The sequence below is a fragment of the Sinorhizobium arboris LMG 14919 genome (assembly GCF_000427465.1).
Lineage (GTDB): Bacteria > Pseudomonadota > Alphaproteobacteria > Rhizobiales > Rhizobiaceae > Sinorhizobium > Sinorhizobium arboris.
This window is the reverse complement of sequence record NZ_ATYB01000014.1, coordinates 3029764-3084117: the sequence shown is the minus strand read 5'-3', so window position 1 is coordinate 3084117 and position 54354 is coordinate 3029764. Positions and strand designations below refer to the sequence as shown.

At 63.4% G+C, this 54354-nt stretch carries 59 protein-coding genes, 1 tRNA gene, 2 pseudogenes and 1 riboswitch (1 of these 63 only partly in view); of the genes and pseudogenes, 24 read left to right on the top strand and 38 right to left on the bottom strand.

All coding sequences use genetic code 11. The annotated features are described in order from the left end of the window. Positions 1–122 precede the first annotated feature (122 nt). The 6 genes from SINAR_RS0126170 to SINAR_RS0126145 form a co-directional block, all read right to left on the bottom strand. Positions 123–1013, bottom strand: coding sequence for an SIS domain-containing protein (locus SINAR_RS0126170; protein ID WP_028001827.1), 891 nt, complete (start codon positions 1011–1013; stop codon positions 123–125). Between the two features lie 89 nt (positions 1014–1102). Next, complete coding sequence (locus SINAR_RS01000000133900; RefSeq protein ID WP_084617668.1) at positions 1103–2002, bottom strand: MBL fold metallo-hydrolase; 900 nt, start codon at positions 2000–2002, stop codon at positions 1103–1105. Between the two features lie 6 nt (positions 2003–2008). After that, a complete protein-coding gene (locus SINAR_RS0126160; protein WP_028001826.1) occupies positions 2009–2944 on the bottom strand; it encodes a phosphoglycerate dehydrogenase in 936 nt (311 codons plus the stop codon). Then, positions 2941–3894: a shikimate dehydrogenase family protein gene (locus tag SINAR_RS0126155; protein WP_028001825.1), complete on the bottom strand. Its 954-nt coding sequence runs from the start codon at positions 3892–3894 to the stop codon at positions 2941–2943. Before SINAR_RS0126155 ends, SINAR_RS0126160 begins: the two co-directional genes overlap by 4 nt. Beyond that, positions 3891–4544, bottom strand: a complete 654-nt coding sequence (gene eda, locus SINAR_RS0126150) for a bifunctional 4-hydroxy-2-oxoglutarate aldolase/2-dehydro-3-deoxy-phosphogluconate aldolase (protein WP_028001824.1) — start codon at positions 4542–4544, stop codon at positions 3891–3893. Before eda ends, SINAR_RS0126155 begins: the two co-directional genes overlap by 4 nt. Before the next feature lie 30 nt (positions 4545–4574). After that, positions 4575–5198, bottom strand: coding sequence for a glucose-6-phosphate isomerase (locus SINAR_RS0126145; RefSeq protein WP_028001823.1), 624 nt, complete (start codon positions 5196–5198; stop codon positions 4575–4577). A 200-nt stretch (positions 5199–5398) separates the two neighbouring features. Here SINAR_RS0126145 and SINAR_RS0126140 point away from each other — a divergent pair, with 200 nt between their 5' ends. From SINAR_RS0126140 to SINAR_RS0126105, 8 genes are all read left to right on the top strand, one after another. Beyond that, positions 5399–6379, top strand: coding sequence for a sugar ABC transporter substrate-binding protein (locus SINAR_RS0126140; RefSeq protein ID WP_033057588.1), 981 nt, complete (start codon positions 5399–5401; stop codon positions 6377–6379). 101 nt (positions 6380–6480) lie between these two features. Further along, complete coding sequence (locus SINAR_RS01000000133895) at positions 6481–8007, top strand: sugar ABC transporter ATP-binding protein (RefSeq protein WP_050577552.1); 1527 nt, start codon at positions 6481–6483, stop codon at positions 8005–8007. Beyond that, the gene (locus SINAR_RS0126130) at positions 8004–8987 is read left to right on the top strand and encodes an ABC transporter permease (RefSeq protein ID WP_028001821.1); all 984 of its coding nucleotides are present in this window, start codon (positions 8004–8006) and stop codon (positions 8985–8987) included. Before SINAR_RS01000000133895 ends, SINAR_RS0126130 begins: the two co-directional genes overlap by 4 nt. 60 nt (positions 8988–9047) lie before the next feature. After that, the gene (locus SINAR_RS0126125; RefSeq protein WP_028001820.1) at positions 9048–10550 is read left to right on the top strand and encodes a xylulokinase; all 1503 of its coding nucleotides are present in this window, start codon (positions 9048–9050) and stop codon (positions 10548–10550) included. Then, positions 10547–11230: an HAD family hydrolase gene (locus SINAR_RS01000000133890; protein ID WP_050577551.1), complete on the top strand. Its 684-nt coding sequence runs from the start codon at positions 10547–10549 to the stop codon at positions 11228–11230. Before SINAR_RS0126125 ends, SINAR_RS01000000133890 begins: the two co-directional genes overlap by 4 nt. Position 11231: 1 nt before the next feature. Next, the gene (locus SINAR_RS0126115; RefSeq protein WP_028001819.1) at positions 11232–12005 is read left to right on the top strand and encodes an SDR family NAD(P)-dependent oxidoreductase; all 774 of its coding nucleotides are present in this window, start codon (positions 11232–11234) and stop codon (positions 12003–12005) included. After that, positions 11996–13087 (top strand): glycerol dehydrogenase, encoded by a 1092-nt coding sequence (locus SINAR_RS0126110; protein WP_050577550.1) that lies wholly within the window; start codon positions 11996–11998, stop codon positions 13085–13087. Before SINAR_RS0126115 ends, SINAR_RS0126110 begins: the two co-directional genes overlap by 10 nt. Positions 13088–13101: 14 nt before the next feature. After that, positions 13102–13848, top strand: coding sequence for an SDR family NAD(P)-dependent oxidoreductase (locus tag SINAR_RS0126105; RefSeq protein ID WP_028001817.1), 747 nt, complete (start codon positions 13102–13104; stop codon positions 13846–13848). Between the two features lie 118 nt (positions 13849–13966). On the opposite strand, the gene SINAR_RS0126100 is transcribed toward SINAR_RS0126105, so the two are convergent. The 5 genes from SINAR_RS0126100 to SINAR_RS0126075 all read right to left on the bottom strand — a co-directional run bounded on the left by SINAR_RS0126100 (position 13967) and on the right by SINAR_RS0126075 (position 17690). Continuing rightward, positions 13967–14983, bottom strand: a complete 1017-nt coding sequence (locus SINAR_RS0126100; protein ID WP_028001816.1) for an aldose epimerase family protein — start codon at positions 14981–14983, stop codon at positions 13967–13969. An 81-nt stretch (positions 14984–15064) separates the two neighbouring features. Next, a complete protein-coding gene (gene metA / locus SINAR_RS0126095; RefSeq protein ID WP_028001815.1) occupies positions 15065–16054 on the bottom strand; it encodes a homoserine O-acetyltransferase MetA in 990 nt (329 codons plus the stop codon). Next, positions 16050–16127: riboswitch (SAM riboswitch) on the bottom strand. (Overlaps the previous gene by 5 nt.) Before the next feature lie 170 nt (positions 16128–16297). Then, entirely contained in the window at positions 16298–16678 is a 381-nt protein-coding gene (locus SINAR_RS0126090) for a RidA family protein (RefSeq protein ID WP_028001814.1), read from the bottom strand. 8 nt (positions 16679–16686) lie between these two features. Next, complete coding sequence (gene leuD / locus SINAR_RS0126085) at positions 16687–17292, bottom strand: 3-isopropylmalate dehydratase small subunit (RefSeq protein ID WP_028001813.1); 606 nt, start codon at positions 17290–17292, stop codon at positions 16687–16689. A gap of 146 nt (positions 17293–17438) precedes the next feature. Continuing rightward, the gene (locus SINAR_RS0126075) at positions 17439–17690 is read right to left on the bottom strand and encodes a hypothetical protein (protein WP_028001812.1); all 252 of its coding nucleotides are present in this window, start codon (positions 17688–17690) and stop codon (positions 17439–17441) included. 106 nt (positions 17691–17796) lie between these two features. Between SINAR_RS0126075 and SINAR_RS0126070 the strand changes: the two genes are divergently transcribed. Both SINAR_RS0126070 and SINAR_RS0126065 read left to right on the top strand, forming a co-directional pair. Beyond that, complete coding sequence (locus SINAR_RS0126070) at positions 17797–18714, top strand: HpcH/HpaI aldolase/citrate lyase family protein (RefSeq protein WP_028001811.1); 918 nt, start codon at positions 17797–17799, stop codon at positions 18712–18714. Next, the gene (locus SINAR_RS0126065) at positions 18711–18917 is read left to right on the top strand and encodes a DUF1737 domain-containing protein (protein ID WP_028001810.1); all 207 of its coding nucleotides are present in this window, start codon (positions 18711–18713) and stop codon (positions 18915–18917) included. Before SINAR_RS0126070 ends, SINAR_RS0126065 begins: the two co-directional genes overlap by 4 nt. Positions 18918–18962: 45 nt before the next feature. Here the strand turns inward: SINAR_RS0126065 and SINAR_RS0126060 are convergent, their stop codons facing one another. The 3 genes from SINAR_RS0126060 to SINAR_RS0126050 all read right to left on the bottom strand — a co-directional run bounded on the left by SINAR_RS0126060 (position 18963) and on the right by SINAR_RS0126050 (position 20194). Beyond that, positions 18963–19379: a type II toxin-antitoxin system VapC family toxin gene (locus SINAR_RS0126060; RefSeq protein ID WP_028001809.1), complete on the bottom strand. Its 417-nt coding sequence runs from the start codon at positions 19377–19379 to the stop codon at positions 18963–18965. After that, positions 19376–19636: an AbrB/MazE/SpoVT family DNA-binding domain-containing protein gene (locus tag SINAR_RS0126055; protein WP_028001808.1), complete on the bottom strand. Its 261-nt coding sequence runs from the start codon at positions 19634–19636 to the stop codon at positions 19376–19378. Before SINAR_RS0126055 ends, SINAR_RS0126060 begins: the two co-directional genes overlap by 4 nt. 123 nt (positions 19637–19759) lie before the next feature. Then, a complete protein-coding gene (locus SINAR_RS0126050; protein WP_028001807.1) occupies positions 19760–20194 on the bottom strand; it encodes a metallopeptidase family protein in 435 nt (144 codons plus the stop codon). 169 nt (positions 20195–20363) lie between these two features. On the opposite strand from SINAR_RS0126050, the gene SINAR_RS1000000137435 reads away from it, so the two are divergent. The 5 genes from SINAR_RS1000000137435 (at position 20364) to bfr (ending at position 27148) form a co-directional block, all read left to right on the top strand. Continuing rightward, positions 20364–21317 carry an ImuA family protein gene (locus tag SINAR_RS1000000137435; protein ID WP_028001806.1) on the top strand — a complete coding sequence of 318 codons (954 nt, stop codon included), beginning with the start codon at positions 20364–20366 and terminating at the stop codon, positions 21315–21317. Beyond that, complete coding sequence (locus SINAR_RS0126040; RefSeq protein ID WP_167333610.1) at positions 21217–22773, top strand: DUF6504 family protein; 1557 nt, start codon at positions 21217–21219, stop codon at positions 22771–22773. The genes SINAR_RS1000000137435 and SINAR_RS0126040 overlap by 101 nt, the downstream gene beginning before the upstream one ends. After that, a complete protein-coding gene (locus tag SINAR_RS0126035) occupies positions 22770–26120 on the top strand; it encodes an error-prone DNA polymerase (protein WP_028001804.1) in 3351 nt (1116 codons plus the stop codon). Before SINAR_RS0126040 ends, SINAR_RS0126035 begins: the two co-directional genes overlap by 4 nt. 265 nt (positions 26121–26385) lie before the next feature. After that, positions 26386–26697: a (2Fe-2S)-binding protein gene (locus tag SINAR_RS0126030; RefSeq protein ID WP_028001803.1), complete on the top strand. Its 312-nt coding sequence runs from the start codon at positions 26386–26388 to the stop codon at positions 26695–26697. Beyond that, on the top strand, positions 26663–27148 hold the full coding sequence (gene bfr, locus SINAR_RS0126025; RefSeq protein WP_028001802.1) for a bacterioferritin: 486 nt from the start codon (positions 26663–26665) through the stop codon (positions 27146–27148). Before SINAR_RS0126030 ends, bfr begins: the two co-directional genes overlap by 35 nt. A gap of 216 nt (positions 27149–27364) precedes the next feature. On the opposite strand, the gene SINAR_RS0126020 is transcribed toward bfr, so the two are convergent. The 14 genes from SINAR_RS0126020 to rplU all read right to left on the bottom strand — a co-directional run bounded on the left by SINAR_RS0126020 (position 27365) and on the right by rplU (position 39780). After that, a complete protein-coding gene (locus SINAR_RS0126020; RefSeq protein WP_028001801.1) occupies positions 27365–27892 on the bottom strand; it encodes an RNA pyrophosphohydrolase in 528 nt (175 codons plus the stop codon). A gap of 58 nt (positions 27893–27950) precedes the next feature. Beyond that, on the bottom strand, positions 27951–29159 hold the full coding sequence (locus SINAR_RS0126015) for a divergent polysaccharide deacetylase family protein (protein ID WP_028001800.1): 1209 nt from the start codon (positions 29157–29159) through the stop codon (positions 27951–27953). Between the two features lie 177 nt (positions 29160–29336). After that, positions 29337–30659: a S41 family peptidase gene (locus SINAR_RS0126010; protein ID WP_028001799.1), complete on the bottom strand. Its 1323-nt coding sequence runs from the start codon at positions 30657–30659 to the stop codon at positions 29337–29339. Then, entirely contained in the window at positions 30649–32073 is a 1425-nt protein-coding gene (locus SINAR_RS0126005; RefSeq protein ID WP_028001798.1) for a murein hydrolase activator EnvC family protein, read from the bottom strand. The genes SINAR_RS0126010 and SINAR_RS0126005 overlap by 11 nt, the downstream gene beginning before the upstream one ends. Before the next feature lie 139 nt (positions 32074–32212). Further along, positions 32213–32695 (bottom strand): 23S rRNA (pseudouridine(1915)-N(3))-methyltransferase RlmH, encoded by a 483-nt coding sequence (gene rlmH, locus SINAR_RS0126000; protein WP_028001797.1) that lies wholly within the window; start codon positions 32693–32695, stop codon positions 32213–32215. Between the two features lie 256 nt (positions 32696–32951). Further along, entirely contained in the window at positions 32952–33443 is a 492-nt protein-coding gene (gene rsfS / locus SINAR_RS0125995; protein ID WP_028001796.1) for a ribosome silencing factor, read from the bottom strand. 44 nt (positions 33444–33487) lie between these two features. Continuing rightward, a complete protein-coding gene (locus SINAR_RS0125990; RefSeq protein WP_234710663.1) occupies positions 33488–34054 on the bottom strand; it encodes a nicotinate-nucleotide adenylyltransferase in 567 nt (188 codons plus the stop codon). A gap of 56 nt (positions 34055–34110) precedes the next feature. After that, entirely contained in the window at positions 34111–35394 is a 1284-nt protein-coding gene (locus tag SINAR_RS0125985; protein WP_028001794.1) for a glutamate-5-semialdehyde dehydrogenase, read from the bottom strand. Next, complete coding sequence (proB, locus tag SINAR_RS0125980; protein WP_028001793.1) at positions 35387–36568, bottom strand: glutamate 5-kinase; 1182 nt, start codon at positions 36566–36568, stop codon at positions 35387–35389. The genes SINAR_RS0125985 and proB overlap by 8 nt, the downstream gene beginning before the upstream one ends. Before the next feature lie 2 nt (positions 36569–36570). Further along, on the bottom strand, positions 36571–37581 hold the full coding sequence (gene obgE / locus SINAR_RS0125975) for a GTPase ObgE (RefSeq protein WP_028001792.1): 1011 nt from the start codon (positions 37579–37581) through the stop codon (positions 36571–36573). 177 nt (positions 37582–37758) lie between these two features. After that, on the bottom strand, positions 37759–38346 hold the full coding sequence (locus tag SINAR_RS0125970) for a GNAT family N-acetyltransferase (protein WP_028001791.1): 588 nt from the start codon (positions 38344–38346) through the stop codon (positions 37759–37761). Beyond that, entirely contained in the window at positions 38343–38975 is a 633-nt protein-coding gene (locus SINAR_RS0125965; RefSeq protein WP_028001790.1) for a GNAT family N-acetyltransferase, read from the bottom strand. The genes SINAR_RS0125970 and SINAR_RS0125965 overlap by 4 nt, the downstream gene beginning before the upstream one ends. 130 nt (positions 38976–39105) lie before the next feature. Then, positions 39106–39375: a 50S ribosomal protein L27 gene (gene rpmA, locus SINAR_RS0125960; RefSeq protein WP_028001789.1), complete on the bottom strand. Its 270-nt coding sequence runs from the start codon at positions 39373–39375 to the stop codon at positions 39106–39108. Between the two features lie 33 nt (positions 39376–39408). Then, on the bottom strand, positions 39409–39780 hold the full coding sequence (rplU, locus tag SINAR_RS0125955) for a 50S ribosomal protein L21 (RefSeq protein ID WP_028001788.1): 372 nt from the start codon (positions 39778–39780) through the stop codon (positions 39409–39411). 300 nt (positions 39781–40080) lie between these two features. On the opposite strand from rplU, the gene SINAR_RS0125950 reads away from it, so the two are divergent. Continuing rightward, positions 40081–40170: transfer RNA gene (locus SINAR_RS0125950), tRNA-Ser, on the top strand. A 331-nt stretch (positions 40171–40501) separates the two neighbouring features. Here SINAR_RS0125950 and SINAR_RS1000000135815 read toward each other — a convergent pair. Continuing rightward, a pseudogene (locus tag SINAR_RS1000000135815) lies at positions 40502–40693 on the bottom strand (type II toxin-antitoxin system RelE/ParE family toxin); the annotation flags it as partial. Between the two features lie 20 nt (positions 40694–40713). Continuing rightward, positions 40714–40968: a type II toxin-antitoxin system ParD family antitoxin gene (locus tag SINAR_RS0125945; RefSeq protein WP_028001787.1), complete on the bottom strand. Its 255-nt coding sequence runs from the start codon at positions 40966–40968 to the stop codon at positions 40714–40716. 173 nt (positions 40969–41141) lie between these two features. On the opposite strand from SINAR_RS0125945, the gene SINAR_RS0125940 reads away from it, so the two are divergent. Next, the gene (locus tag SINAR_RS0125940) at positions 41142–41966 is read left to right on the top strand and encodes a DUF429 domain-containing protein (RefSeq protein WP_028001786.1); all 825 of its coding nucleotides are present in this window, start codon (positions 41142–41144) and stop codon (positions 41964–41966) included. A 155-nt stretch (positions 41967–42121) separates the two neighbouring features. Here SINAR_RS0125940 and SINAR_RS0125935 read toward each other — a convergent pair whose 3' ends face one another. Next, a complete protein-coding gene (locus SINAR_RS0125935; RefSeq protein ID WP_028001785.1) occupies positions 42122–42619 on the bottom strand; it encodes a hypothetical protein in 498 nt (165 codons plus the stop codon). Between the two features lie 180 nt (positions 42620–42799). Here SINAR_RS0125935 and SINAR_RS1000000135810 point away from each other — a divergent pair, with 180 nt between their 5' ends. Beyond that, complete coding sequence (locus tag SINAR_RS1000000135810) at positions 42800–42961, top strand: hypothetical protein (RefSeq protein WP_084617659.1); 162 nt, start codon at positions 42800–42802, stop codon at positions 42959–42961. Positions 42962–42969: 8 nt separating this feature from the next. On the opposite strand, the gene SINAR_RS0125925 is transcribed toward SINAR_RS1000000135810, so the two are convergent. Beyond that, a complete protein-coding gene (locus SINAR_RS0125925; RefSeq protein WP_028001784.1) occupies positions 42970–44277 on the bottom strand; it encodes an amidase in 1308 nt (435 codons plus the stop codon). A 180-nt stretch (positions 44278–44457) separates the two neighbouring features. Between SINAR_RS0125925 and SINAR_RS0125920 the strand changes: the two genes are divergently transcribed. From SINAR_RS0125920 to SINAR_RS0125905, 4 genes are all read left to right on the top strand, one after another. Next, a complete protein-coding gene (locus tag SINAR_RS0125920; RefSeq protein WP_028001783.1) occupies positions 44458–44679 on the top strand; it encodes a KTSC domain-containing protein in 222 nt (73 codons plus the stop codon). Positions 44680–44878: 199 nt separating this feature from the next. After that, positions 44879–46441 (top strand): alkaline phosphatase D family protein, encoded by a 1563-nt coding sequence (locus SINAR_RS0125915; protein ID WP_028001782.1) that lies wholly within the window; start codon positions 44879–44881, stop codon positions 46439–46441. A 135-nt stretch (positions 46442–46576) separates the two neighbouring features. Next, positions 46577–48403 carry a translational GTPase TypA gene (gene typA / locus SINAR_RS0125910; RefSeq protein ID WP_028001781.1) on the top strand — a complete coding sequence of 609 codons (1827 nt, stop codon included), beginning with the start codon at positions 46577–46579 and terminating at the stop codon, positions 48401–48403. 348 nt (positions 48404–48751) lie between these two features. Next, entirely contained in the window at positions 48752–49258 is a 507-nt protein-coding gene (locus SINAR_RS0125905) for a GNAT family N-acetyltransferase (RefSeq protein ID WP_028001780.1), read from the top strand. A gap of 39 nt (positions 49259–49297) precedes the next feature. Here SINAR_RS0125905 and SINAR_RS0125900 read toward each other — a convergent pair whose 3' ends face one another. Further along, entirely contained in the window at positions 49298–49900 is a 603-nt protein-coding gene (locus SINAR_RS0125900; RefSeq protein WP_028001779.1) for a hypothetical protein, read from the bottom strand. Positions 49901–50058: 158 nt separating this feature from the next. Between SINAR_RS0125900 and ppa the strand changes: the two genes are divergently transcribed. After that, on the top strand, positions 50059–50592 hold the full coding sequence (gene ppa, locus SINAR_RS0125895; protein ID WP_028001778.1) for an inorganic diphosphatase: 534 nt from the start codon (positions 50059–50061) through the stop codon (positions 50590–50592). Positions 50593–50785: 193 nt separating this feature from the next. On the opposite strand, the gene SINAR_RS0125890 is transcribed toward ppa, so the two are convergent. Continuing rightward, on the bottom strand, positions 50786–51079 hold the full coding sequence (locus tag SINAR_RS0125890; protein ID WP_028001777.1) for a YggT family protein: 294 nt from the start codon (positions 51077–51079) through the stop codon (positions 50786–50788). Between the two features lie 121 nt (positions 51080–51200). Between SINAR_RS0125890 and SINAR_RS1000000138515 the strand changes: the two are divergent. After that, positions 51201–51329, top strand: a pseudogene (locus SINAR_RS1000000138515) (MFS transporter); the annotation flags it as partial. A gap of 1 nt (position 51330) precedes the next feature. Here the strand turns inward: SINAR_RS1000000138515 and SINAR_RS0125885 are convergent. The 4 genes in view from SINAR_RS0125885 to SINAR_RS0125870 are tightly spaced (at most 33 nt apart) and all read right to left on the bottom strand, a layout consistent with a single transcriptional unit that may run on beyond the window. Then, positions 51331–52104 carry a glutamine amidotransferase gene (locus SINAR_RS0125885; RefSeq protein ID WP_028001776.1) on the bottom strand — a complete coding sequence of 258 codons (774 nt, stop codon included), beginning with the start codon at positions 52102–52104 and terminating at the stop codon, positions 51331–51333. A gap of 2 nt (positions 52105–52106) precedes the next feature. Next, positions 52107–52586, bottom strand: coding sequence for a tellurite resistance TerB family protein (locus SINAR_RS0125880; RefSeq protein WP_028001775.1), 480 nt, complete (start codon positions 52584–52586; stop codon positions 52107–52109). A 33-nt stretch (positions 52587–52619) separates the two neighbouring features. After that, a complete protein-coding gene (locus SINAR_RS0125875) occupies positions 52620–54227 on the bottom strand; it encodes a heme biosynthesis protein HemY (RefSeq protein ID WP_028001774.1) in 1608 nt (535 codons plus the stop codon). An 18-nt stretch (positions 54228–54245) separates the two neighbouring features. Continuing rightward, positions 54246–54354, bottom strand: the 3' end of a protein-coding gene (locus tag SINAR_RS0125870; RefSeq protein ID WP_028001773.1) for a COG4223 family protein. Its footprint extends 1187 nt past the window's final position; 109 of the gene's 1296 nt are visible here — the last part of the coding sequence; the start codon falls outside the window, past its right edge; it ends in the stop codon at positions 54246–54248.

Here is a 54354-nt window from a genome sequence, read left to right as displayed (position 1 = left end):
ATACGTTATTACATTTCGTTGTGTAAACGTAATAACGTAACCCCACCGGGGGTTGTCAAGTCCGATCCTGACAGCTTCTGCAGAACAGAGGGTCCGCCGATCTTCCGGACTGCCCGATGCTCTCAAAGCGGCTGCATGCGCCGCATGTCGGACAGTTGGCGCTTCATCTGGTGGATGCGCGCCTGATAGTCTGCCGGCCGCCGCATTGCGACGCTTGTGGAGAGGATGTCTATGATGACCAGGGCGGCGATGCGCGAGATCGTAGGCGTGTACATATTGGTGTTTTCCAGCGTCTCGACGATCAGCGAGACGTCGCAGTAGTTCGTCAGCGGCGAGTCCGATCCGGTCAGACAAATGACGGTCGCTCCATTGTCGTGCGCGATGCGCGCGATCTCGATGATGGAACGCGTCGTGCCGGTATTCGAAATCACGAAGGCGACCTCTCCCGGTTTCATCATCGAGGCCACCATCACCTGCTGATGCGAATCCAGTTCCGCGCCGCACGGTATTCCGAAGAGCGGGAATTTCTGCTGGGCGTCCCGTGCGACGATCCCCGATGCGCCGAAACCGAAGAAGACGATGGACTTGGCGGCTGCAAGTATGTCGATCGCCTTGTTCAGAGCCTGCTTGTCCAGCCGGGAGCGCGCCCAGTCGAGGCTCGTCATCGTATAGTCGAAGATCTTCTCGGCCACCGTCTCCGGCTCATCGGTGTCCAGCAGCACGGAATGCGTGGCCGGCGTGCCGAGCGCCAAGCTTTGGGCAAGCCGTATCTTGAAATCTGGAAACCCGCTGCATCCTATCGCCGTCGTGAAGCGCAAGACGGTGGGCTGGCTGACCTGAGCGAGCGCGGCCGTTTCGCCGACAGTAGCATTCAGAATGCGGCGCGGATCCTCCAGGACGACATCGGCCACCTTCCTGTCGGATTTGCGAAGCTCGGTACGCATGGTCCGGATGACTTCGATGATGTTTCGTCCGCCAAGGCTGCGCCCTTCGACGCGCGAATCGGTATCCATGAGCAAGTTGTCCTTTTTCGATTTGCTCCATGTTACCGCATGCTCCCTTAAATTGGAGAGGAGGAGGGAACATACAGCCGATCAAAGTGCTATAGCGTCCTTCGTGCGTCCGATAGATCCGCGGCGCTACAGGGAGCCCATTCGTAAGCGGTCCCCGTTCGCGCCCTCAACAGCTGCGGAGACATGGTCGATCGCGCCGCGGCGTCGATGTGCTCCGGTTCGATCGTGTTGAAGTCGAAGAGACCGTAGTGATGGGCGACCATCGTTGCGACGCCGATCGCGCCGCTCAGCTCGACCGCTTCGGCGAGCGTGAGATTGCCGGGCACGCCCCGGGTGGAGAGTTCCGGGCGGCGCCCATTGACCGGCAGGAGCGCGACATCCGGCTGCATCGCCTTGACCTCCTCGGCAAGCCCGTCGAACGGAACGGTGTCGCCGGAATGCCAAATCGTGACGTCCCGGCTTTTCAGCACGAAGCCGAGGAACCGGTGATCGCCGTTTTCGTTCCGCTCCAGCGTCTCGTGCGCGGAGCGGGTGGCGACGATACGGAGGCCATGGCCAAGCTCGAGCGCCTCGCCGGCATCGACCGAAAGAATGCGTTCCTCACGGATCCCCGATCTTTCGAGCGCCGCGGACATGACCGCACGCGGAGCCACCAGCCGCGCCGACGGATTGGCCGCGAAGAGAGCCGGCAACGTTCCCGGGTCCATGTGGTCCGTGTGGGCATGGGTGCACAGGACGTAATCCACGCCGGCGAGCGCGGCCGGCTCGATCGGGGCCGGCATCATGCGGCGATGCGGGTACTGCGTTCCCCGGTACTTTGTCGCAAGCGAATCGGAAAGATACGGATCGACGACCAGGCGGGCGGCCGCCATGTCGATGACGAATCCCGCCTGACCGAGCCAGAGGAGGCGCGCGGCGCTTCCGACCTTTTCCGACAACTGCTCGGCAAGCGAGCCGTCGAACCGCCTCTCCGTCAATCTGCCCGTCATCGCCCGTCAATCCTTCAGCGCCGAAAGAAGATTGTCCGCGGCGATCCGGGTCGCGCGGTCGACGCTTTCAGCCGTGAAACCGCCGATATGGCTCGTCGCGATGACCCGCCCATGACCCGCCAGCCGTAGCGAGACCGGAGGCTCGGGTTCGAAAACATCCGTTGCGTAACAGCCGACGCGTCCCTCGTCCAAGGCTTCGATCAGTGCGTCCTCGTCGACCAGCCGCGCCCGGGCCGTGTTGACGAGAACGAGTCCCGGCCGGGTCGAGCCCAACCGCTTGTGGTCGAGCAGCGCGGAACCGTCCTTCGGCAGCGGGCAATGCAAGGACAGGATTTCCGCCTCGCCGACGATCTCGTCTATCTCGGCATATTCGAAACAGGCCGATGGCAGGTCCAGGTTGGGGCGAACGGGATCGTAGGCAATGACTTTGGCGCCAAGAGCGACGACCATCCGCGCCACCTCGCGCCCGATCGCACCGCAGCCGATGATGCCGACTGTCCGGCCGCGGATTTCCATTCCGCGGATGCGGGGCCAATTGCCAGCCTTGATGCCTGAGTCGGCGAGCGGGATCGAGCGCAGGGCACTGAAAACGAGACCGAGCGTGAGTTCCGCGACGCCGAGGGCGTTCGCGCCCTCGGCAACCATGATCCTGACGCCCCTCTTCGCCAGCATGTCGACGGGCAGGTTGTCGACGCCGACGCCGTTGCGGCTGATCGCCTTCAGGTTTTCGGCCGCTTCGACGACGCGCGGCGTCACCGGCTCAACGCCTGCGAGCCAGCCCACGCATCCGGGAACGAGTTCGACAAGCTCGTCTTCGGTGGGTGTCGCCCCCGCACGTGAATAGACGATATCGAAACCGCTGTCGCGCAGACGCTCCACATCCGGATGCGGTTCTGCGGTGAGCGAGCGCGGCGTTACGAGGATTCGTGCCTGTGAGGTCATCGTCCGGCTGCCTCGCGGGCAATGTCGGAAATCCGGTCGAAGCGAGGGCCGGAGGTCGGGATGTCGACATTGAAGACCTCGGCGATGACCTGTGTCCATCCATGAATGAAATAGGTCCAGCCGTCCACGACCCGGAGCGACTGCTGCTCCAGCTGAGCGCGCGCCTGACTGAGAAACACGAGGTCACCCCGGTAATTGAGGTCCCAGGCGACCGCCCTTTGTGGAAATTGCGCGGCGTCGGAGAGCGGCGAACCGGGTGCATCCTTTCCGAGGCCGGTCGCATTGATGATGAGCGAGCCTGGCTTCAGTCGTGCCAGGACTGCATCGTTGTCCTCGGCCTGCGGCGCAAGGACGTATTCGACGGGAGCGTCGCTTTCGATGCTCTCGTGAATGCGCCGGATTTCGTCCAGGCGATGCTGGCTTCGGTTGGAGACAACGATTCGGCCGGGAACGTCCCTGCCGCGCGACCGGCGCATCAGGTGCCAGGTCAGCGCGATCGTCGAGCCGCCGGCACCCATGGAGAAAAGGTCCGCGCCGGTGCGGGCGAAATAGCCCTCTCCAAGAAAACCGTCGATTGCGAGGCCCGAGGAAATCGGGTCCTTGGCATGGCAGACGAGCTTGCCGTGCCGTTTCGAGATGCAGCTTGTCTCGTCCATCAGCTCCGCATGCGGGTCGATGACATCGAAGAGATCCCTGCAGGCGGCAAAGAGGTCGATCTTGTGCGTCGTCACCAGCGCGCCCATGGAAAGGGGGTCGTCGCGGATGAATTCGACGGCCGCGCGGTAGGCGGCCGGATTGTCGTGAAGCTTGAAGTCGATTCCGGTGATGACCGCGTCCTTCAGGCCGAGATATTCCGCCCATGCCGGGAAGACCTTCATGATCGAGCTTTTGCCCGTCGTCACGCCGATGAAATACAGCGTCGGCCGCGTAGCTGGCTGATAGTGGGTCACGCGCGCTTCTCCAGGGCTTCACGGGCCGCCTTCACGGCGGCCGCTGCGTTGCGGGAAATGTCGGGGAAGCGGCCTTCCCGGATATCGTCGGTCTTGGCGATCCAGGTGCCGCCGACCGCGACCACCTGCCTGATTGCCAGCCATTCGCCGATCGTTGCTTCAGTGACGCCGCCGGTCGGAATGAAGCGGACGCCAAGGTGCGCGAAGGGTGCGGCAATGCCGGAAAGCGCTCTCGGGCCACCCGCCACGCCTGCCGGGAAGAACTTTGCCAGCCGGACGCCTCGCGCCGTCGCGAGCGTCAGGTCCGTCGGCGTCATGACGCCCGGGCAGAATGGCAGGGCCGCAGCCTTGGCCGCATCGACGACCTCGGGGTCGTATCCGGGCGCAAGCGCGAAACGGGCGCCGCATGCGATCGCCTGATCGAGGCTCTGCCTGTCAAGGATCGTGCCCGCGCCGATGCAGAGATCCGGCCGGGCGTCGCGGATCGCCGCCAAGACATCAGCGGCGGCGTCCGTACGAAAGGTTATCTCGGCAACCGGCAGCCCGCCCTCCAGAAGGGCGTCGGCGAGCGGCACCGCGTCGGAAACGCGTTCGATCGCAACCACGGGCACTACGCCGAGACGGGCAATAAGATCGATCGGGTTTTTCATGGGGGCTTGCTCCTTCAATCTGTCCGTTGCTCAGGCATATCGTTTCATCAGGCTCGCGACGGCCTCGCCGCTGCGTGCGCGGTATTCGCCGTTCTCGACGAGCTGCCAGCCGCCCCTTGCATCGCTCACGACGCGATGACGCATGCCGTTGGATGCTTCGATGATCCCGTAATCCTGGCCGCTGTCGGAGGGATAGGCGAAGACCATGACGAGATCGTCGTCGCCGACATTGATGGAACGATGGATCCAATAGGGCGGAACGTAGCAGATCGTCTGTGGGCCGATCTCGACGATGCGCGTCTCACCCTCGGGCGATTCGAGCTGCATCAGGCCCTTGCCCGCCTGGCCGTAGTATATTTCCGGCCGGTCCGCCTTTGCGTGAATATGGCCCCGCGTCAGGAAGAATTCCCGGCCGACCAGGCCGGGGCTCATCCGGGTCACGCCGTAGATCAGATCGCCGGCGTGATCGCCCGGGCGGAAATCCTCTACCTCGTAGACAACCGGATTGCCGAGCCGACGGATGAGGTCCGCATATGCCGTTGCGTCTTCGTAAAGTCCTTCGAGATCGCTGAGCCGCTTTTCATAGCGTCCCGTATTTCCGCTCATCGCGCCGCTCATTGCGTCGACTACGCTCGTGACCGGTTCTCTCAACATTTCAACCTCCAGATTGCGTAGTAAAAGTACATAAATGAACAGAATGATACCCGCAAGGGCAAAAATTCGCACGATAAGCGCCCAGAAAAGCCGCGGGTGGGCCAAAAAATCATGTTGACGATGAAAAGATATGTAACTACGCTACATTTCGGCCAAGAAGAGAGGCTCGCGATCAATCGCGTCCACCCGGAGGAGAACTCATGACCCGCACATCAAAGACCGCGCTCAAGATTGCATTGGCTGCTGCCGCATCGCTGCTGGCGATCAGCGCCGCCGAGGCTGCCGAGTGCAGGATCGGCATTTCGATGAAAACGCTCGACGCTCCCTACTTCGCCGCGCAGGAAGTTTCCGCCAAGAAACATGCCGAAGAGCTCGGATGCGAGGTGATCTCAGCCGACGCTCAAAACGACCTCAACAAGCAGATTGCCGACATCGAAGACATGGTCGCCCAGGGGATCGGCGCGCTGATTGTCAATCCGCGTGACAGCAAAGGCATGGTTCCGGCGGTGAACGCCGCGACGGCCGCCGGCGTGAAGGTCTTCGTCATCGACTCCACCCTGGATCCGACGGCAAACTTCGTGACGCTGGTGCAGTCTTCCAATAGCCGCAACGGCATGCTCGTCGGACAGTGGCTGGCCGACCAGACGAAAGGCAAGGACCTGAAGATTGCGCTGCTTTCCGGCGACAAGGGCAATGAAGTGGGGCAAGAGCGCCGCCTGGGCGTGCTGGCGGGCCTCCTCGAGGGGCAACTGCGCAACGAAGGCCGGGCGCGCTTCGAAGTGGTGGGCCAGGGCTGGGGGCTCTGGGGTCACGAAGGTGGCCTCAAAGCGATGGAAGACCTGCTGGTCGCCAATCCGGACATCAATGTCGTGCTCGGCGAGAACGACTCGATGGTCCTCGGCGCCCGCAAGGCGCTGGAACAGGCGGGCCGCGTCGAGGACGTGCTGCTCCTGGCCGCTGCCGACGGACAGAAGGAAGCGCTGCAGATGATCAGGGAGGGCACCTACGGCGCCACTGGCCTCAACGATCCGGCGCTCGTCGCCTCGACGGCCGTAGACCTCGCCAAGAAGGCGCTCGACGGAGAGCTGCCCGCGGACCTTTCGAAGGTCACCTACACGACGCCCACGGCGATCACGAAGCAAAACGTCGATCAGTACTACAAGGCCGACGCCGTCTTCTGATGCACTGATCCTCCCCGCCGGCGGGTTCTTCGCGGCTCGCCGGCCGCCATCCGTCGGGACGGTTCCAGGACCTGCCAGGCGTGAAAGAGGCATTTTTCACCATGGAAAATCTCGTAGAACTCTCCGGCATCCGCAAATCCTTCGGCGGCGTCCATGCGCTGCAGGGCGTGGACTTCGCGCTTCGAGCAGGCGAGGTTCACGCGCTTCTCGGCGAGAACGGCGCGGGCAAGTCGACCCTCATGCGGGTGCTCGGCGGCGAATACCGCGCCGAGGCCGGAACGGTAAAGGTCGCGGGCGAGGAGCCGCATTTCCGATCGCCTTCCGACGCCATATCGAAGGGTATCGCGATCATCCACCAGGAGATGGCGCTTGCGACGGACCTGACCGTGGCCGAAAACATCTTCCTATCTGAAATTCCTTCCGTCATTTCCTGGCGCGGTCTCAACAGTCGGGCTCGTGAACTGATCGACAGCCTCGGCTTTTCCATCCACCCGGGTGCGGCCGTGGGCGATCTCTCCGTTGCCCATCAGCAGGTGGTCGAGATCGCCAAGGCGCTGTCCCGCAACGCCCGCGTCATGGTCTTCGACGAGCCGACGGCGGTGCTGTCGGTGCAGGATGCAGAGCGCCTGCTCGGCATCATCAGGGCGCTGCGCGAACGCGGCGTCGGCGTGATCTATATATCCCATCGTCTCGACGAAGTGTTCCGCATCGCCGACCGCATCACGGTCATGAAGGACGGCGCGTCGGTCGCGACCGTCGAGCGCTCCGCAGTCGAGATCGACGATGTCATCCGCATGATGGTCGGCAGATCGCTCAAGGCGCTTTTCGGCGAGGATGTCGAACGGCTGCCCGGTGACGAGGTGCTGCGCGTCGAAAACCTCTCGGACGGCGACCGCATCGGGAACGTGTCGCTGCGGCTGTGCGCCGGCGAGATCATCGGCCTCGGCGGCCTCGTCGGCGCGGGCCGTACGGAATTCGTCCGACTGGTCTTCGGGGCCGAACGGGCGCAGTCCGGCCGCATCTTCGTGCACGGCAAGGAGAAGTCCATCCGCAAGCCCGGCGACGGGGTCAAGGCCGGCATCGGCCTCGTGCCTGAAAACCGCAAGGAGCAGGGGCTCGTTCTTGATTTCCCGATAAGAGTCAACGCCACCATGGCGAAACTCGGCCCCCTCGTGAATCGCTTCGGCTTCGTGCGCCGTGCACGGGAAAGGACGGCGGTGGAGAATCTGGCAAAGCGCCTGCGCCTCAAAGCCGGCAGCCTCGACGATCCTGCGTCCAGCCTCTCGGGCGGAAACCAGCAGAAGGTCGTGCTCGCCAAGTGGTTCCACGCCGATGGCGACATCCTGATCTTCGACGAGCCGACCCGCGGCGTCGATGTCGGCGCCAAGACCGAGATTTACTCGCTGATCAAGGCACTCGCCGCCGAGGGGCGGGCGATTCTCGTCATCTCTTCCGAACATCTCGAACTCTTCGGACTTTGCGACCGCATCCTCGTCATGCGCGAGGGCCAGATCACCGGCGAGCTCGGCCCGGACGACTATACCGAGGAAAAACTCCTGAAGCTGGCGATGGTGAGCCCTGTCGCCCCGCCCGAAAACAGGCCCGAAAAGAGGGTTGTGAACCGATGAGCAGCACCATGTCAGACTTGGCTGAAACTACTCGCCCGTCAATCAATCTCAGCCAAACCCTGCAGCGTTACGGCACGATTGCGATCCTGGTCGCGCTCGTCATCGTGGCAACCTCCATGTCCGATGTATTCCTGACCGAGCGGAACATTCTGAATGTGCTGCGCCAGATCTCCGGCACGAGCCTGATGGCGATCGGGATGCTTTTCGTCATCCTGACCCGCGGCATCGACCTTTCGGTGGGCTCCGTAGCAGCACTCGGCAGCGTGCTTTCGGCAATCGTCGTCCAGAAGTACGGGACCGGTCCTTCGCTGACCGTTACCCTCCTGGCGGGCGCCGCCTGCGGGCTGGGTTCCGGGGTGCTCGTCGCCTTTCTCAAGCTGCCGCCTTTCGTAACGACGCTTGCGATGATGACGGTCGCGCGCGGGTTTTCGCTGATCATTTCCGCCGGCCAGCCGATCGTGATGGGCGACAGCGGCGCGGCGATCACCGCTTTCGGTTCGGGCGCGATCGCCGGCATTCCCTATCCGGTGATCCTGATGGCAGTCGTGTTCCTCATTGCCGGCACCGTGCTGATGTTCACGCGTTACGGCCGTCTCGTGAAGGCGATCGGCTCGAATGTCGAGGCGGTCCGGCTCTCGGGCATTCCGGTCGCATGGTACACCATGTCGGTCTATGTCATCTCCGGCGCGCTTGCCGCGGCCGCCGGGATCGTGTCCGCGAGCCGTACCGGCGTCGGTTCGGCCAATATCGGCGTTGGCGCGGAACTCGATGCGATCGCCGCGGTCGTCATCGGCGGCGCGAGCCTGATGGGCGGACGCGGTGGCGCTTTCAACACCTTCATCGGCGTCATCGTGCTCGGCATCATCGCCAACATGATGAATCTTGCCCGCGTGCCCGGTTATCATCAGCAGGTCTTCATGGGTTGTATCATCATCGGCGCCATGCTCCTTCAATACGCATCCAACTGGCTGCGCCGGTAGGAAGCAGACACCTTGCCCGGAGAGGACGGGGCGGCGGAGGAGGCGGAATTGGCTGCATTGATATCCGAAGACTTGTTTTTGACGATCGACGTCGGCACGGGCAGCGTTCGCGCCGCTCTTGTCGACCGGCACGGCCAGGTGATTGCCATCGCGGCGCGGGAGCACGAGCAGATCGTGCCTCAGTTCGGTTGGTCCGAACAGCGGCCGGCCGATTGGTGGACCGGCGTCGCCGCCTCGATCCGCGACGTGCTTTCCGGCGAGCCGGATGCCAGACGGCGTATTGCCGCCGTTTCGGCTTGCTGGCAGATGCACGGAACGGTTCTGGTCGACGACAAGGGCGGCCTCGCGCGCGAGACTGCGCCGCTGTGGAACGACAAGCGCACCATCGCTCACGTTGCGGCCTTCGAGAAGCGTCACCGGCCATCGACCTATCTCGCCGACAGCGCAAATCCGGCAACACCCGCCTGGCCCGGCTTCAAGCTGCAATGGCTTCGCGACGAAGATCCCGAAGCCTGGCGCCGAACGGCAGCCGTTGTCATGCCCAAGGACTGGATCAATCTGAAACTCACCGGTGAGATCGCCATCGACCGCACCGATGGCGGCGCGAGCTTCCTGATGGACCCGCGGACCGGGCAATGGTCCGAACGGATGACCGGTCTGCTTGGTCTGGACAGGGCGAAGCTCGCGCCGCTGCGCAACCCGATAGAGATCCTGGGGCATGTGACTGCCGAAGCGGCCCGCGAGACCGGTCTTCGCGAAGGCACGCCCGTGCTTGTCGGCGGCGGCGACTATCCCGTTGCGCTTCTCGGCTCAGGTGTCTACCGCCCCGGGATCGGCTCGGAAGTGATGGGCACCTCCGCGATCATTACCGCAATTGCCGAAAAGCCGCTGCTCGACGCGCAGGTCTCGAATGTCGGTACGGTTGAGGGCAACTGGGGCGCCTTCATGCTGCTCGAATCCGGCGGGGACGCCATGCGCTGGGCGCGGCGTGCCTTCCATGAGAAGCAGGCCGGCTATGAAGAGATCGTCGCCAAGGCGGCCGAGGCGCCGGCCGGCGCCGACCGACTCTTTTTCATGCCCTATCTCGCCGGCGAGCGGCTTGGCCACCACCGCAATGCCCGCGCCCAGTTCTTCGGTATCGGAGCGACGCACGGGCTCGCGCATATGCATCGTGCGGTGCTCGAAGGCGTGGCCTTCGCGGTCAAGCGGCACATCGACATTCTCGACCGGATCTCCGGAGCGCCGATGGAGCGCGTCATCGCATCCGGCGGCGGCGCCAGGACGAAACTCTGGCTGAAAATCAAGGCGAGCGTCTACGGCATTCCAATCCTGGTCCCGGCCGAGGCCGAATGCGGCATCGTCGGTTGCGCCGCAATGGCGGCGACGGCGACCGGCCTCTTTCCGCGGGTCGAGGACGCCGCGGAATCCTACGTCCGCTACAGTGAGGAAATCACGCCGGATCCTCGATGGACGGAGACCTACCGGCCGATGCAGGCCTTTTTCGAGAAACTCTATCTTCACAGCCAATCGCTCTATGACGATCTCGACCGGTTGCCATCATGAACCGCAGGGCCGTTCTCTTCGATATGGACGGAACGCTGGTCGACAGCGAGCTGCTGCATTTGGAAACGATGGCGGCGGCAGTCGAGAGCTTCGGCTATATGCTGCCCGAAGGCTTTGGCGACCGCATAACCGGAATGGCGATCGGCGACTGCCACGCATTGCTCGCCGAGAAAATCGGCTTCGCGCCGGCTGCCGCCGACCTGGTCCAACGGAAATATGCCGCCTATGTGGAGCGCGCCGGCGGTCTCAAGATGCGGGCTGGCGCCAGGCAGGCATTGTCGTTCGTCCGGACTTCGGGAGCGGCGATCGCCATCGTGTCGAATTCGGACCGCATGCTTGTCGACGCAAACCTCTCCGCCGTCGGACTTCAGTCCCCTGGACTGGTCAGCGTGACGCGCAACGATGTCCGTCATGGCAAGCCGAACCCCGAACCCTATCTTCGCGCCGCCTGGCTGCTCGGCGTCGAGCCATCCGATTGTATCGTCGTGGAGGACAGCGCGCCCGGGGCACATGCCGGACTTGCCGCAGGCATGACGGTCATCGGCTGGCCGGAGCCGCATCGCGCCGACATCGTCTTTCCCGCCGGAACGATCATCGCGGAGCCGCACGACCTCATCGCGATGCTCCGGCCGCGTCTCTCCCATTCCTCTGAAACCTCTACCCTTCCAAGGATCGCCTGACATGTATCTCGACAAATTCAAGCTCTCCGGCAAGGTCGCCGTCGTCACGGGTGCCGCTCGGGGCATCGGCCTTTCGACCGCCGAGGCGCTCGCCGAAGCCGGCGCCACCGTCGTCCTTACCGACATGAGTCCCGATCTGCTTGCTGCCGCGAGGGAAGGGCTGAGGGGCAAGGGCTATGCGGTGGATAGCGAGGTACTCGACGTGACCGACGTGAAGGCGGTGCAGGCCGTGCACGACGCGATCGTCGCACGCCACCTCCGCGTCGACATTCTGGTCAACAATGCCGGCATCGCGATCTCCAACCACCCGGCCGAGACCATGGCGGACGAGGTCTGGAACAAGGTGATCGACGTCAACCTCAACGGCGTCTTCTGGTGCTGCCGCGCCTTTGGGAGCACGATGCTGAAGCAGGGGACGGGGTCGATCGTCAATATCGGTTCGATGTCCGGCTTCATCGCCAATCGGCCGCAAGAACAGGCGAACTACAACGCGTCCAAGGCAGCCGTGCATCATCTCACAAGGTCGCTGGCAGCCGAGTGGGGTGCGCGGGGCGTGCGCGTCAACTGCGTCGCGCCGACCTATATCGACACGGAAATGAACAAATATGTCTATGAGGACGAGGAGATGTACCGCCATTGGGTCGGCGGAACACCGATGAACCGGCTCGGCCGCACGGACGAAGTCGCCTCCGTCGTCCTCTTCCTGGCAAGCGATGCCGCAAGCCTTATGACCGGCTCGATCGTGCTCGCCGATGGGGGCTATGTATGCTGGTAAAGCCGGTGCAGCCGGGTGTTGCCCGAGGTGCGCGGTTCCCCGGACGCTATATCCAGGGTGTCGGCACGACCGCCCGGCTCGGCAAGGAGGCGAGGGGCTTCGGCGAAAAGGCCATCGTCCTTCTCGACAACGGCGTTTTCGACCTGCTGAAGGCTGATGTCGAAGCATCTTTCGCAACTGGTCCGAAGGTGGAGATCCTCCGCCATGGCGGTGAATGTTGCGAGCGCGCGATCGCGGCCCTGGCGGCGGAGGCGCAGTCCGCGGGCGCGTCTGTGATCGTCGGCGCGGGCGGAGGCAAGGCGCTAGACACCGCCAAGGCGGCAAGCCGCGATGCCGGACTTCCGGTTATCGTCTTCCCGACGATCGCGGCATCGGACGCGCCCTGCAGTGCGCTTGCCGTCGTCTACAACGAGGACGGTACGGTTGCCTACGACACATTCCTGCCGAGCAATCCGGATCTTGTGCTGGTGGATACCGCATTGATCGCCCGCGCACCGGCCCGGTTCCTCGCCGCCGGCATCGGCGATGCACTTGCGACATGGTACGAGGCCGAATCCTGCCGCCGAAGCGGCGCGCACAACTGTATGAAGATGCCGGGCGTGCCGCTCGCCTACGAAATCGCGCGTTTCTGCCGAGACACGATCTTCGAGTTCGGTCCGGCCGCACTTGACGAATGCGATGCGAAAACGGTCGGGCTCGCGCTGGAACGCGTCGTGGAGGCGAATATTCTCCTCTCGGGCATCGGCTTCGAGTCGGGCGGCGTCGCGGCCGCGCATGCCATTCACCATGGGCTCTGCGAGCTTGCCGACGTGCACCACCATTTGCACGGCGAGAAGGTCGCGATCGGTGTGCTTGCGGGACTCAAGCTCAACGGCATGGATGACGAATACGAGCGCGTCCGGCAGTTCTGTCTCGCCGTGCGCCTGCCGACGACGCTCGCCGGTATCGGCATTGCCGAAGCGACACCCGAAAAGCTTGCAGTCGTGGCGAAGCGCGCCTGCCGGGCGGGCGAGATCATTCACAACGAGCCGATCGCCGTGACCGAGGAAATGGTCGTCAGGGCGCTCGAAGCGCTCGTATGATCGCGGAGGGGAGTATGAAGGAAGTGGACGCGTTCAGGGCCGGGCTTTTCTCCGGCAAGACGGTGTTGGTTTCTGGCGGCACGAGCGGCATCGGCCTGGCGCTGGCCAAGGGTTTCGCGCAAGCCGGTGCGAGCGTCATTGCGACGGGCAGCTCGGAAAAACGCCTCGGGGCGGCAAAGGCGGAGAATGGTAGCGGACTCGATTTCCGGCGTCTCGACGTGCGCGACAAGGCCGCGGTCGCGGCTCTCTTTGCCGGGCTCGGGCGGCTCGACGTGCTCGTCAATTGCCAGGGGATTGCCCGGCCGGATGCGGAATGGGATGAAGAGACCTTCATGGACGTGATGGACATCAATCTCTCCAGCGCCATGCGGCTTTCGCGCGAAGGCTTCTCGCTCCTGAAGGAGACGCGGGGCAGCATCGTCAATGTCGCATCCATGCTGAGCTATCTCGCCGACGAGTCGGTGCCGGCCTACACGGCGAGCAAGACGGGCATCGTCGGCCTGACGCGGGCCCTCGCACACAAATATGGCCGCGAGGGCGTGCGCGTGAATGCCGTCGCGCCGGGCTATCACCGCACCGACATGACGAAGCCTCTGTGGTCGGAGCCGGAAAGCGAAAGCAGGATCAGCGGTCGCTCGGCGCTGAAACGCTGGGGGACGACGGAAGACCTCGTCGGGCCGGTTCTCTTCCTTTCGTCGCCCGCCGCCGAATTCGTCACTGGTATCACGCTGCCGGTGGATGGCGGCTATCACGTTGGATAGGTCAGAGCCCAGTTTGGTCTCAGAGCATTTCCAGGAACAGTGCGTAGGGGTTTTCCGTGCGGAGGTGCGTAGTTCGATGCTTTAAACGCTCTGGTGACGAGATCCCGCCTCCACCGCCTCAGCTCTTCATGAACACGTAATCGGTCTCCTGCCGGAGCGTTTCGCCGGGTCTCAGCACCGCCTTCGGGAAACCTTGGTGATTCACCGCATCGGGCCAGATCTGCGTTTCGAGGCAAAGGCCGGCGAAGGGGCCGTAGCGCCGGCCTTCGAGGCCGGGAACCGGTACGTCGAGCTTTTCTCCGGTATAGAGCTGGATGCCGGGCTCCGTCGTCAGCACTTCCAGCGAGATGCCGGAATTGATGCTGCGTACGAGCGCCACGGAGCGCTTCCGCATTCGTTCCGGCGAGAGGCAGAAATTGTGGTCGTAGGCTATCCCGTCGCCGTCGAGCTGCCGTCTCAGCGAGGTCATTTCGCGCAGATCGAAGGCGGTGCCGGCGACGGGGCGGATCTCGCCCGTCGGAATCTGCCGCTCGTCGGTCGGCAGGTAATGGTCTGCGGCGATCATGATGTCGTGACCGAATGCGTTCGGGCTGCCATCGAGGTTGAAATAGCTGTGCTGGCAGACATTGGCGAGAGTCGGCGCGTCGGTTTGCGTTTCGTAGACGACGTTGAACGTGCCGCCCGGTTTCAGCGTATAGGTGCAGGTGATCGTGCAATTGCCCGGATAGCCGGCGCGGCCGTCCGGATCGGTGATCTCGAGCGTTACGCTGTCTTCGGCCAGCCTGAGGATCGACCAGTTGCGCTTGCCGACATTGTCGCTGCCGCCGTGGAGATGCGTGGCGCCCTTCTCGTTGAGCTCGAGTTGATAGGCCTTGCCTTCGAGCGCGAAGCGGCCGCCGCCGATGCGGTTGGCGTTGCGGCCGGGGGTGGCGCCGAAATAGGAGGAATGGGCCGGATAGCTTTCGAAATCCTCGAAGCCGAGCACGAGCGGGGCTGCATGTCCTTCGAGCCGCAGATCCTGGATGACCGAGCCCCAGGTGATCACCGAGGCCGTCAGCCCGCCGCCCTTAAGCGTCATGCGGTGTACGGGCTCGCCGGAGGGCAGGTGGCCGAAGATTTCCGTGTCTGTTCCCATGCATCTCCCCATTTTCCGCGAGTCGGCGCCAACCTGCTGCATTTCCGGCGGTGCGGCAACCGGAAAGTCATGCTTTTTACTTCAACGCTCTCCGATCTTCGCCAACTCGTAGGGCGTCGTCTGGTAGATCTCGTTGATCCAGTTGCCGAAGAAGAGGTGTGCATGGCTGCGCCAGCGGTTCTGCGGCGGAAGCGCTGAATCGTTGTGCGGGAAATAGTCGTGCGGCAGCTTGATCGGCACGCCGGCATCGACATCGCGGAAATATTCCTCGGACAGGGACGTCGAATCATATTCGACGTGATTGAACATGTAGAGCCGATTGCCCTTCTTTTCATGCACGAGGCAGACGCCCATCTCCTTCGACTCCATCAGGATCTCGAGGCCCGGCACCCGGTCGATGTCGGAGCGGCGCACTTCGGTCCAGCGCGACACGGGCACAGCGAAATCGTCGGAAAAGCCGTTCAGATAAACCGAGGAGGGTTTGAGGTTCTGGTGGCGGTAGACGCCGAAGGCCTTCTCCTTCAGCGGATACTTCGGAACTCCGTGGAAATGGTAGATCGCTGCCATCGCGCCCCAGCAGACGTTCAGCGTCGAATGGACGTTGGTCGCCGTCCAGTCGAAGATGCGCTGCAACTCCTTCCAGTAGGTGACCTCTTCATATTCGAGCGTCTCGACCGGCGCGCCGGTGATGATGAAGCCGTCGAACTTGCGGGCCTCCACGTCGTCGAAGGTCTCGTAAAAGGCGAGCAGATGCTCTTCGGGCGTGTTCTTCGGCCGGTGGCCGTTGACCCGGACCAGCGTCAATTCGACCTGAAGCGGCGTGGCGCCGATCAGCCGCGCCATCTGGATTTCGGTCTTGATCTTGTTGGGCATGAGGTTCAAGAGTCCGATCTGCAGCGGCCGGATATCCTGGCGGATCGCCGCGGTCTCGGTCATCAGCCGCACACCCTCGTGAACGAGGGTTTCGAAAGCGGGCAGCGTATCGGGTATCTTGATGGGCATGGGTGTCCACTCGATCGAATACAAAAAAACCGGCGGCGAATTGATCGCGACCGGTCCTCGGAAATCTATTGTTCCCTCGGCCCTTTAGCGACTTCTTTAACGTGGCTGCAAGCCGGCCGGCCAAATCACCACGGATGGTTTGATAGCGCGAGGCAGGTATCGCGGTCAATGAAAAAGGATTCGACGGCCTCGAGCGGCCTCTCTCATCCCGCTGCCGCGACCTTCTCCCCGCAAGCGGCGCGAAGGGACGAGGGCGCTCTTCCAGTTCCCGCACGCCGCTTGCGGGGAGTGGACTGGGGTAGCGTCTCTGCCTTACCCCCGAAACGCCGTGACCTCGATCTCGATCAGCATTTCCGGGCGGATGAGATCGCAAACGATCATCGTCGCGGCCGGGCGGATGTCGCCGAATGTCTCGCCGAAGATCGGGAAGACGCGATCGGCAAGGCTCGCATCGGTGACGTAGTAGTGGTTGCGCACCACGTCCGACAGCGAGAAACCGGCTTCCTTCAAGGCGTTTTCGATCGTCTTCAGGCAGTTGCGCGCCTGTTCCTCCACCGTTTCCGGCATGGTCATGGTGGCGTAGTCGTAGCCGGTCGTGCCGGAAACGAAGCACCAGTCGCCCTTCGCGACGGCGCGGGAATAGCCTGCCGTCTTTTCGAAGGGCGAACCCGACGAGATGAGCTTGCGCGTCATGCCGTAGCTCAGGCCCAGGGGCGCGAAGCGGCCGCCGCCTTCTCGAAATTGTCGATGGAGCGTCCCTTTTCGAGCGTGAGGCCGATATCGTCGAGGCCGTTCAGCAGGCAATGACGTTTGAAGGCATCGACCTCGAACTTGATCGAGCCGCCGTCCGGGCCGGTGATTTCCTGCGCTTCGAGATCGACCGTGAGAATGGCGTTGGAGCCGCGGCTGGCGTCATCCATCAGCTTGTCGAGGTCTTCCTGGCTGACGACGATGGGCAGAATGCCGTTCTTGAAACAGTTGTTGTAGAAGATGTCGGCGAACGAGCTCGAGATGACGCAGCGGATGCCGAAATCGAGAAGCGCCCAGGGTGCATGTTCGCGCGAGGAGCCGCAGCCGAAATTGTCTCCGGCGACGAGAATCTTGGCATTCTGATAGGCAGGCTTGTTGAGGACGAAGTCCGGATTGGGAGTGCCGTCCTCGTTGTAGCGCGCCTCGGCGAAGAGGCCCGTGCCAAGGCCGGTGCGCTTGATCGTCTTCAGGTAATCCTTCGGAATGATCATGTCCGTGTCGATGTTGACGACGGGCAGGGGAGCGGCAACGCCGGTGAGCTTGACGAACTTGTCCATGACTTGGCCTTCGATTTCAGCGGAAATGTCGATAAGCGTTTAGATCAGTTTTGCGCCGAAATGAAGGAGAATCTGCTTTCAGGGAGCGGGATGGGCGCGGAAAACCGCTTCACGCTCGTTCTCATCCCGCTTCCGGCAATCCGATTCTAAAGATCTATGATCGTCCCGCGCCCGTCGTTCCATATCCGCATTTCGCGCTGATTGCTTGTCGGATTCGAACGTGGGTGCGCTTGAGCATGCACAGGCCGTCCGTTGAGCTTGGCGGCGATGGCGCTGCCGACGGCAACAATGGCGGCGATCCCGGCGAGCGCCAGGGCGAGCGAGGCGGTGAACACGAAGGCCACGAGCGTGATGGTGATGGCAGCGGCCGTGAAGAGAACAGAGCGGATGCTTTGCATGATTGTCACCTTTCTGATCGGCATGTGGGTGTTGGCGATGCGGCTTGCAAGAGGGTTCGCTCGTCTCGTCTTGCGCAAAGGTTGAAAGGCAGGCACAACGAACGGCATGACAGGGAACAGCACCAGAGCAATCGACCATCATCCCGTGCGGCTGCGCCGCTCGGTGCTCTCGGTTCCGGCCGACAATCAGCGTGCGCTCGCCAAGGTCTGCGCTCTGGCGGCGGACGCCGTCATCTTCGACCTCGAGGACGCGGTCTTGCCGGACCGCAAGGCTGGAGCACGCGATGCGCTCGTCCGGCATCTTGCCCGGAACCGGCCGCAGGGCGAAACGGTCATCCGCGTCAATACGGCGGGTTCCGGCTTCGGCGAGGCCGATCTCGCCGCGGCTCTCGCGGCCCGGCCCGATGCGATCCTTCTGCCCAAGGTCGAAAGCCCGGCCGATATTCAAGGCCCGCTCGACTGGCTTTCGGAAAGAGACGCGCCGGAAGAGTTGCGGCTCTGGGCGATGATCGAGACGCCGCACGGGGTCGTGAACGCGCCGGCGATCGCCGAGACCGGCCGCACGTCCGGCGGCCGGCTCGACTGTTTCGTCGTCGGGCTGAACGACCTTCGCAAGGAGACGGGCGTGCCCGCCCTTCCGGGCCGGACCTATCTCGTCCCCTGGCTGATGCAGATCCTTCTTGCCGCGCGCGGCAGCGGGCTGGACGCCATCGACGCGGTCTTCAACGATTTCCGCGATCCGGAAGGGCTCGAGGCGGAATGCCGACAGGGGCGCGACATGGGCTTTGACGGCAAGATGCTGATCCATCCGGCGCAGATCGAAGCGGCCAACCGGCATTTCGGCCCGGACGAGGCCGCGGTCGAGGAGGCGCGCGCGATCATCGACGCCTTTGCCCTGCCGGACCATGCCGGCAGGGGCGTCATCAACCTTCATGGCCGGATGGTCGAGCGTCTCCACCTGGAGCAGGCGATGAGGATCGCCGCCAAGGCGGACCTCATCGAAAAACGAAAGGCAAAATCTTGAAACTCTACCGCTTTCTCACCGGCCCCGACGACGCCGCCTTCTGCCACAAGGTGACGGCCGCATTGAACCAGGGGTGGGCGCTGCACGGCTCGCCGACCTATGCCTTCAATGCCGATACCCAGCACATGCAATGCGGCCAGGCGGTGGTGAAGGAAGTGGAGGGCAAGGACTATCACCCGGATATGAAACTGTCGGAGCAGTAGGGGGCCCGGCCCTGCGGTCGGGTATGCGTCGGCGTCGACAGGCGGTCATGATCCGTGCTTCGCCGACCAGTCTTCCACGCGAAGGCCTTCGATCCGTTTGAACTCGCCGACATTGTTGGTGACGAGCGTCAGGCCGCGCGCTTTCGCCTGACCGGCGATCAACACGTCATAGGGACCGATGGGTGTTCCCTTCGCGGCCAGGGCGGCCCGGATACCGCCGGCGGCAAAGGCGTCGCGCTGGTCGAAATCGAGGATCGGGAAATCCGCAAACAGCAGGCGCAAGGTTTCCAGATTGTGCTGGACTCTCGCGCTCTTCTGCGCACCGTAATACAGTTCATGCGCGACAATCGGCGATAGGCCGATCGTCCCTTCGGGGCTCTGGAGCACTCGGTTGACCAGTATTTCCGACCTGCGGCCGATCAAGGCGATGACAGCGTTGGTGTCGAGGAGATGCGAAATCACGGAAATACCGTGTCAAGATCCGGCCGATCCTGTGGTTCTGACTGCTCGCGCCCGCTCTGCGTGAAATCCTCGCTGACGCCACGCGCCAGCGCCGCCTTCAGCGACGACCATGTTTCACCGCGCTCGACATGCGGGCGCAGAATGAGCGCATCGCCCTCTTGCGTGATTTCCACACGATCGACATCGAGGCGAAATTCCTTCGGCAGGCGAACCGCCTGAGAGTTTCCGGATTGGAATACGCGCGCGATGTGGGGCATGGTGCGCCTCCTGTCGTATATACGAATCTGTATATACGTCGATTCGGCTCCGGATTCAAGTGACGGATGTGTGAGTGTCGGTTTGCGGGCGCAGGTCCCGGCGGCCGTGGACGGGAGTCCTGCTCAGCCGCCCACATGCTCCACGCTTTCCTCAATCCGTTCCATGTCGTCGTCCGACAGGCCGAAATGGTGGCCGATCTCGTGGATCAGCACATGGGTGATGATGTCGCCGAGCGTTTCCTCGTTTTCGGCCCAGTAGTCGATAATCGGGCGGCGGTAGAGGGTGATGCGGTTCGGGAACTCCCCGGTTTCCATGGTGAAGCGTTCGCCGATGCCGCGGCCTTCGAAGAGGCCCAGCAGGTCGAACGGCGTTTCGAGCGCCATGTCTTCGAAGACATCGTCGCTTGGAAAATCGGCGACTTCGATAGTGAGGTCCGTCGTCAGCTTGCGGAATTCCTCAGGCAGGTGGCTGTAGGCTTCAAACGCGAGCTGTTCGAATACGGTAAGCGTCGGTGCGTGGCGTTCCCGCCAATCATCGGTCTGGTCAATGCGGGCCATGGGCACTCCTTGTCGTCTTCATATAACGATTTTGCCCCGGTTTTTCGAGGGATGAATTCTTCCCCGGAAGGAGGAAGGAATATATTCTCAATATTGGTTGTTGACTCTTGAGGGCAGCTCTGGAATCCATAAGAACATAACATGAACATGCAGATGGGAGCTGACCGTCATGGCCGGAAACGCCGTGCAACGGCAAACCATTCTTTCCCTTCGCGAGACCATTGCGCGGATTGAAGATCGCGGGCTGCCGGGATGCGTCCGGTCGGCCAAGGCGGCTGACCCTGCCGGCTTTCGGCGCGGGAAGGAGGAAGCCTCCCGCCGCAGGGTCCTGCCGCTCGGCGTCCCGCCCTTCGATGACGTCCTGAACGGCGGGTTGCCGCTCGAGGGCATGATGGAGATCCGCAATGCCGAGACCCGGGATGCGGGTGCGGCCGCCGGTTTCGTGGCGGCGCTTGCGGCGCTCTATCAGCAGCAGAAGAAGGAGAATGGCTGTCTGGCCCCGGTCCTTTGGATCAGCCAGACGCTTGCTGCCCGTGAGGCGGGTCAGCCTTATGGGCCGGGCCTCAAGGCCCATGGGCTCGACGCCGAGCGCTTCCTCTTCGTTTCGGCACGCACGGTGAAGGACGCGCTGTGGATCACCGAGACGGCGCTTTCGGTGCCGGTCTTCGCCGCGGTCGTTCTGGAAATCCGCGGCAATCCTGCCTGTCTCGCCTTGAGCGAGAGCCGGCGTCTGCATGTGAGGGCCCGGGCGGGCGGCGTGCCTCTCCTCGTCTTGCGTCAGGCGGGCGAGGAGGAGGCGAGCAGCGCCTTCTTCCGGCTCCAGGTCAGGCCGGCACCGGCCGGCGAACGTCCTCTTCCCGATGGTTCGGTGCTTTGCGGCAGCATCGGCCATCCCGCCTTTCACCTCCTTGTCGAAAAAAGCAGGCTTCAAGCCTCTGACGACATCTTTCTTGAATGGAACGCCCATGACCGCCGCTTCTACTCACTCGATGAATGCCGGAACGCCGCTCTTCGGACAAACGATGAGCCAGCGGATCCTGTCGATCCACTTTCCGCATCTGCCGGCCGATCGCATCGCGCGCAGCCGATGGGGCGCCTCCTGGCTTTCGCGCGGGCGTCCTGACCATCCGCCCGTCGTCTTCGCCGCCAAGATCGACAATGCCATGCGGCTCGTTGCGCTCGATACTTTTGCAGAGCGCATCGGCCTGAAGCGCGGCCAGGGGGCGGCGGAAGCCCGCGCCATGTGTCCCTCGCTCGACGTGATTGCCGCCGATCCTGCCGCCGACCTGGCCTTTCTGGAGGCGCTTGCCGACTGGTGCGATCGCTATACGCCGCTCGTGGCACTCGACGGCACGGATGGGCTGTTCCTCGATATCACCGGCTGCGCCCATCTTCATGGCGGCGAAAAGGCGCTCATAAGCGATGTCCTGTCGCGTCTTTTCTCTCTCGGCGTCGAGGCGCGGGCGACCGTCTCCTCCACAGCCGGCCTTTCCTGGGCCGTCACCCGGTACGGCGATATCGACGTCATTGCGCCCGGGGATGGGGATCCGGTTCTTGCACCCCTGCCGGTCGCCGCGCTGCGACTGCCGGCGGAGACCTCGGCCGCACTCGAACGGGTCGGGCTGAAGCAGATCGGCGATCTTCTCGAAGCGCCGCGGGCGCCGCTCGCCCGCCGCTTCGGCTCTTTTCTTCTCCTCAGGCTCGATCAGGCGAGGGGCTTCGAGGACGAGCCGCTTTCACCCCGGCTGCCCGTGGCGAGCTTCTCCGCCGAACGCCGGCTCGCCGAGCCGCTGCAGGACGAGGAATACATTCTCGAACTGACCCGGCATCTCGCCAGGGATGTCCGCTCGTCGCTGGAGCGGCATGGCGAAGGCGGGCGGCTCTTCGAACTTCTTCTCTTCCGGGTCGACGGCAGGGTATTCCGCGTTCGCGCCCACGCGGCCGTGCCCTTGAACGATGCCGGTCGCATCGCCGCTCTCTTTCGCGAGCGGCTGCAGGCGGTTCATGACGATCTCGATGCAGGATATGGTTTCGAGATCGTCCGGCTTTCGGTCCTCAGAAGCGAAAGGCTCGATCCGGCGCAGCAGGATTTTTCCGGCGTTCCCGACGAAAGCCAACCGCTGGCGGCCTTCGTCGACAAGGTCTCCGCCCGCTTCGGGCCGGATTGCCTGATGCAGGCGACCCTTGCCGAAAGCCATCTGCCGGAACGGGCGGGCGGATTTGCCTCCGTGACGGACGTGGCCGCGGTCCTGAGGCCGCCTGCCCTTGAAGAGGGCGCTTTCCCCGAGAACCGTCCGCTTCGGATTTTCGCCCATCCCGAACCGGTGGAGGCGACGGCGGAAGTGCCCGAGGGCGCGCCGCGCAGCTTCAACTGGCGCAAGACCCGGTACCGCGTCGCCCGTGCCGAGGGGCCGGAGCGCATCGCCGCCGAATGGTGGATCGACGGGGAGAACCATCCGACGCGCGACTATTTCCGGATCGAGGATCAGGACGGGCGCCGCTTCTGGCTGTTTCGCGAGGGCCTTTACGGAAGAGAGACCGCCTCGCCCCGCTGGTTCATGCACGGAGTTTTCGCATGAGCGTGGGTACTGTCTTCTACGAGTTCGGTGCGCGCACGAATTTCTCCTTCCTCGAAGGGGCGGCGCCGGCCGAGGAGATGGTCGTTTTCGCCAAGAAGGCGGGGCTTGCCGGTCTCGGCATCGCCGATCGCAACAGCGTCGCCGGCGTCGTCAGGGCGCATGCCAAGGCGAAGGTGGAGGGCTATCCTTTCCGGCCGGGCGCCCGCCTCGTTTTTGCCGACGGCACGCCGGACATTCTCGCTTATCCGAAGAACAGGCGGGGCTGGGGACATCTCTGCCGGCTGCTCAGCGCCGGGAATCTGCGCTCGAAGAAGGGCGATTGCACGCTTCATCTCGCCGATCTGCTCGAATGGCAGGAGGAGCTTCTTCTGATCGTAATGCAAAGCGAAGGGCGGCCGGAACCGGAGAGCCTGGAGGTACTGCTCGGGAAATTGCAGGAGCATGCGGGCAACCGGCTCTATCTCGGCCTGGCGCCGCATTATGACGGCTTCGACCGGCATGACTTTGCCGTTCTGGCCGCAATTGCCCGAAAGGCCGGCATCGGGTTACTCGCTACCAATGACGCGCTCTATCACGCTCCGCATTACAGGCCGCTTGCGGATGTCGTCACCGCCATCCGGGAACATGTGCCGATCGCCGGAGCCGGTTTCCTTCTGCAGAAGAATGCCGAAAGGCACCTGAAGGGTCCAAGGGAAATGGCCCGGCTTTTCAGCGGCTATCCCGAGGCGATCGCCAATACCGGGAAATTTTTCAGGGAGCTCGCCTTCAGCCTCGACGAGCTCAGCCACCAATATCCGGACGAAAACGCCAAAGGAGAGACGCCGGCCGAAAGCTTGCGGCGGCTCGTCGCAGAAGGCGCGGCTGAGCGCTATCCCGAAGGCGTTCCCGACAAGGTGAAGCGGCAGATCGACTATGAGTTGGAACTCATTCATGACAAGAAGTACGAGCCTTACTTTCTGACCGTTCATAAGCTGGTGAGGTTTGCCCGCAGCAAAGAGATTCTTTGCCAGGGACGAGGGTCGGCGGCCAATTCCTCCGTCTGCTTCTGCCTCGGCATCACCGATGTCGATCCGCAGAAATTCACTTTGCTGTTCGACCGCTTCCTGTCGAAGGATCGCGACGAGCCGCCCGATATCGATGTCGATTTCGAGCATGAGCGGCGCGAAGAGGTGATCCAGTATATCTACAGGACCTACGGCAAGGAGCATGCCGGGCTTACCGCCGCGGTGATCAGCTATCGCTCACGCTCCGCAGGGCGCGAGGTCGCCAAGGCCTTCGGCCTCTCCGAGGATGTGCAGTCGGCCCTCGTCAGTTCGATCTGGGGCTGGGGGACCTCGCCTTTCACCGAGGAGCAGGCAAAAGGCGCGGGGCTCGACGCGGCGGACCCTCTCACCAGGCGCGTCCTGGCCTATGCCAGTCTGCTCATGAATTTTCCGCGCCATCTCTCGCAGCATGTAGGCGGCTTCGTGATTACCCGCGACAGGCTCGACGAGGTCGTGCCGATCATGAATACGGCGATGCCCGACCGCTACATGATCGAATGGGACAAGGACGATCTCGACGAGTTGAAGATCCTGAAGGTCGACGTGCTGGCGCTCGGCATGCTGACCTGCCTTGCCAAAGGCTTCAAGCTTCTGGCGGCGCATTACGGAAAGCAGAAAACGCTGGCCGAAATCTATCAGGACCAGCAGAAAGCCGTTTACGACATGATCTGCCGCGCCGATACGGTCGGGGTCTTCCAGATCGAAAGCCGGGCGCAGATGAGCATGCTGCCGCGCCTGCAGCCGCGCGAAATGTACGATCTGGTGATCGAGGTTGCGATCGTCCGCCCCGGTCCCATCCAGGGCAATATGGTGCACCCCTATCTGAAGCGGCGCGAAGCCCAGCGCAGGGGCGAGGCGGTCGTGTATCCGAGCCCGGAATTGAAGGCGGTCCTGGAAAGGACGCTGGGCGTGCCTCTGTTCCAGGAGCAGGCGATGCAGATCGCGATCACCGCCGCCGGCTTCTCGCCCAGCGAGGCCGACCGCCTGCGCCGCGCCATGGCCACCTTCAAGCGGACCGGTACGATCCACACCTTCGAGCGGAAGATGGTGGAGGGCATGGTCGCGAATGGCTACGAGAGGGAATTCGCCGAGCGCTGCTTCAACCAGATCAAGGGATTCGGCGAATACGGCTTCCCCGAGAGCCATGCTGCCTCCTTCGCCTCTCTCGTCTATGCCTCGGCCTGGCTCAAGACCTATTATCCGGACATCTTCTGCGCCGCGCTCCTGAACGCGCAGCCGATGGGTTTCTATGCGCCGGCGCAATTGGTGCGCGATGCCCGCGAACACGGGGTCAAGATGCTGCCGGTCGACATCAATCATTCGGATTGGGATGCCCTGCTCGAAGGCGAGGGCGCGTTCAGCAAGGATGCTGTCGACCCGCGCCACGCCAGCATGCGGGAGGTAATCGAAACCCGGAAAGCCGTGCGGCTTGGCTTCCGGCTGGTCAAAGGACTGAAGCAAACGGATATGGAGGCGCTCGTCGCGTGCCGGGGAGAGGGATACCGCTCCGCTCATGACCTATGGCTTCGCTCCGGGCTTTCCCGCTCCGTTCTGGAGCGCCTTGCGGATGCCGATGCCTTTCGGTCGATAGGCCTCGACCGGCGGGCGGCCCTCTGGGCGGTGAAGGCGCTCGACGAGCAGTCGGCGGTGGAGCGGCTGCCGCTTTTCGAGGGGGCGGGTTCAGTCGATCTGCAGGCCGAGCCCAAGATCGCTCTTCCCGACATGCCGGCCGGCGAACAGGTCATTCATGATTATCGCACTTTGACGCTCTCCCTGAAGGCGCACCCCGTTTCCTTCATGCGGGAGGATTTTTCCCGAATAGGCATCCTGCGCAGCCGGGATCTGGCGGCAACTGCGACAGGAAAATGGGTGACGGTGGCGGGCCTTGTGCTGGTCAGGCAGCGGCCGGGTTCCGCCAATGGCGTCATCTTCATGACGATCGAAGACGAAACCGGCATCGCCAATATCATCGTCTGGGAAAAGACGTTTCACAAATACCGGCCGCAGGTCATGGGATCGCGGCTTGTGAAAGTCCGCGGCCGCTTGCAGAGCCAGAGCGGCGTCATTCACGTGGTCGCCGATCATCTCGAGGATATAACGCCGATGCTCGGCCTGCTGCGCCGGGAAGCGCGGCGTTTCGGCGCCAACGACCGGGCGGACGGCGCCTTGCGGCCGAGCGCGGACGCCCGCGAGAAAAGAAAACTCCGGCAATTGAGCCTGGGCCTGCCCGCCGGGGCAGAGCCGGAGGGCGAGACGGCCGCCCAGGTGGCGCAGGTCATGCCGAAGGGGCGCAATTTCCATTGAACCCGAAATCGCATGCCACTCGCACCGTTCCAAGGAGGATCCTGTGTAAAAATGTCGCAGGCATTCCAGCCGGAACTACAAGTTATGGAAGAAAAATACTCTCCTTAGAATCGCCTAATGTAATGAAAATGCGATGATTTCCGTCAAGTTTAGAACGGCTCTAATGCATGCCTCAACCATATGGAGAGGAGTTTTTAGTTGACGGCAAATGTCCTCTTTTGCTTTATCGCAAAATCAGAGCGTTGCGTATGGCAGGCAAGACGAAATGCTGGTTTGCAGTTGCAATTTCATCACCGAGAAAGAAATCGAGGACACGATCGTCAGCCTCCTCGACGAGGACTGTTGGCAGCTGATCGTGCCGGCGAAAGTCTATCATGCGATGGAAAAACGCGGCCGTTGCTGCGGCTGTTTTCCCAACGTCGTCGACATCATCATCCGCACCACCGAGCAATATCACGCCCGCCGCGACTCGACGGACGCCGAGATATTTGATTTCATGAGCCGCCTCAGACAATTCCATGAAGAAAACCGGAGGGCGGATCTTGAAAGGCGACGCAAAGGTCATCGAGCAGCTTAACGAAGCGCTCTATCTCGAACTCGGTGCCGTAAACCAGTATTGGCTGCATTACCGCCTTCTCGAAGATTGGGGTTATACGCTGCTCGCCAAGAAGGAGCGGGCCGAATCGATCGAGGAAATGCACCACGCCGACAAGCTCGTCGCGCGCATCATTTTCCTCGAAGGCCATCCCAACCTGCAGACGGTCGCGCCGCTACGCATCGGACAGAATGTCAGGGAAGTGCTGAAGGCCGACCTGGCAGGTGAATACGACGCCCGTACGGCCTATAAGAACTCCCGCGATATCTGTCACGCGGCCGGCGATTACGTCTCGATGAAGCTCTTCGAGGAACTCCTTGCAGACGAGGAAGGCCACATCGACTTCCTCGAAACCCAGCTCGACCTGCTCGACAAGATCGGTGACGAGAAATACGGCCAGCTCAACGCCGCTTCGGCTGACGAAGCCGAGTAAATCCCAGCCCCCTCAAGGGGCGGCGAATTAAATCAGCCCCTCATCCGGCCTGCCGGCCACCTTCTCCCCGCTTGCGGGGAGAAGGGGACAGGCGGCAAACGCCAGGCGTCTTCCGCCGTCGAATGCGGGGCAAGGCGGAGCCGCGTGTCCTTCTCCCCGCAAGCGGGGAGAAGGTGGCGGCAGCCGGATGAGGGGCTTATTCCGGTATCCTTTCGCTCACGGTACCAGATGCGAAAACGCGGCGACGACCTCTTCATAGGCCTTGCGCTTGAAGGGCACGATCAAGCCCGGCAGCTCGTGCATGGGCTTCCATTCCCAGGCGTCGAATTCCGGCTCGTGGCCGCCGGGCGGCGGGTTGATGGCGATCTCGCTTTCGTCGCCCTCGAAGCGGAGGGCGTACCAGCGCTGCCTCTGACCGCGGTACTTGCCCTTTAGTCCGATTCCGATCAGATGCGACGGCAAGTCGTAATAGATCCAGTCCGGTGCTTCGGCAATGAGCGAAACCGAGCGGATGCCGGTTTCCTCGTAGAGTTCGCGATAGGCGGCCGCGAGCGGGTCCTCGCCCTCGTCGATGCCCCCTTGCGGCATCTGCCAGAGTTGCGGCGAACCGTCATATTCGGAATTGCCGACGGCGAGCCGGTGCCCGGCCCAGACAAGTCCCTGCCGGTTGAGAACCATGACGCCGACACATGGCCGATAGGGCAGATCATCCGCCGTTCTGACGCGCCCACTATCCTTGCCCATATCATCCTTCCTCTGCATGTTTCCGCAAGCCGTATGACACGGCTACCCGCTGACTAAATCAGTTCTGTTTCGGATCTTTGACGAGCGCGGCCACGCCGACCACCTCGATGCCCCGTCCGCCGGCTTCCTCGATCCATTCGGCGATGGCCGCCACGCTTTCGTCGAAGGCGGAAGCGACCCCGATGGCTGTGCCGTTCCTCCGCGCGATGCGCTCCAATTCGTCGAGCCTGCGCAGGATGGCATTGCGGCTGAGCTCGGCGTCGAGCATGAGATCGGCGAAACCGTGCGGCACGTCGAAGGCGCCGGCGAGTGTGCCCGAGAGCGATTGCGCCGACGTCCCGTCGTCCAGAAACAGAAGACCCCGCCTGCCGAGATCGCGCATGACCGGCTCGAGCGCATCCGCGTTGGAGAGGAACCGCCCTCCCAGATAGTTCATGATGCCGGTGTAGTTGGTGATCTGCCCCATGCTGCGGTGCAAAGCCGCAAGGTTCTTCCCGGCATCGGAAGAAACGCGCAGCGCATGCGGGCCCGGATCGTCGTTCGGGTCATCGAAAGATTCCATCGGCACTTGCAGCAGGATTTCGTGGCCGTCGCGCCTTGCCTCCTGCATCCAGCGCTGCAAGCTGTTTCCGGCCGCGGCGAAGGCGAGCGTCACTTCCGGCGGCAGATTGCGGATGACACGCTGCGTCCCCGTCTGGCTGAGCCCGAGGCCGCCGACCACGATGGCGATCCGCGTTCCGCGCGCGCCGGACCAGGGGCGCGCATATTGGTCCATGGGCCTCAGCCCATCCGGGCCGATGACCGGCAGGCGGCCTTCGGGGCTGTCTTCCAGCAGGCTTTCATTCGGAAGGGCGGCCATGCGCGGATCCTGGCCGCGCGCCGTTCCGGCATCGATGAGGGCGGGGCCGCCGGACTCGCGCGGACGGGGCGTGTATTTCCTGACCGTCGCGCCGTCGTCGGCCAGAACTTCCTCGACATGCGCGCCGGAGAGTGCGCCGCTGCGGTTGAGCGAACCGGACGGGTTCTGTGCTTTGCCACCCCCGACGGCGCGCGTTTGCTCGGCGGCTGCAGTCGCTTCGCTCGCTCCCGGCGTCGCGGGCGAGTGGCTCAGGAGACCGGGAGAAAGGGCGCTCCATGCCGTGAGCCCGATGACCGCAAGAGCTCCGGAGCCAAGGCCGCAGTAGCGCAGGAGGCGACGGAGATCGCGCTTGCGTGCCGGTCTCTCCTTCCGGTTCTGGCCAAGGGGGGCATTGAGATCAGTTGCCAAACGGGGCCTCGGTCGAGCTTCGATCCTGGCGCGAATCGCTGCCGGCCATGACGATGAAACATGAAGGGACCAGAATCATCGCATAAACGGCTGCGTCCGATGGATAATATAAAGGCGCCGGGTTGAACAGCCCGGCGCCTCCTGTTTGATGCAGCCCAAAACTGGCGGGCGAGGGATCTATTCCTTCAGTTGCGCCTGTTCCGGATTGGCCGGGAAGGACGGATCCGTCTTCTTGCCGCGCAACAGGTCGAACGCATAGTTGAGCTGAATGTCGTCCTTGGGTTCCGGCGGCACGTAGGCGACCGAGCCGGAGCCCTCTTCGGTCTCTTCCTGACCCGGAATGTGGCCGCGCAGATCGGATTCGCCCTGCGCTTCCACCTTGCCCAGAAGCTCTGGCGGCAGCGGCTGTTCGACCTTGATGTCAGGGGTGATGCCGGTGCCCTGAATCGACTTGCCGGACGGCGTGTAATAAAGCGCCGTCGTCAGACGCAGCGCGCCGGCGTCGCCGAGCGGGATGATCGTCTGCACCGAACCCTTGCCGAAGGAGCGCGTACCGAGAACGGTCGCGCGCTTCAGGTCCTGGAGTGCGCCGGCGACGATTTCCGAAGCGGACGCCGAACCGCCGTTGACGAGCACGACGACTGGCTTGCCATCGGCGAGATCGCCCGGGGTCGCATTGAAGCGGCGGGTTTCGTCCGGATTGCGGCCGCGGGTCGAAACGACCTCGCCACGCTCCAGGAACGCGTCCGAGACATTGATCGCCTGATCGAGCAGGCCGCCCGGATTGAGGCGCAGGTCGAGGACATAGCCCTTGAGCTTGTCTGCGGGAATTTCCGCCTTGATCTTCTCAATGCCCTTCTTCAGGTCTTCGAAGGTCTTTTCCGTAAACGAGATGACCCTGAGATAGCCGATATCCCCCTCGACACGCACCTTCACGGCGCGGACTGCGATCACGTCGCGCACGATCGTCAGCTCAATCGGCTTTTCGGCTCCCTTGCGCAGGATCGTCAGCTTGATCGGTGTGCCGACGGCACCGCGCATCTTGTCGACCGCCTCCTCGAGCTTGAGGCCGCGGACGTCCTGACCGTCGATCTTCGAGATGAAATCGCCTGCGAGCACGCCGGCGCGGGCGGCGGGCGTGTCGTCGATGGGGCTCGTCACCTTGACGAGATCGTCCTCCATGGTGACCTCGATGCCGAGGCCGCCGAACTCGCCGCGCGTCTGGGTGCGCATGTCTTCGGCGTCGGCCGAGTTCATATAGCTCGAATGCGGGTCGAGAGACGAGAGCATGCCGTTGATGGCGTTCTCGATCAGCTTGTCATCCTGCGGCGGCGTCACGTATTGCGCGCGCACGCGCTCGAAGACGTCGCCGAAGATCGCGAGTTCCCGGTATGTCGACGAATTCGCGGCCACGGCCGGCATGGTTGCCGAATAGACGACGCCCATCGCCGTGGCGCCCATCAGCGCCCCGACCAGGACAAGTGAAGCTCTACGTATCATTTCGCGCCCTTCCAACCTCTGCTGCGGTCCACCACGGTCGGGAATCAACCGGCTTCCCGTCTTTTCTGAATTCAATGTAAAGCGTTGGCCTGTCGGTTTCCAGCGCCAAGGCCGCCGCACTCGCCACTCTTTTTGCACCCATCGTCGCCACCGGCTCGCCGGCCACGACGAACTGTCCCGGCCGGACGCTGACGTTCTCCATGCCGGCGAGCACGATATGATACCCGTCGCCGGCGTTGAGAATGATCATCTGCCCGTAGCTGCGGAAACTCCCGGCATAGACGATCCACCCGTCCGCCGGCGTGGTCACCAGCGCGCCTGCATTGGTCTCGAGCATGATCCCCTGCAGTGAATGCCCTGTTCCGTCCGCGTCGCCAAAACGGCGCACAAGCGAACCGGCAACGGGAAAGGCCAGCCGCTCCCGCAGCTCGGAAAAGACATATGCCGGCGCAATGCGGTTTTTGTCGGGCACTGCACTCCTGGCGAGCTCCCGCGCAGCCTCCCGTTCGGCCTCGCTCATGCGGCGGCGCTCCTCCTCTTCGGCGCGGGCGGCGGCGGCCGCTTCGCGCACGGAGGAGATATCGTTTTCGAGCGATGCGATCAGACCCTCGAGGTTCTCCGCCTGCAAGGCGAGCTCCTCGGCCTTGCGCTGTTCAACCGCCAGGTCGGCCGCGTTGCGTTGCCTCAGCTTTTCCTTTTCGGCAACGAGCATGGACATGCGCCGTTCTTCCTCGAGCCGGGCGGTCATTGCGGCAGTCAGTTCCTCGCGTTCCCTGGCGATGCCCGCGCGAATATCCGCAAGTGCCTGCAGGTCGGCGACGAGGCTCTGGGTTTGCTCGCGTATTTCGGGAACGACGGCGCCGAGCAGAATGGCGCTCCGGACCGAGGCGAGCGCATCCTCCGGCGTCACGAGGATTGCCGGCGGCGGATTTCGGCCCATGCGCTGGAGGGCGGCCAGCACTTCGGCGAGCAGGCCGCGACGGGCGCGCAGCGAACGCCGCACCACATCCTCCTTGACGCGCAGGTCGCGGAACTTCCTTTCTCCGTCGGCGATGCGGCGTTCGAGCTCCTGCCGCTTGGCTGCCGAATCCACGAGGGCGCCACGCAGCGCCTCGTTGCTCTTGTCGATCTCGGCGATCGTCTTCTCGAGTACCTCGGAGCGCTCCCGCGACAGCGTGATCGTCCTCGACAGCGCCTCCAGTTCGCTCGCGGTGCTGTCGCGCCGGACGGCGAGGTCAGCCGCCGGGTCCGGCGGCGCCTGCTCCGCGGCGCTCACGCCGGATGGCGCGCCCGCAGGCGCGTCCTGAGCCGCAGTCGGGCCGATCACCGACAGGAAAAGCGCCATGATCGCAGTACCGCGGCCGAACCGCCGGGCACTGCGTTCCAAGTCGACTCTAGTGGCTGAAGGTCTCATCCAGTTCGCAGGTCCAAAAGTTAGGAGACCCTAGTCTGATTTGGCGGGGCAAACCAATACATATTCGCGTTATCGGGTCGGGAGGCGGACGAAGCTTCCTTCAGTCGTTGGGAGGTTGGGAGGGGCTTCGACTCGTGATCTACGCTCGATGATAAGGATGCCCCGAAAGGATAGTCACGGCGCGATAAAGCTGTTCGGCGATGAGGATGCGCACGAGCTGGTGCGGCCAGGTCATCCTCCCGAGGTTGAGCACGGCGTCGGCGCGTGCGTGGAGCGCCGGATCGAGCCCGTCGGCGCCGCCAATCGCGATCGTCAGGTCGCGTTTGCCGCTGTCTCTGAAACGACCAAGCAGGCGCGCGAAAGCTTCCGAGTCGAGCGCTTTGCCGCGCTCGTCGAGCAACACGAGAAGGCTGCCGTCGGCGAGCGTTTTTTCAAGCTGGGCGGCTTCCTCGCGTTTGCGGGTTTCGGCATTGGCGGCGCGGCTTTCGGCCGTTTCCACGACGCGGGCCAATTCAAGGCCGACGGCCGGACCCGCCTTGGCGAACCGGTCGAGATAGCGGCCCGCAAGGTCCTTTTCCGGCCCCGCCTTCAGGCGGCCGACTGCGAAAAGTCCTATACGCATGATCCCGATCCGTCCCCGCCGGCGCAGGCCGATACTGCTGCATGCATCCTCAAATCGAAGTGGATCCAAGAAATAACGAGCAGCACCTGTGGTGCAGCGACCATTGCGCGTCCGCCCGGACGCCCGGTGCTGCAGTTTCGACCGGCAAAACAACTCTTGCCGCCATCCGCCTTAGCGGCGGTGACAGCCCGCGTTTCACATTCGGCACCGGCCGTCGCTCCGTCCTGAGTCGATGGTCAGGATCGGGCGACGCGTCTCAGTGCAGGGTACCGTCTTCGACGTCGGGAGCCGCCCACATCTTTTCGATGTTGTAGAACTCCCGGATCTCCGGCCGGAAGATGTGAACGATCACATCGCCGGTGTCGATCAATACCCAGTCGCCACCCTCGAGACCTTCGACGCGCGCCCTGCCAAGGCCGTCGTCCTTCAGGTCCGTGATCAAGTGGTCGGCAATGGCCATCACATGCCTGTTCGATCGCCCGGAGACGACGACCATGAAGTCTCCCAGCGCCGATTTTCCGGCAATGTCGATGGTTACGATATTTTCTGCCTTCGAGTCCTCTAGGCTTTCGAGGACCAGTTGAAGCGCACGGACAGCGGCTTCGTCGCTCGATTCCGTGCTGCGGGGGAATGCTGATGTCGCATATCCCTTGGCGTGTGCTGTTGTCAGGGTTTTTCCTTTCCAAATGAACAGAACAGGCACGTTCGATTCGAAGTAATTGTTCGAACCGTACCTAAATGTAGGCATCAAACCTATACGGTTTCAAGACAGGAGAACGGAATCACTGGAAATCACCCGGATTTGGACGAGCGAAGCGCCGTCGAGCTCAGGCCCGAACGGGGCCCGTGAATGAAAGTCCAGGCGGGCGCGCGGCGGAAGGCGAGGGCTCCCGCATCGTCCTCGTCGACGCGAGCGTGGCTGAAGGCCCTCGCCATGGGCGATGAGAGATAGGCGAGGGTCGATCCCGGGCGGTCGATGACGGCGATCGGGAAAGTGGCGACGATCTTGCGCCAGTCCTGCCAGCGGTGAAAGTTCTTGAGATTGTCCGCACCCATGACCCAGACGAAATGCACATCGCGGTTGCGGGCGCGAATCACTTCCAACGTGCGGGCCGTATAGCTCTGCCCGAGTGCCTGCTCGAAAGCGGTCACCTTGATGCGCGGGTTGCCGGCGATCTTTTCGCTCTTCGCGATCCGTTCGCCAAGCGGCGCGAGATCGTTGCGATCCTTGAGCGGATTGCCGGGCGTTACGATCCACCAGAGCTGGTCGAGACCGAGCCTGCGCAAGGCGGTCTCTGCGACGAGCGCATGCCCTTCATGCGGCGGATTGAAAGATCCGCCGAAGAGGCCGACTGCCATACCGGATTCGACATGCGGCATGCTGAGATAGCGCGCATTCACTTCGCTCGGTGTCGTCAGGGCCGCACCTGTCCGGTGCCGCGCACACGATATTTGAACGAGGTGAGCTGCTCGACGCCGACGGGTCCGCGCGCATGCATCTTGCCGGTGGCGATGCCGATCTCGCCACCCATGCCGAACTCGCCGCCGTCGGCAAATTGAGTCGAGGCATTGTGCAGCAGGATCGCCGAGTCGATCTCGGAGAAGAATCGCTCGACCACGGCGCGATCCTCGGCGATCACGGCCTCGGTATGCGCCGACGACCAGGTGTTGATGTGCTCGATCGCGCCGGAAATGCCGTCGACCAGTCTCGCCGAAATGATCGCGTCGAGATACTCGGTCGCCCAATCCTCGTCGGTTGCAGCTTTCAGGCCGGGCATGAGCCTTCCGAGGTCGTCGCAGACGCGCACCTCGCAGCCCGCATCGACGAGCGCCTGGAGGAGAGGCATTGCGAAGTTTTCGGCGGCGTTGCGGTCTATCAGCAGCGTCTCGGCTGCGCCGCAGATGCCGGTACGGCGCATCTTCGCATTGACGACGATCTTCTTCGCCATATCGGGATCGGCCGACGCATCGACATAGATGTGGCAGAGACCTTCGAGATGGGCGAAGACCGGCACACGCGCCTCGTTCTGTACGCGGGCGACAAGGCTTTTTCCGCCGCGCGGCACGATCACGTCGATCGCCCCGTTCAAGCCGGTGAGCATCGCGCCGACGGCAGCGCGGTCGGCGACCGGCACCATCTGGATCGCATCCTCCGGCAGGCCCGCGGCCGCCAGTCCTTCGACGAGGCAGGCATGGATCGCCCGTGACGAGTGAAGACTGTCGGAGCCGCCGCGCAGGATCACCGCATTGCCGGCCTTGAGGCAGAGTGCGCCCGCATCCGCCGTGACGTTCGGCCGGCTTTCATAGATCACGCCGATGACGCCCAGCGGCGTACGCACCCGTTCGATGTGGAGCCCGTTCGGGCGGTCCCATTCGGAGATCACTTCGCCGACCGGGTCCCTGAGCTCGGCGATCGCGCGGATGCCGTCCGCCATGTCGCGGATGCGGCTTTCCGTCAGCGTCAGCCGGTCGATGAAGGCGCTGGCGACGCCGCTTTCACGCGCGTTGTCGAGGTCGAGCGCATTGGCGGCGAGAATTTCCGCAGTCCTCGCGGTCACGGCCGCTGCCATGGCGATGAGCGCCGCATGCTTGCGCTCGGCGCTTGCCGTCGCGAGTGGCCGGGCGGCCGCTTTTGCGCGGCGGCCGATGTCCAGCATCATCGCGTTGACGTCCTTGCCGTTCTCGACCGTCTCAAGCATGGAGCTTGCCCTTTCCCTCGTCGCTTTCCTCCGCCAGCCGCGCGCCCGATGGAGCGGTCATGACCAGATCGTCGCGATGCACCATGGCGGTGCGGCCGGCATAGCCGAGGATAGCGCCGATCTCGGCCGATTTCTTGCCGGCGATCTGCCGCGCCTCGTCGGCATCGTAGCCGGCGAGCCCGCGGGCGATCTCGCGGCCGGACGCGCCTGTTATCGCAATCGTGTCGCCGCGGCTGAAGCTTCCCGTGACCTGCCGTACACCGGCCGGCAGCAGGCTCTTGCCGGAGCGCAATGCCGTTTCCGCGCCGGCGTCGATCACGATCGAACCGGCCGGCAGGAGCTGTCCGGCGATCCAGGTCTTGCGCGCGGTCACCGGAGAACCTGACGGCGCGAACCAGGACGAGCGCCCGCCCGCCTCGATCGCTGCCAGCGGGTGCTCCGGCTTGCCGGAGGCGATGAGCATCGCGCAGCCGGCCGTGGTGGCGATCTTGCCGGCGTCTATCTTGGTGCGCATTCCCCCGCGCGAAAGCTCTGAAGCCGCACCGCCTGCCATCGCCTCGATCTCGGGCGTGATTTCGGCGACCGTTTCGAGAAAGCGGGCATTCGGATCGATATGCGGCGGCGCGGTATAGAGCCCGTCGATGTCCGAAAGCAGGACCAGAAGATCGGCGCCGACCATGGTCGCGACCCTCGCTGCCAGCCGGTCGTTGTCGCCATAGCGGATCTCGGTCGTGGCGACCGTGTCGTTCTCATTGATGATCGGAACGGAACCGAGCTTCAAAAGCTGGCCGATCGTCGCGCGGGCATTGAGGTAGCGCCGGCGCTCCTCGGTGTCGCCGAGCGTCAGGAGGATCTGGCCGGCGACGATCGCATGGGTGGAGAGGCTCTCCGACCAGGCACGCGCCAGCGCGATCTGCCCGACGGCGGCCGCCGCCTGGCTCTCTTCGAGCTTCAAGGCACCCGCCGGCAGGTCGAGCACCGTGCGTCCAAGCGCGATCGCCCCGGAGGAGACGACGAGCACTTCGACGCCCTTGGCCCGGAGGGCCGCAATGTCGGCGCAGAGGGCGTCGAGCCAACTCTTCTTCAGCCCCGTCTTGCGGTCGACGAGAAGTGCCGAGCCGATCTTGATGACGACCCGGCGGTATTTCTCTAGCGCTTTGCGGGCCTTGGTCATGCTCAAGCGTCCTCCTCGCCCGCCTGGGCGGCGGCGATGACGCTGCGCAATGCTCTCAGCGCCTCCGTCATTCCCCTGTTGGTCACGGCGGAGATGAGGAGCGGCGGCGTGCCGCAGGCCTTGCCGAGCGCCTTGGCCTTCGCCTTCAATTCCTCCTCGTCGAGCACGTCGATCTGCGACAGCGCCACGATCTGCGGCTTCTCCCCGAGCCCCCCGCCATAGGCCTCGAGCTCGTGCTTCACGGTTCTGTAGGCCCTGGCGACATCCTCTTCCTGCGCGGAGACGAGATGCAGCAGCACGCGGGTGCGCTCGACATGGCCGAGAAAGCGGTCGCCGATGCCCACGCCCTCATGCGCCCCTTCGATCAGCCCCGGAATGTCGGCGATGATGAATTCCTTTTCGTCGACGGTCGCAACGCCGAGATTGGGGTGCAGCGTCGTGAAAGGATAATTGGCGATCTTCGGCCGGGCCCGGGTGCAGGCGGCGAGAAAGGTGGACTTGCCGGCATTCGGCAGGCCGACGAGACCGGCATCGGCAATCAGCTTCAGCCGCAGCCAGATCGTCTTCTCCTCGCCCTCGAGGCCCGGATTGGCCCAGTTCGGGGCCTGGTTGGTGGAGGACTTGAAATGCGCATTTCCGAAGCCGCCATTGCCTCCGGCGGCGAGCCGGTAGCGCTGCCCTTCCGCCACCATGTCGACGATCAGCGTCTCGTTGTCTTCTTCGAAGATCTGTGTGCCGACCGGCACCTTCAGGGTCACGTCGGCGCCCTTGGCGCCGGTGCGGTTGCGGCCCATGCCGTGCGTGCCGGTCTTGGCCTTGAAATGCTGCTGATAGCGGAAGTCGATGAGCGTGTTGAGGCCGTTGACGGCCTCCACCCAGACATCGCCGCCGCGGCCGCCGTCGCCGCCATCAGGGCCGCCGAATTCGATGAACTTCTCGCGACGGAAGGAAACGGCGCCCGCGCCGCCATCCCCTGACCGGATATAGACTTTCGTTTCGTCGAGGAATTTCATCGGCTCGCCATTTCTGCGTGATCGCTTGAAGTTGAGGACGGAAGTCGGGGCAGCCCGCGCACGTTCCCGATCCCGCTCTGCTTTTGCGCCATCGATATAGGCGCTTCCGGCAGAGGTCAAAGATTATCGACATAAAGAACCCCGCCAGGAGCGGTACCGGCGGGGTCCCGTGTCCGTTCAGTCCGGCCGGCGCAGGTCCTCGGCCGCAAGTCGGGTTTCGATATGCGCGACCATTGCATTGCGGGCGAGCGCATAGATCTGGCTGCAGCCGGTGATCCGGAAGCCAAGCTTCTCCTGCACCTTGAGCGAGGCCGGATTGTCGGCGAAGACGCCCGAATGCAGGATCGTTTCCGGCATGCGGCGGAAGAAGCGCTCGATCGCTGCATGCACCGCCTCGCTCGCCAGCCCCTTGCCCCAGTAGAACCGGTTCAGCCAGTAGCCGACATGCCATTGGCCATGCCGGAGCTCGATGCCGATGCAGCCGATATGGACGTCGTCACCCAGGGTGGTGATGGCGAGCGTCCAGTCCGGCAGCATATTGGCCGTCTGGCGGTTGAGCCAGTCGAGCGCATCCTGGTGGTGGTAAGGCGCCGGCACGCGCGAAAGCATCCGCGCCACCTGGAAATCGCCGAGCGACTCGGCGATGGCCGCGGCATCGGAGAGCCGGTGCGGCCGCAGCCGCAGCCGTTCCGTTTCGATGACCGGCGCCGGGCCGGGGCCGGGGCGGGCGACGGCCCGGGCGCGCTCTGTGACCAGGGCGTTCATCGGACACCTCCCCAGCTTCTTAAGGAGACCCAGGTCTTGCGGTCGAGCCTGTACCATTCGACCGGGACCATGCCGCCGAGCGCCAGGCTGCCGACCATGCCGGAACCCTGGAACTGGAAGCCGCACTTCTGGATGACCCGGCGCGACGCGATGTTCATGACCCGGCAGCGCGCGTCGATCTGATCGATGTCGCGGGTGCGGAAGGCCATGTCGGTCAGGGTCTGTGCCGCCTCGGTCGCATAGCCTTGGTTCCAGTAGGGCTCGCCCAGCCAATAGCCGAGCTCGACGGTCCTTTCGTCGGCGTGCGGCTCGACACCGCAGCAACCGAGGAATGCGCCATTGTCCGCTTTCGTGATCGCGTAGACGCACTTGCCAATCGTGCCGGCTTTTGCGCGTCGCACGAAATCGGCCGCATCCGCCGTCGTATAGGGATGCGGCATGTGCGAGACCATGTTGGCGATGTTGGCATTGTTGGCAAGATGGGCAAGGGCGTCGATATCGTCTTCATGGGGCGCGCGCAAAACGAGCCGCGGCGATAACAATATCGGGCAATCGGTCCTTGACCGCTGAGGCCTCAGCCTTTGTTCGGGAGACCGGGATTGGTCTTCCCTGACGAGCTCGGTTTGCATGGTTCTTCCTCCAGACATGCGAAAAGGGGAGTTGGGTATCGCCCCATCTCCCCTTTGAAGTCTGGCTTTTGAACCTTGCGGTGCGTCGGCCGGGTCGATGAGACGCCGGCTGTTTTAGAGCGCTACCGGCTTATTCCGCTGCTTCGGCTTTCGGCATTACAGACACGTAGACTCGGCCGTTGGCCTTCTTGCGGAAGTCCACGTTGCCCGTCGTAAGCGCAAAAATCGTATGGTCCTTGCCGAGGCCGACATTGGCGCCGGCATGCCACTTCGTGCCGCGCTGACGCACGATGATGTTGCCTGGAATGACGGCTTCGCCGCCGTACTTCTTCACGCCAAGGCGCTTGGACTCGGAATCGCGACCGTTACGCGACGAACCGCCAGCTTTCTTGTGTGCCATTGGTGTTCTCCTTTAAACCTTCGATCCCGGAACTCAGTTTGCAGCTTCAGCGGCGGCTTCGGTCTTCTTCGAAGCCTTCTTCGCCTTGCCGCCGGCGGCAGCGATGTCCAGGATACGGACGATCGTCTGATGCTGGCGATGGCCGCGCGAGCGCTTGGAGTTCTGGCGGCGGCGCTTCTTGAAGGCGATGACCTTCTTGGCGCGGGCCTGATCCACGACTTCGGCGCTGACGACGGCACCTTCGACAAACGGAGCACCGATGGTGGCATCGGCGCCGACGCCGACCATCAGGATCTCGGTGAATTCGATCTTGTCGCCAGCAACGCCTTCCAGCTTTTCGATGGTAATGACGTCGTTGGCCGCCACGCGGTACTGCTTACCGCCGGTCTTGATGACTGCGAACATATTTTGTCCTTTCATGTTCGGTCCGGCTCTTTGCCCGAAGACAAGGCCGTCTTTTTGTCAGTCGCTACGTGGAGCGAAGCGCCTCGGAAACCCTCGACCTTCGCCAGTGAACGGGCACAAACACTTACCCGGCGCGGCACGGGCTAAGCCCACACCACCTCATGGCGCGGATTACGGGAACGGCCCTTGCTTGTCAAGGCGAAAGCCACCATATCGCAGATATTCTTATGGAAGCCCTTGCCAGCGGCAGAAACTGCCGCTATGAACCGGCCGCGCTTGAGAAGCGCCAACCGGCCCCGCGGAGAGGTGGCAGAGTGGTTGAATGCACCGCACTCGAAATGCGGCATGGGTGCAAGCCCATCGGGGGTTCGAATCCCCCCCTCTCCGCCATACTTCTAACCTGCCTAAAAAAATCCTTAGCACCTTGAACGGTAAAGTCGGGACAGGGGGTGCGCTCATGAACACCTGGCCCGACACGGACGGCAGGATCATCGCCCGCTATCTCGACGGCTGAGGCTGCGGAACCCCACCAGCCCGATCTATTACCGTCAAATTCTTCGCAGCTTCCAGGAGGTCGTGGCTCGAAGGCAGTGCTCACCGTCAGAGATGAGCCGAGATGTGCTCGAAGTCTGGCTCCGCGAGCGCGCCGCGCGAACTGGTTCCGAGCTTAACCCTCGACGCTTTCGCTGGCGAAGTTCTCGGGGTTATGTTGGCAAAACACTCAAAGGCAGGCCGGTCGCAATTTCAAAATCATTCCGGCGCGATCCAGACTAGGAGGGTCCCCAGCCCAATCCTCACGTCCGTGTCGCACACGGACAATGAGAACATCGCCGTCTTCTTCGATCCGGTAGACGACGAGACGGGCCCTGAAAGGATGGATGCGCATTGGTGGCGATATTTCAAAGCGCTCCCGAAGAGAAAGGCGACAACCCATTATCCGTTGCCGCGCGGCGCCTTTGCACGTTCCAGGGCCGCCTCAAAAAGCTCGTCTTTCGAGCGCGAGCCGACGCCGCTTTTCAGGCCTTCATCGACAAAGCGTTGCATGGCGGCGATCTTGTCGTTTCGTTCCTGATCCTTGCGGATGAGGTCACGCACATAATCGCTCGCGTTGGCATACCGGCCTGTTCTGGTTTGCGCTTCAACCCACTCTTTCATAGGATCGGGCAAGGATACATTCATAGTTGCCATATCGGCCTCCATCGCACCTCAGTATGGCATGGATTGGCAAAGATTGGCAAATGGAGGCGCATTCGTGAGTGCAACGGGAGGGGAAAACGACTGCAACCCAAAGGGCGGCCAAACGTGTGGTTGTCTTGCTCTCGCTTGTCACACTCCCGGCACGCTCGAGCTTATGAGGCGGGATGAGCTTGCACATCGGTTTTACTTCCATTGTCGGCTTCGACTCGGCCTGGACCGATAATCCGAAAGCTCCCGGAGCGATCTGTGTCATTCGTCTGGATTGCGACGGCGCTCATTTGCATCTTGCGCCCCGGCTCGCCTCGTTTGCGGAGGCACTGGATGTCATCGAGGGCGAGCGCAAGGATGCCCAGAAGTGCCTTGTGGCCCTGGATCAGCCAACAATAGTCCCGAACCTCACCGGCTCGCGTCCCGTCGACAAGGTGGCCGGATCGTTGATCTCCTGGATTGGCGGCGGCGTTCAGCCTGCCAGCCGGTCGAAGAAGGGTATGTTCGATGACGCCGCACCGATCTGGCGCTTCAAGCAGGCGTTGGGTGCGACGGAAGAGCCGGAGCTCGCACGAGCAGCATCCAGCGGTCTCTTCCTGATTGAAGTTTTTCCCGCGCTGGCACTGGCTGCTATCGAGGGAGCCTTCTGTTCGAGGCTTGCAGCCCCGAAGTACAATCCTGCCAACCGGAAGCGATTCAAGATCAGCGACTGGCGGGCAGTCGCTGAAGCGGTCAGGCGTTTCGGCATGCTGAACTCGCTGCGGCACCTGGACGAATGGTGCTCGGTAGCGGCCAACTTCGAGGCGCCGAGGAAGGCGGACCAGGACAAGGTCGACGCATTGATCTGCGGCCTGATCGGGCTGCATTGGCTTGCCGCTCCGCGTGACCAATCGGTGATGATCGGTGACCTGGAGAGTGGCTATATGATAGCGCCGGCGACGCGCGGCGTGCATGAGAGGTTGCGCGCGGCGGCGCGACAGCGGGATGTGGCGATTGCGTGAGAAGAGCCCACCGACACGGGCCCGTCACTTCCATCGCTGGAAAATCGATCCTCAAGCCAGAGAGGCGGATCTCAACCCGGTCATATCAGGATTGTCCTGTCTGCGAGGACACAGGTCGAAGCGCCCTCATGCCTGCCTTGTGTAAGCCCTCCGCATCACTCCCCCGCATTCCTCCTGAGCCACGCCTCCAGCCCCGCGATCACCGACAGCCTCAGACTTGCGTTGCGCGTCAGTGCGCGGGCAAGCGGGCGGCCGTCGCGAGGAAAGCCCATTTCGGCCATGACGTCGTCGGGCTTCAGGCGGCGCCGGGCCATGATCGTTCTGATCCCGGCGATTGCTGAGGGAAGTAGGTAGCGGCCGCTGGCGATCGGGGTTTCGGCGGGATCGGCACTGGGCGAGGCGGCGGCGGGCGCGGACAGCGCGCCTTCGGAGGCGAGCCAGGCGAGGAAGCTTTCGCGCTCGGCATCGCTTGCCTTCGCCCAGGAGTTCTTGAGCTTTTCCAGCCGGGTGCGCTCCGGCCTCAGACCGGCGAGGACGAGCGCCTGGCGCAGCGACGGGATCTTGCCGGCGGCAAGGGCGGCGTGGATTTCCGGAAATTCGACCTTGAGGCGGTGCAGGTAGGGGGCGTCGTCGCCTTTGGTTTTCTTCGCCATCTTGCCTCCGCTTGTGACTGTCCGCGCCGGGTCTAGCGCGCGAGGAGAGCCAGGGCGAGCGAAATATCCCCGTGCGCCGATCCTTCACAGGCAAGTCGGTCTCGCTCCAGTTCTGCACAAGTCAGCCTTCCTAACGTCGTCCGATGGCCGTAATGAATGCGGCGAAGGAAGGACGATTCGATGTCTGACGATGTTGAGCGCTACGGCGATCCGCAGGATGCGACCGTGGCGCTGTACCTCATGAACAATGACGGCGGCGAACTGACGGACGTGCTGGTCGCTGCGCTCGAAGACGCGTTTCGGATTCTCAAAGAGGAATGGGCGAGCCCGACGATGCACTGAGGCAGTCGTCAGCCCGAGCGCAGCAGCTTTTCCACCGAGGCCGCAGCGCCGAGCAGCATCGCGTCCGCGCCGTGCCGGGCCATCAGCATCAGCCCTGCCGGCAGCCTCGTGTCTGCCATCGGCAGGGTTATTGCGGTCAGGTCGAACTGGTTGGCGACCTGCATATTGCGCAGCAGCAGGTCCTCCACGCGGCGGTATTCGGCCCTGTCCTCTTCGATCGAGGCGATGCTGACGGCGGGGATGGGTGTGGCCGGCAGCAGGATGAAATCGAAGGGTGCCAGCCGCTCGTCCATGACGCGCATGAGCTCCTGCCGCGTCCGTAGCAGGTCCCGGATCGCCGCGTCGGGAACGGCGAGGCGGCGGCGCAGCGTCGACTTCACGCGGATGTCGACCGGCGCATTTTCGTCCGGGAGCCAGTCCGCGTGCACACGGCTTGCCTCGAGGCCGGCAAGCGAGCCTATCGCGGTTGCCTCGGCGAAGCGGGCAAGCAGATCGTCGATCCCGCATTCGGCGAGTTTCGCACCTGCGCGCGAAAGCGCCTGCAGGCTTCTTTCGAAAGCCGCCGCTATCTCCGGCGTAAGCCCTTCAAGAAGGATGCCTTCGGGGATGGCGAGCTTCAGGCCGGCAAGCGGGATGGGCTCGAGCGGTCGCGGCGTCTCGCCGGCCATGACCGCGTCGGCTGCCGCGCAGTCGGCGACCGTGCGCGCAAGCGGGCCGATCGAATCGAGGCTCGGCGACAACGGGAAGGCGCCCTCCAGCGGTATGCGGCGGGCGGTGGGCTTGAAGCCGACGAGGCCCTGCAGGGCTGCCGGAATGCGCACCGAGCCGCCGCTGTCGGAGCCGATGGCGATCTCGCTCGAGCCTTCGGCCGCCGACACGCCGGCACCCGAAGAGGAGCCGCCGGGAATGAGGCTCGGGTCGATAGCGTTGCCGGGCACCGGATAATGCGGATTGAGGCCTACGGCGGTGAAGGCGAATTCCGTCATATGCGTCTTGCCGATGATGACGGCGCCGGCCGCACGCAGACGCCGGACGATCGCCGCGTCTGCCGTTGCCGGAGGTGCCGCGCGGCGGATGACGGAGCCCGCAAGCGTCGGCTCGCCTGCGATGTCGAAGAGGTCCTTGATGGAGACGATCCGCCCGTCGAGAGCGCCGCGGCCCTTGCCCTCGCGCCGCCTCCGGTCGGCAGCGTCCGCTTCCGCGCGGGCCGTCTCGGGATAGAGTCTCACGAAGGCGCGCTCTTCATGCTGGCGGAGGTCGAGGCGGGCGAGAATGGCTTCGAGGCGGTCGCGGGAGGGCGTGTCTGGCCGGGGCAAGGAAGAAACCTCGTGAATTGCGGCAATCGCTGCCTGCCTGCGGAAAGCGAATGCAAGCTTCTTGAGCATGCGCGCGCTTTCGGGGCCGAAACCTTTGGAAGCGCTTCAATATTTAAAGGATCGCGCGATTGATATACAATAGCGGCGTTAGCGACTCTGGATGCAATCGGAAAGACGCCGATGCGAATTCTACGATCGTCCGCAATCCTCGACTCCTCCGCGATCCACGAGGTCAGATACGATGCGCCCCGCCGGACGTTGAGCGTCTGGTTCCTCGGCAATCGCAGGCCCTATCATTACCTCGACGTCCCGGAAGAGATTTACGAGGAACTGTTGCATGCGGATTCCGCCGGCAACTATTTCAATCAGCACATACGCCATCACTACGGTTTCCAGCATTAGGTCGGCTCGCCCCTCGTCCGCCTGCGGGCGCCTTTTCTCGCCGAGAGCGGGGCGAAGGTGTCTGGCGGCATCCCGTTTCACAGAACTGTCGCCAAACCGTCCGAATAGTTTCATCCGCCTGTAAAGCCGCTGACATCTGGCTCGCCAATGGTCCGCTCGCGAAAACCGACGATTCGCGAAACGGAACCGGAGGCACGGATTGGCCGCTCCCAGAAACACCCTCACCAGGCGTTCTTTCCTATTCTGCGCCGGCGCCGCCGGTCTTGTCGCTTCTTCCGGTCTCGCCACGCCGTTCTATGCGCGCGGCTACGGCCGGCCGGAATTCGCCCATGGGGTGCAGTCCGGCGACGTCGATACGAGCTCGGGGATGATCTGGACGCGGGTCGATCGGCCGGCGCGCGTCTCGGTCGAATACTCGACCACCGAGAGCTTTTCGAATGCCGTCAGGCTTGCCGATATCGATGCGACGCCGCTGACCGACTGCGCCGTCAAGTGCCGGCTCGACAAGCTGCTGCCGGACCAGGACATCTTCTATCGCTTCATCGCGACCGATCTCCACGATGCCAATCGCGTCTCCGAACCGGTCGTCGGGCGCTTCCGGACGGCACCCTTGCGCCGCCGCTCCGTGCGCTTCGTCTGGTCCGGCGACACGGCGGGGCAGGGCTGGGGCATCGACGAGGTCGGCATGAAGACCTATTCGACCATGCGGCTGCACGAACCGGATTTCTTCATCCATTCCGGCGACACGATCTATGCCGACAATCCTATCCCCGACGAGATCAAGCTGCGCGACGGCGGCATGTGGAAGAACCGGATCGTCACGCCCGAGAAGCGCGACGTCGCGCGCACCCTCGAGGAATATCGTGGCCAGTGGAAATACAACCTGCTTGATGAGCACGTGCGGGGGCTCCATGCCGAATGTCCAACCTTCTACCAGTGGGACGACCACGAGGTCCTGAACAACTGGTCGGCCTCGACCGATCTCAGCGACGACCCGCGCTATCCCGAAAAGGATGTGGCCGTCTATGCCGCCCGCGCGGCCCGCGCGTTCCACGAGATGACGGCGATCCGCACATGGCCGACCGAGCCGGGTCGCATCTTCCGCAAGATCGCCTACGGGCCGCTGCTCGACGTCTTCTTCGTCGATCTGCGCTCCTATCGCGGTCCCAACCAGGGCGAGGGGGATCCGGGCCTCTTCGGCTGGCGGCAGGCGGACTGGCTGAAGCGCGAGCTTGCGGCGTCCAGCGCCACCTGGAAGGTGATCGCCTGCGACATGCCGGTCGGCCTCGTCGTCTGGGACGACTACTCGGCAAGGCGCGGATCGGATGCCATCGCCGATGGCGACAATGGCGCGCCGAAGGGGCGCGAAACGGAATTTGCGGATCTCCTGCGCTTCATCCGCGACAATGCGATCGACAACATCGTGTGGCTGACGGCGGACGTGCATTACACGGCGGCACACCACTACGATCCCTCGCGCGCCGCCTTCAAGGACTTCTCGCCCTTCTGGGAGTTCGTCTCCGGGCCGCTTCATTCCGGCACCTACGGACCGAAGGAGCTCGACATGACCTTCGGCCCGGAGGTCCGCTTCATCAAGGCGTCGGGCGGAGGAATCGAGAGCAACCTGCCGCCCTCGGCGGGCCTGCAATTCTTCGGTATCGTCGATATCAGCGGCCAGACGAGGCAGATGACCGTGCGGCTGATGGACCGGCAGGACCAGGAACTCTGGCGGGTAACCCTCGATCCGGCGGCTTCCGCTTGAGCCGGCGGCGTCTCACGCAGGTCAGCCCTGCGCTCCGGCCCCCTTTCGCTTCCGGGAAAAAACCTGTATGAGCGCGGCAACTGAAAAGCGGTACCTGCCTCGTCGCGCGTGCCCACGAACTTTCCGAGACAAAAAATGAGCATTCGTAACATCGCGATCATCGCGCACGTCGACCATGGGAAAACCACGCTCGTCGACGAACTCCTGAAGCAGTCGGGCTCCTTCCGCGAGAACCAGCGGGTCGCCGAACGCATGATGGATTCCAACGAACTGGAAAAGGAGCGCGGCATCACCATCCTCGCCAAGGCGACCTCGGTCGAGTGGAAGGGTACGCGCATCAATATCGTCGACACCCCCGGCCACGCCGACTTCGGCGGTGAAGTCGAGCGCATATTGTCGATGGTGGACGGCGCCATCGTTCTGGTCGACGCCGCCGAAGGTCCGATGCCGCAGACGAAGTTCGTCGTCGGCAAGGCGCTCAAGGTCGGTCTTCGGCCGATCGTGGCGATCAACAAGATCGACCGTCCCGACGCCCGGCACGAAGAAGTCATCAACGAGGTATTCGATCTCTTCGCGGCGCTCGATGCGACCGACGAGCAGCTCGACTTCCCGATTCTCTACGGTTCCGGCCGCAACGGCTGGATGAACGTAAGCCCGGAAGGCCCGCAGGATGAGGGGCTGGCACCGCTTCTCGATCTCGTTCTCGATCACGTTCCGGAGCCGAGCGTCGGCGAAGGTCCGTTCCGGATGATCGGCACCATTCTCGAGGCCAATCCTTTCCTCGGCCGCATCATCACCGGGCGCATTCATTCCGGTTCGATCAAGCCGAACCAGGCGGTCAAGGTCCTCGGGCAGGACGGCAAGGTACTCGAGTCCGGACGCATCTCCAAGATTCTTGCCTTCCGCGGCATCGAGCGTCAGCCGATCGAGGAAGCCCATGCAGGCGACATCGTGGCGATCGCCGGCCTCTCCAAGGGTACCGTTGCCGATACGTTCTGTGATCCGGCCATAAACGAGCCGCTGAAGGCGCAGCCGATCGATCCGCCGACCGTCACAATGTCCTTCCTCGTCAACGATTCTCCGCTCGCCGGCACCGAAGGCGACAAGGTCACTTCGCGCGTCATCCGCGACCGCCTGTTCAAGGAAGCCGAGGGCAACGTCGCGTTGAAGATCGAGGAATCGTCCGAGAAGGATTCGTTTTTCGTGTCGGGCCGCGGCGAATTGCAGCTCGCGGTTCTGATCGAAACGATGCGCCGCGAAGGCTTCGAACTCGCCGTCTCGCGTCCGCGCGTGGTCATGCACAGGGATGAGAATGGACAGCTCCTGGAGCCGATCGAGGAGGTCGTCATCGACGTCGACGAAGAGCATTCGGGCGTCGTCGTTCAGAAGATGTCCGAGCGCAAGGCCGAAATGGCCGAGCTTCGTCCGTCCGGCGGCAACCGCGTCCGGCTCGTGTTCTTCGCGCCGACCCGCGGTCTCATCGGCTATCAGTCGGAGCTTCTGACCGACACGCGCGGCACGGCGATCATGAACCGCCTGTTCCACGACTATCAGCCGTATAAGGGCGAGATCGGCGGCCGCGTAAACGGTGTTCTGCTCTCGAACGACGCCGGCGAGTCCGTGGCTTACGCGATGTTCAACCTGGAAGACCGCGGCCCGATGATCATCGATGCCGGCGAAAAGGTCTATGCCGGCATGATCATCGGCATTCATACGCGCGACAACGATCTGGAAGTGAACGTCCTGAAGGGCAAGAAGCTGACCAACATGCGCGCATCCGGCAAGGACGAGGCGGTAAAGCTGACACCGCCGATCCGCATGACGCTCGACCGGGCGTTGTCATGGATCCAGGACGACGAACTGGTCGAGGTTACGCCGAAGTCGATCCGGCTTCGCAAGGTGCATCTCGATCCCAACGAGCGCAAGCGCTTCGAGAAGTCGCGGACAGCCGGCGCGGCTTAAGGGGCCGAAAGCGAGGCCCTCGTCCCGCTGCCGCGGTCTTCTCCGCGCATGCGGGGAGAAGGGGGATGCCGCACCGCCTCGCTCCCCTCTCCCGCGAGCGGAGAGAGGGCCAGGGGTGAGGGGACCGATCTCGGCAAACGGGAACCTCGATCCGAGAACGAACAGAAACCAGAACCCCGGAGCGATCCGGGGTTTTTGCTGTGTGTGCCTTTCGCGGGCGGCTTGCGGATAAAGTTAAAAAGGCGTTAACCTTGGGGCGGGTGCCGTTAAAGTTGCCTGTGGGTTAACGCCGCGCGGCAGCCGGGCGGGATTCCTGTCCGCCGCGTCGTGTGTTTAGAGTCGCAAGTCATGAAGACTGTTTCGATCGAGGTTCGGCCTGGGGAGCCGCATGAGGCGGCGGCGATTGCCGACGTGCATCGCGTTTCCTGGCTGCAGGCCTATGGCGGCATCATTCCGCACCGCCCCCTTGTCCGAATGGTCAATCGTCGCGACGAGACCTGGTGGCGCAAGGCCACGCGCGGACCGGCGACCCTTCTCGTCGTCGATGTCGCTGGAACGATTGCCGGCTATGCGACACTGGGCCTGAGCCGCGCGCGCGCGCTGCCCCAGGAAGGCGAGATCTACGAGATTTATCTCCGGCCCGAATATCAGGGCATCGGCCTCGGGCGCGTCCTCTTCGGCGAAGCAAAGAGCCTCCTGAAGTCGCTCGGCTGCGAAGGGCTCGTCGTCTGGTGCTTGGAAGACAGCGCGAATGCCTATAATTTCTTCCATTCGGCTGGCGGCCGCGACATTGCCGAAGGCATGGAGGATTTCGGCGAGAAGCACCTGAAGAAGGTCGGCTTCGTCTGGAACTGACCGGAGCTGCAACGCGCCCATTGCGCGCCCCGGACAGTGTCAATCCGGCAGGAAATGCATGGGCTCGCCTGCCTTCTCGCCTCGTTTTCCGTGATAGGCCGCCTTGTCCGTGCCGCAGCGGAAGCTTGCGGCCCTTGCGTCGGCTATCTTTCGTGCAAGCGCGTTCGCATCGGCGTTGGCAAGCGCGTCGACATAGCCGATAACGCAGCCATCGCCGTCCTCCTTCTGCGCGACCTTCGAGATCACCAGAACCTCTCCCTGCAGCGCCTTGGTGCTCCTGTCGGTCTGCGGATCCGGGTTCTCGATGACCCAGCGCAAAATGGCGGCAACCGGCTTCTTGCCCGCGTCGAGGCGCCATTCGACGGTCGTCTCGGCGTGGTTGAAGGGTCCGAAACTCTCGAAGCCGTTCTCCAGATAGCTCTGCCTGACATGGCCGAAGAAGAAGCTCTGGCGGATATCGCTCTCGATGAAGTGGACGGGATAGTCGCCGAAGCCGGGGCAAAGCATCTGCGACGAGGCGCCTTCCCACTCGCGCAGGAGGCGGCACTGGTCGCGGCTGGCGTCGGTGTAGACGCTGTCATTGGCGAGTGCAGGCGCCGAGATCAGGGCGGCGGAAAGAAAATAGCGAAGTTTCGGACGCATTGTCCTCTCCTGCGAAGATTAATATCAGCCCCGCCCCTTTTTGGCCGCGCGGCGTGCCTACAGCAAATCCGCCCGCCCGGAACCAAAGTCATGTTGCATCGCGGCATGTTTCCCTTTATCCGACGGGACGACTTTTCAAACGACCCCTGGAGGTGCTCATGCGGATCGACGCGATTTCCATCGGAAAGAATCCACCGGAAGATGTCAATGTAATCGTGGAAGTCCCGGTCGGCGGGCATCCGATCAAGTACGAAATGGACAAGGAGGCCGGCACGCTGGTGGTCGACCGCTTTCTCTACACGCCGATGACCTATCCGGGCAATTACGGCTTCGTGCCGCACACGCTTTCCGACGACGGCGATCCGATCGACGTGCTGATCTGCAATACCCGTCCGCTGGTCCCTGGCTGCGTCATCAATGTCCGCCCGATCGGCGTGATGATGATGGAAGACAATTCCGGCCAGGACGAGAAGATCATCGCGGTCCCCTCCGCCCATCTGACCAAGCGCTACGACAAGGTGCACGATTACACCGACCTGCCGGAAATCACGCTCAAGCAGATCGAGCACTTCTTCGAGCATTACAAGGATCTGGAGCCCGGCAAGTGGGTGAAGATCTTCGGCTGGAAGAATGCAGGCACGGCCAAGCAGCTGATCCGCGAAGCGGTCGAACGCGCCAAGACGAAGAAATAACTGCTTCCCTGCTTCACTGAGACAGCGAAGATATGATTGCCCCCGGATCGGCTTCGATCCGGGGGATTTTTGCTGCGTATCGCCTGCAATGTTCAGTCGCGCTTCACTGTCTCATGGAAACAGCGAAGCGCTGAAACCCTCTGGCTGACGCACTTCCGGACGGAAAACCGCTAAACCGTTTTCCTGGAGGCCTCTAGCGCAGCAGCGCCGGAGCGATGGTGGTGTTCAGGAACAGCTGGATGAAATAGAGGATCACCAGCACGACGAGCGGCGAAAGGTCGACGCCGCCCATGTCGGGCAGCACGCGCCGAATCGGCCGGTAGAGCGGCTCGGTCAGCTGATAGAGCGAGCGGCCGATCATGTTGATCGCCTGATTGTTCACGTTGATCACGTTGAACGCATAGAGCCAGGAGAAGATGGCCGAGGCGATGATCAGAAACCACGCAATGTTGATGATGAAGTTCAAGGTGCCGATGACAGCAATCATGCCAGTCTCCAATTCGTTGTTGACAGACATGTAGACATTAGGAACTGAACGAGCAAGTACGCCGGCCCGCCTCGTGCGATCATGTTTAATGGCACGGGGAGCGTGTTCCTTTCCCTGCCGCGGCGCTCAGCGTCTCTTCGCGGTCGTCTTCGGCGGCTTGCGCACGCTTCTCGTGTCGCTCCTCCGGGGGGCCGGCTTTCCGCATTTGCGCAGGATCGGCACGCTGGATGCGCCGGAGGCGCAGCGGAGGGTCAGGAAGCTGGCAATTGCTGCACCATGCCGCTGTTGCGCCCTCTTGCACCCTCGCCCTCCATGAAGATCAGCTCCAGGAAATTCTCCATCCATGTCCGCAAGGGATGGTCGTGCAGCATCCGGCCCTCCAGATGCGCTTTGCCCAGCTGTGCGCCGGGGAGCGCGAAGCGGTGGGCGCCGTGCACCACCCAGCGATGCATCATCGCCCGCGTCAGCTCGCCGTGGAACTGGATGCCCCAGGCGTTCTCGCCGTAGCGGAAGGCCTGGTTGGGATAGGTGTCGCCGGTTGCCAGCAATTCGGCGCCCCTCGGCAGGTCGAAGCCTTCGCGGTGGAAATGATAGACCATCGCCGGCCAGTCCATCAACGCCTTGCCGGCCTCGGTGGCTCTCAGCGGGTACCAGCCGATTTCGGTTATGCCTTCGTGATGGGCTTCGACCTTGCCGCCGAGGTTTCGGGCCAGCATCTGCGCCCCGAGGCAGATGCCGAGATAGGGTTTGTTTTCCAGAAGCGGTACCGATAGCCAGTCGATTTCGCGTCGGACGAATTCCTCCTCGTCATTGGCGCTCATCGGTCCGCCGAAGATGATCGTGCCCGAATGCGCTTCCAGCGTGGACGGCAGCTCGTCGCCCAGCGCCGGACGGCGAATGTCGAGCGAGAACCCCTTCTTCTCGAGAATGTGGCCGACGCGGCCGGCGCTCGATCGCTCCTGATGAAGCACGATGAGGATGGGTCTTTTGGTGTCCCTCTTGGCGTCTGGGGCCTGTGGCGGCATCGTCAACCTTCCTGTTGCGCCTCGTTCTCCTCCACCATGTCGATCTTGGCCGCTGCTTCCTGGCGTTTCAAGACCCGGTCACGTCCCGAAACGCCGAGGAGGTCGGCAATCCGCCAGATCACGTGGTCCTCCATTTCGCTGCGCGCGCCGTCGGCGTAAACGATTTCCCACAGCATGCCGACGAGCTCGATGCGCTGCTCCTCCGACAGGTGCCGCTTTATATCGGACGTGAACTGGTAGAAGTCGATCGCCTCGCTTTCGGCGCTCTCGCCGGCCGCGATCAGTGCGTTGAGAGCGGCGTCGTCGAGCTTGTAGTGCTCTTTGATGAGCTTGCGCATTTTGCGTCGCTCCGAGCTGCGGACCGCGCCGTCCGCTTCCATGACCTGGAAGCAGAGGCCGATCACCGCGACTCGCGGGTCGCCCGTTTCAATCCGCATCGAGCCTGTCATTCCTTCCAGAAATGCGCGAAAACGTTCAAACATGCACTATCGCCTGCAACTATGAGATACCGGGGTTCAGAAGAGACGGAAGTTGGCGGTGTTCTGTTCCGCCGGCGCCGGTTCGCGCACGCCGGGGTCGTCCGGGGGGCGGCCGAAAAAGGGATCCGGTGCCTCTTCGGCGTCCTTTTTCCTGGCGGGCGAAGCGGGCGGTTCCTTCCGGTCGGGAATGCTGATCGCCTTTTCGTGCTCGGCCTGGCCGTGCTCCGCCGGCGGGGCGGTCTCGGCCACTTCCGCCCGCGCCGGTTCTTCGGCGGCGCGGGGCGCGGCCGAGACAGGCGGAAGGCTGCGAATTGCCTCATCGGGGTTCGGATGCCCGTCCTGCGTTGCGGCGGCAATCTGTGACGGCGGGGCCTTCCACTCGAAAGCGTCGAGGCGGCCGCTGACCGGCGAGACCGGCAGCCAGACCGGCGAGGTGACCCCGTCGGCGGTCCAGGCGGGATCGCGCGGGCTCTTCAGCGCCTGTGCCATCCAGTGACGGATGCGGCCCTGGTCGCCAGTGTCCGCTTCCTCGATATCCGCGAGCAACAGGAAAATGCTCTCGGTCGGCTCGAGCCGGGCGGCGGCCTCGGCTTTCGTCCGCGCAAGAGCAAGTTCGCGCGCATCGAGCGCCGCCTCGGCGACCGTGGCCAGCGCGACGGCATTGTTGCTGCGGAGTGATTCGAGCCTCTTCGCCCGCTTCAGACGGTCGAGGGCGGAATCGCCGCCGCGCGCCCGCACATAGAGACGGGCGATGTCCGGATGAGGATCCGATTTCCACATCTTTTCGAGGATCGAAGCGCCCTTGCGCAAATTGTCCTCCCGAAACAATGCCTTGGCGGCAACGAGCGCCGCCGGCACAAGGCTGTCGTCGAGCTTCAGCGCCGCCTGCGCGTCGTCACGCGCGGATTTCGGGTCTGCGTCCAGCCTTTCCATTGCCCGCGCGGTCAGAAGCACGGCCTTTTTCCGGTCCGCTTCCTTTCTTTCGAGAACGCGCGCGGCGCGGCTCTGATCGAGCAGACGGATAGCCTCGTCCCATTGCCGTGCCTGGCTGCGGTGGTCGAGCGTTGCCAGGGTCGCCCACGCCAAGTGCGGCGCCTTCTCGGAGGCGCGCTCGGCATATTGGCGCGCAGCCTCGTTGGCGCCGAGCCGCTTGGCCTCCAGATAGAGCCCTCGCAGGCCGAGTTCGCGCGTCTCGGGGTCGTCCGCCATCGCCTCGAATTTTCTGCGGGCGTCGTCGTATTTGCCCTCGATCAGCGCGGTCTGCGCTTCAAGCAGATGGATGAGCGGCTCCTGATCCGAGTTGATCAGGCCTCGCGTGCGGGCGGCCATCTTGCGGGCGAGATTGGCGTCGCCGGCGCCTGCCGCTATCAGGCCTGTCGACAGCGCCTGATAGCCGCGATCGCGCTTGCGGGCGCGAAAGTAACGCGTGACGGTATGCGGCGACAACCAGATCGTGCGGAGCAGCCAGACGACGATCAGAACGGCAGCGATGAGCGAGATCAGGATCGAGGCGGCGCGCATCAGGCTCATCTCGATCAGCTGACCTTGCCAGATCAGCGACAATTCCCCGGGGCGATCCGCGAGCCAGGCAAGGCCGAGAGCAAGGCAGAGGACGAGCAGGACGAAGAACAGTATCCGGATCATATAGTCTTCTTTCTCCCGCTAGCCTTGCGTACCGGTGCGCGTCATGGTCCCGGCGACGGCGGCATCGATGACTGTTTCGACGCCAAGCCGGCGGTCGAGCTTCTCCTTGAACCCCTGGCCGGCGGAT

Coding starts and splice junctions, on each gene's coding strand:
- SINAR_RS0126030 (WP_028001803.1), top strand. CDS start 26,386: ATGCTGGTTTGCAGTTGCAATTTCATCACCGAGAAAGAAATCGAGGAC.
- SINAR_RS0125905 (WP_028001780.1), top strand. CDS start 48,752: ATGAAGACTGTTTCGATCGAGGTTCGGCCTGGGGAGCCGCATGAGGCG.
- SINAR_RS0125935 (WP_028001785.1), bottom strand. CDS start 42,619: ATGGCGAAGAAAACCAAAGGCGACGACGCCCCCTACCTGCACCGCCTC.
- SINAR_RS0126105 (WP_028001817.1), top strand. CDS start 13,102: ATGAAGGAAGTGGACGCGTTCAGGGCCGGGCTTTTCTCCGGCAAGACG.
- rpmA (WP_028001789.1), bottom strand. CDS start 39,375: ATGGCACACAAGAAAGCTGGCGGTTCGTCGCGTAACGGTCGCGATTCC.
- SINAR_RS0125965 (WP_028001790.1), bottom strand. CDS start 38,975: ATGCAAACCGAGCTCGTCAGGGAAGACCAATCCCGGTCTCCCGAACAA.
- typA (WP_028001781.1), top strand. CDS start 46,577: ATGAGCATTCGTAACATCGCGATCATCGCGCACGTCGACCATGGGAAA.
- SINAR_RS0126160 (WP_028001826.1), bottom strand. CDS start 2,944: ATGACCTCACAGGCACGAATCCTCGTAACGCCGCGCTCGCTCACCGCA.
- rlmH (WP_028001797.1), bottom strand. CDS start 32,695: ATGCGTATAGGACTTTTCGCAGTCGGCCGCCTGAAGGCGGGGCCGGAA.
- SINAR_RS0126100 (WP_028001816.1), bottom strand. CDS start 14,983: ATGGGAACAGACACGGAAATCTTCGGCCACCTGCCCTCCGGCGAGCCC.
- SINAR_RS0125985 (WP_028001794.1), bottom strand. CDS start 35,394: ATGCTTGAGACGGTCGAGAACGGCAAGGACGTCAACGCGATGATGCTG.
- SINAR_RS0126110 (WP_050577550.1), top strand. CDS start 11,996: ATGCTGGTAAAGCCGGTGCAGCCGGGTGTTGCCCGAGGTGCGCGGTTC.
- SINAR_RS0125885 (WP_028001776.1), bottom strand. CDS start 52,104: ATGCCGCCACAGGCCCCAGACGCCAAGAGGGACACCAAAAGACCCATC.
- leuD (WP_028001813.1), bottom strand. CDS start 17,292: ATGGACAAGTTCGTCAAGCTCACCGGCGTTGCCGCTCCCCTGCCCGTC.
- SINAR_RS01000000133890 (WP_050577551.1), top strand. CDS start 10,547: ATGAACCGCAGGGCCGTTCTCTTCGATATGGACGGAACGCTGGTCGAC.
- SINAR_RS0126145 (WP_028001823.1), bottom strand. CDS start 5,198: ATGTTGAGAGAACCGGTCACGAGCGTAGTCGACGCAATGAGCGGCGCG.
- SINAR_RS0125920 (WP_028001783.1), top strand. CDS start 44,458: ATGCGAATTCTACGATCGTCCGCAATCCTCGACTCCTCCGCGATCCAC.
- SINAR_RS0125990 (WP_234710663.1), bottom strand. CDS start 34,054: ATGGCAGTCGGCCTCTTCGGCGGATCTTTCAATCCGCCGCATGAAGGG.
- SINAR_RS0126075 (WP_028001812.1), bottom strand. CDS start 17,690: ATGCAAAGCATCCGCTCTGTTCTCTTCACGGCCGCTGCCATCACCATC.
- SINAR_RS0126140 (WP_033057588.1), top strand. CDS start 5,399: ATGACCCGCACATCAAAGACCGCGCTCAAGATTGCATTGGCTGCTGCC.
- eda (WP_028001824.1), bottom strand. CDS start 4,544: ATGAAAAACCCGATCGATCTTATTGCCCGTCTCGGCGTAGTGCCCGTG.
- SINAR_RS1000000135810 (WP_084617659.1), top strand. CDS start 42,800: ATGTCTGACGATGTTGAGCGCTACGGCGATCCGCAGGATGCGACCGTG.
- ppa (WP_028001778.1), top strand. CDS start 50,059: ATGCGGATCGACGCGATTTCCATCGGAAAGAATCCACCGGAAGATGTC.
- proB (WP_028001793.1), bottom strand. CDS start 36,568: ATGACCAAGGCCCGCAAAGCGCTAGAGAAATACCGCCGGGTCGTCATC.
- SINAR_RS0125900 (WP_028001779.1), bottom strand. CDS start 49,900: ATGCGTCCGAAACTTCGCTATTTTCTTTCCGCCGCCCTGATCTCGGCG.
- SINAR_RS0125875 (WP_028001774.1), bottom strand. CDS start 54,227: ATGATCCGGATACTGTTCTTCGTCCTGCTCGTCCTCTGCCTTGCTCTC.
- SINAR_RS0126130 (WP_028001821.1), top strand. CDS start 8,004: ATGAGCAGCACCATGTCAGACTTGGCTGAAACTACTCGCCCGTCAATC.
- SINAR_RS0125890 (WP_028001777.1), bottom strand. CDS start 51,079: ATGATTGCTGTCATCGGCACCTTGAACTTCATCATCAACATTGCGTGG.
- SINAR_RS0125945 (WP_028001787.1), bottom strand. CDS start 40,968: ATGGCAACTATGAATGTATCCTTGCCCGATCCTATGAAAGAGTGGGTT.
- SINAR_RS01000000133900 (WP_084617668.1), bottom strand. CDS start 2,002: ATGACGGGCAGATTGACGGAGAGGCGGTTCGACGGCTCGCTTGCCGAG.
- SINAR_RS0125940 (WP_028001786.1), top strand. CDS start 41,142: ATGAGCTTGCACATCGGTTTTACTTCCATTGTCGGCTTCGACTCGGCC.
- SINAR_RS0125880 (WP_028001775.1), bottom strand. CDS start 52,586: ATGTTTGAACGTTTTCGCGCATTTCTGGAAGGAATGACAGGCTCGATG.
- obgE (WP_028001792.1), bottom strand. CDS start 37,581: ATGAAATTCCTCGACGAAACGAAAGTCTATATCCGGTCAGGGGATGGC.
- SINAR_RS0126115 (WP_028001819.1), top strand. CDS start 11,232: ATGTATCTCGACAAATTCAAGCTCTCCGGCAAGGTCGCCGTCGTCACG.
- SINAR_RS0126010 (WP_028001799.1), bottom strand. CDS start 30,659: ATGATACGTAGAGCTTCACTTGTCCTGGTCGGGGCGCTGATGGGCGCC.
- SINAR_RS1000000137435 (WP_028001806.1), top strand. CDS start 20,364: ATGGCCGGAAACGCCGTGCAACGGCAAACCATTCTTTCCCTTCGCGAG.
- SINAR_RS0126055 (WP_028001808.1), bottom strand. CDS start 19,636: ATGCCCCACATCGCGCGCGTATTCCAATCCGGAAACTCTCAGGCGGTT.
- SINAR_RS0126020 (WP_028001801.1), bottom strand. CDS start 27,892: ATGGGCAAGGATAGTGGGCGCGTCAGAACGGCGGATGATCTGCCCTAT.
- SINAR_RS0126005 (WP_028001798.1), bottom strand. CDS start 32,073: ATGAGACCTTCAGCCACTAGAGTCGACTTGGAACGCAGTGCCCGGCGG.
- rplU (WP_028001788.1), bottom strand. CDS start 39,780: ATGTTCGCAGTCATCAAGACCGGCGGTAAGCAGTACCGCGTGGCGGCC.
- SINAR_RS0126070 (WP_028001811.1), top strand. CDS start 17,797: ATGACAGGGAACAGCACCAGAGCAATCGACCATCATCCCGTGCGGCTG.
- SINAR_RS0126170 (WP_028001827.1), bottom strand. CDS start 1,013: ATGGATACCGATTCGCGCGTCGAAGGGCGCAGCCTTGGCGGACGAAAC.
- rsfS (WP_028001796.1), bottom strand. CDS start 33,443: ATGCCTACATTTAGGTACGGTTCGAACAATTACTTCGAATCGAACGTG.
- SINAR_RS0126035 (WP_028001804.1), top strand. CDS start 22,770: ATGAGCGTGGGTACTGTCTTCTACGAGTTCGGTGCGCGCACGAATTTC.
- SINAR_RS0126040 (WP_167333610.1), top strand. CDS start 21,217: ATGAGCCAGCGGATCCTGTCGATCCACTTTCCGCATCTGCCGGCCGAT.
- SINAR_RS01000000133895 (WP_050577552.1), top strand. CDS start 6,481: ATGGAAAATCTCGTAGAACTCTCCGGCATCCGCAAATCCTTCGGCGGC.
- SINAR_RS0126050 (WP_028001807.1), bottom strand. CDS start 20,194: ATGGCCCGCATTGACCAGACCGATGATTGGCGGGAACGCCACGCACCG.
- SINAR_RS0126090 (WP_028001814.1), bottom strand. CDS start 16,678: ATGACGCGCAAGCTCATCTCGTCGGGTTCGCCCTTCGAAAAGACGGCA.
- SINAR_RS0125970 (WP_028001791.1), bottom strand. CDS start 38,346: ATGAACGCCCTGGTCACAGAGCGCGCCCGGGCCGTCGCCCGCCCCGGC.